This is a genomic window from Caenispirillum salinarum AK4, from assembly GCF_000315795.1.
GTDB classification, from domain to species: Bacteria; Pseudomonadota; Alphaproteobacteria; order Rhodospirillales; family Rhodospirillaceae; genus Caenispirillum; species Caenispirillum salinarum.
On record NZ_ANHY01000018.1, the window covers coordinates 1 to 55,343 of the forward strand.

At 68.4% G+C, this 55,343-nt stretch carries 59 protein-coding genes (1 of these 59 running past the window's edge); 36 read left to right on the plus strand and 23 right to left on the minus strand.

Annotation, left to right across the window (positions count from 1 at the left end):
- Positions 1-370: 370 nt before the first annotated feature.
- The 6 genes from C882_RS17040 to C882_RS17065 all read right to left on the minus strand — a co-directional run bounded on the left by C882_RS17040 (position 371) and on the right by C882_RS17065 (position 7,865).
- On the minus strand, positions 371-733 hold the full coding sequence (locus tag C882_RS17040; RefSeq protein WP_009541901.1) for a hypothetical protein: 363 nt from the start codon (positions 731-733) through the stop codon (positions 371-373).
- A 154-nt stretch (positions 734-887) separates the two neighbouring features.
- Positions 888-1,409: a translation initiation factor IF-3 gene (gene infC / locus C882_RS17045; RefSeq protein ID WP_009541902.1), complete on the minus strand. Its 522-nt coding sequence runs from the start codon at positions 1,407-1,409 to the stop codon at positions 888-890.
- A gap of 184 nt (positions 1,410-1,593) precedes the next feature.
- On the minus strand, positions 1,594-3,534 hold the full coding sequence (gene thrS / locus C882_RS17050; protein ID WP_009541903.1) for a threonine--tRNA ligase: 1,941 nt from the start codon (positions 3,532-3,534) through the stop codon (positions 1,594-1,596).
- 355 nt (positions 3,535-3,889) lie between these two features.
- Positions 3,890-5,728 (minus strand): ABC transporter ATP-binding protein, encoded by a 1,839-nt coding sequence (locus C882_RS17055; protein ID WP_009541905.1) that lies wholly within the window; start codon positions 5,726-5,728, stop codon positions 3,890-3,892.
- A gap of 32 nt (positions 5,729-5,760) precedes the next feature.
- On the minus strand, positions 5,761-6,372 hold the full coding sequence (locus C882_RS23470) for a DUF998 domain-containing protein (RefSeq protein ID WP_009541906.1): 612 nt from the start codon (positions 6,370-6,372) through the stop codon (positions 5,761-5,763).
- Positions 6,369-7,865: an FAD-dependent oxidoreductase gene (locus C882_RS17065; protein ID WP_009541907.1), complete on the minus strand. Its 1,497-nt coding sequence runs from the start codon at positions 7,863-7,865 to the stop codon at positions 6,369-6,371. Before C882_RS17065 ends, C882_RS23470 begins: the two co-directional genes overlap by 4 nt.
- A 222-nt stretch (positions 7,866-8,087) precedes the next feature.
- Here C882_RS17065 and C882_RS17070 point away from each other — a divergent pair, with 222 nt between their 5' ends.
- On the plus strand, positions 8,088-9,176 hold the full coding sequence (locus C882_RS17070) for an alpha/beta hydrolase (protein ID WP_009541908.1): 1,089 nt from the start codon (positions 8,088-8,090) through the stop codon (positions 9,174-9,176).
- Positions 9,177-9,217: 41 nt separating this feature from the next.
- Here the strand turns inward: C882_RS17070 and C882_RS17075 are convergent, their stop codons facing one another.
- Both C882_RS17075 and C882_RS17080 read right to left on the minus strand, forming a co-directional pair.
- Positions 9,218-9,466 carry a hypothetical protein gene (locus C882_RS17075; protein WP_009541909.1) on the minus strand — a complete coding sequence of 83 codons (249 nt, stop codon included), beginning with the start codon at positions 9,464-9,466 and terminating at the stop codon, positions 9,218-9,220.
- Positions 9,467-9,564: 98 nt separating this feature from the next.
- Entirely contained in the window at positions 9,565-10,422 is an 858-nt protein-coding gene (locus tag C882_RS17080; RefSeq protein WP_009541910.1) for a competence/damage-inducible protein A, read from the minus strand.
- Between the two features lie 102 nt (positions 10,423-10,524).
- Between C882_RS17080 and C882_RS17085 the strand changes: the two genes are divergently transcribed.
- The 4 genes from C882_RS17085 (at position 10,525) to C882_RS17100 (ending at position 16,280) form a co-directional block, all read left to right on the plus strand.
- Positions 10,525-12,231 carry a hypothetical protein gene (locus C882_RS17085; RefSeq protein WP_009541911.1) on the plus strand — a complete coding sequence of 569 codons (1,707 nt, stop codon included), beginning with the start codon at positions 10,525-10,527 and terminating at the stop codon, positions 12,229-12,231.
- A 61-nt stretch (positions 12,232-12,292) separates the two neighbouring features.
- A complete protein-coding gene (locus tag C882_RS17090) occupies positions 12,293-13,132 on the plus strand; it encodes a hypothetical protein (protein ID WP_152415382.1) in 840 nt (279 codons plus the stop codon).
- 192 nt (positions 13,133-13,324) lie between these two features.
- Positions 13,325-14,230, plus strand: a complete 906-nt coding sequence (locus C882_RS23475) for a bacteriohemerythrin (RefSeq protein ID WP_160166794.1) — start codon at positions 13,325-13,327, stop codon at positions 14,228-14,230.
- Positions 14,231-14,381: 151 nt separating this feature from the next.
- Positions 14,382-16,280: an AsmA family protein gene (locus C882_RS17100; RefSeq protein ID WP_009541914.1), complete on the plus strand. Its 1,899-nt coding sequence runs from the start codon at positions 14,382-14,384 to the stop codon at positions 16,278-16,280.
- 99 nt (positions 16,281-16,379) lie between these two features.
- Here the strand turns inward: C882_RS17100 and C882_RS17105 are convergent, their stop codons facing one another.
- Positions 16,380-17,081, minus strand: coding sequence for a response regulator transcription factor (locus C882_RS17105; protein WP_009541915.1), 702 nt, complete (start codon positions 17,079-17,081; stop codon positions 16,380-16,382).
- 232 nt (positions 17,082-17,313) lie between these two features.
- Between C882_RS17105 and C882_RS17110 the strand changes: the two genes are divergently transcribed.
- The gene (locus tag C882_RS17110; RefSeq protein ID WP_009541916.1) at positions 17,314-18,180 is read left to right on the plus strand and encodes a type 1 glutamine amidotransferase; all 867 of its coding nucleotides are present in this window, start codon (positions 17,314-17,316) and stop codon (positions 18,178-18,180) included.
- Positions 18,181-18,193: 13 nt separating this feature from the next.
- Here the strand turns inward: C882_RS17110 and C882_RS17115 are convergent, their stop codons facing one another.
- The gene (locus C882_RS17115; protein WP_009541917.1) at positions 18,194-19,321 is read right to left on the minus strand and encodes a sensor histidine kinase; all 1,128 of its coding nucleotides are present in this window, start codon (positions 19,319-19,321) and stop codon (positions 18,194-18,196) included.
- 201 nt (positions 19,322-19,522) lie between these two features.
- Between C882_RS17115 and lepA the strand changes: the two genes are divergently transcribed.
- Both lepA and C882_RS17125 read left to right on the plus strand, forming a co-directional pair.
- Positions 19,523-21,325: a translation elongation factor 4 gene (lepA, locus tag C882_RS17120; RefSeq protein ID WP_043646212.1), complete on the plus strand. Its 1,803-nt coding sequence runs from the start codon at positions 19,523-19,525 to the stop codon at positions 21,323-21,325.
- 77 nt (positions 21,326-21,402) lie between these two features.
- Positions 21,403-22,056: a MarC family protein gene (locus C882_RS17125; protein ID WP_009541919.1), complete on the plus strand. Its 654-nt coding sequence runs from the start codon at positions 21,403-21,405 to the stop codon at positions 22,054-22,056.
- Positions 22,057-22,068: 12 nt separating this feature from the next.
- Here C882_RS17125 and C882_RS17130 read toward each other — a convergent pair whose 3' ends face one another.
- From C882_RS17130 to C882_RS17140, 3 genes are all read right to left on the minus strand, one after another.
- On the minus strand, positions 22,069-22,407 hold the full coding sequence (locus tag C882_RS17130; protein WP_009541920.1) for a type II toxin-antitoxin system VapC family toxin: 339 nt from the start codon (positions 22,405-22,407) through the stop codon (positions 22,069-22,071).
- 131 nt (positions 22,408-22,538) lie between these two features.
- Positions 22,539-22,718: a hypothetical protein gene (locus C882_RS25280; RefSeq protein ID WP_009541921.1), complete on the minus strand. Its 180-nt coding sequence runs from the start codon at positions 22,716-22,718 to the stop codon at positions 22,539-22,541.
- A gap of 66 nt (positions 22,719-22,784) precedes the next feature.
- Positions 22,785-23,054 carry a type II toxin-antitoxin system VapB family antitoxin gene (locus C882_RS17140; RefSeq protein ID WP_152415384.1) on the minus strand — a complete coding sequence of 90 codons (270 nt, stop codon included), beginning with the start codon at positions 23,052-23,054 and terminating at the stop codon, positions 22,785-22,787.
- A 38-nt stretch (positions 23,055-23,092) separates the two neighbouring features.
- On the opposite strand from C882_RS17140, the gene C882_RS17145 reads away from it, so the two are divergent.
- Genes C882_RS17145 through C882_RS17160 form a run of 4 tightly spaced genes read left to right on the plus strand, consistent with a single transcriptional unit; the run spans position 23,093 to position 25,421 of the window.
- Positions 23,093-23,689 carry a malonic semialdehyde reductase gene (locus C882_RS17145; protein ID WP_009541923.1) on the plus strand — a complete coding sequence of 199 codons (597 nt, stop codon included), beginning with the start codon at positions 23,093-23,095 and terminating at the stop codon, positions 23,687-23,689.
- A 10-nt stretch (positions 23,690-23,699) separates the two neighbouring features.
- Positions 23,700-24,257 carry a D-alanyl-D-alanine dipeptidase gene (ddpX, locus tag C882_RS17150; protein WP_009541924.1) on the plus strand — a complete coding sequence of 186 codons (558 nt, stop codon included), beginning with the start codon at positions 23,700-23,702 and terminating at the stop codon, positions 24,255-24,257.
- A 13-nt stretch (positions 24,258-24,270) separates the two neighbouring features.
- Entirely contained in the window at positions 24,271-24,945 is a 675-nt protein-coding gene (gene tsaB, locus C882_RS17155; protein ID WP_009541925.1) for a tRNA (adenosine(37)-N6)-threonylcarbamoyltransferase complex dimerization subunit type 1 TsaB, read from the plus strand.
- Positions 24,942-25,421, plus strand: coding sequence for a GNAT family N-acetyltransferase (locus C882_RS17160; RefSeq protein ID WP_009541926.1), 480 nt, complete (start codon positions 24,942-24,944; stop codon positions 25,419-25,421). The genes tsaB and C882_RS17160 overlap by 4 nt, the downstream gene beginning before the upstream one ends.
- A 33-nt stretch (positions 25,422-25,454) precedes the next feature.
- Here the strand turns inward: C882_RS17160 and C882_RS24100 are convergent, their stop codons facing one another.
- Positions 25,455-25,709 (minus strand): sulfurtransferase TusA family protein, encoded by a 255-nt coding sequence (locus C882_RS24100; protein WP_083876010.1) that lies wholly within the window; start codon positions 25,707-25,709, stop codon positions 25,455-25,457.
- A 101-nt stretch (positions 25,710-25,810) separates the two neighbouring features.
- Between C882_RS24100 and C882_RS17165 the strand changes: the two genes are divergently transcribed.
- From C882_RS17165 to trmB, 12 genes are all read left to right on the plus strand, one after another.
- Positions 25,811-26,227, plus strand: a complete 417-nt coding sequence (locus C882_RS17165; protein ID WP_009541928.1) for a MucR family transcriptional regulator — start codon at positions 25,811-25,813, stop codon at positions 26,225-26,227.
- A gap of 316 nt (positions 26,228-26,543) precedes the next feature.
- Positions 26,544-26,975 (plus strand): Fur family transcriptional regulator, encoded by a 432-nt coding sequence (locus C882_RS17170; RefSeq protein ID WP_009541929.1) that lies wholly within the window; start codon positions 26,544-26,546, stop codon positions 26,973-26,975.
- A gap of 54 nt (positions 26,976-27,029) precedes the next feature.
- Entirely contained in the window at positions 27,030-27,824 is a 795-nt protein-coding gene (locus C882_RS17175; protein ID WP_009541930.1) for a GNAT family N-acetyltransferase, read from the plus strand.
- A gap of 46 nt (positions 27,825-27,870) precedes the next feature.
- Entirely contained in the window at positions 27,871-28,770 is a 900-nt protein-coding gene (locus C882_RS17180) for a lysophospholipid acyltransferase family protein (protein WP_009541931.1), read from the plus strand.
- Positions 28,771-28,885: 115 nt separating this feature from the next.
- Positions 28,886-30,301, plus strand: a complete 1,416-nt coding sequence (miaB, locus tag C882_RS17185; protein WP_009541932.1) for a tRNA (N6-isopentenyl adenosine(37)-C2)-methylthiotransferase MiaB — start codon at positions 28,886-28,888, stop codon at positions 30,299-30,301.
- Positions 30,298-31,305 (plus strand): PhoH family protein, encoded by a 1,008-nt coding sequence (locus C882_RS17190; RefSeq protein WP_009541933.1) that lies wholly within the window; start codon positions 30,298-30,300, stop codon positions 31,303-31,305. The genes miaB and C882_RS17190 overlap by 4 nt, the downstream gene beginning before the upstream one ends.
- Positions 31,306-31,355: 50 nt before the next feature.
- Entirely contained in the window at positions 31,356-31,961 is a 606-nt protein-coding gene (gene ybeY, locus C882_RS17195; protein ID WP_009541934.1) for an rRNA maturation RNase YbeY, read from the plus strand.
- Positions 31,958-32,881: a hemolysin family protein gene (locus C882_RS17200; protein ID WP_009541935.1), complete on the plus strand. Its 924-nt coding sequence runs from the start codon at positions 31,958-31,960 to the stop codon at positions 32,879-32,881. The genes ybeY and C882_RS17200 overlap by 4 nt, the downstream gene beginning before the upstream one ends.
- A 62-nt stretch (positions 32,882-32,943) precedes the next feature.
- Complete coding sequence (gene lnt, locus C882_RS17205; RefSeq protein ID WP_009541936.1) at positions 32,944-34,527, plus strand: apolipoprotein N-acyltransferase; 1,584 nt, start codon at positions 32,944-32,946, stop codon at positions 34,525-34,527.
- 175 nt (positions 34,528-34,702) lie between these two features.
- Positions 34,703-35,221: a helix-turn-helix domain-containing protein gene (locus tag C882_RS17210; protein ID WP_052000204.1), complete on the plus strand. Its 519-nt coding sequence runs from the start codon at positions 34,703-34,705 to the stop codon at positions 35,219-35,221.
- Positions 35,222-35,462: 241 nt separating this feature from the next.
- Entirely contained in the window at positions 35,463-36,644 is a 1,182-nt protein-coding gene (metK, locus tag C882_RS17215; RefSeq protein ID WP_009541938.1) for a methionine adenosyltransferase, read from the plus strand.
- A gap of 230 nt (positions 36,645-36,874) precedes the next feature.
- Positions 36,875-37,570, plus strand: coding sequence for a tRNA (guanine(46)-N(7))-methyltransferase TrmB (gene trmB, locus C882_RS17220; RefSeq protein WP_043646249.1), 696 nt, complete (start codon positions 36,875-36,877; stop codon positions 37,568-37,570).
- Positions 37,571-37,634: 64 nt separating this feature from the next.
- On the opposite strand, the gene C882_RS17225 is transcribed toward trmB, so the two are convergent.
- Positions 37,635-38,021, minus strand: coding sequence for a hypothetical protein (locus C882_RS17225; protein ID WP_152415386.1), 387 nt, complete (start codon positions 38,019-38,021; stop codon positions 37,635-37,637).
- Between the two features lie 206 nt (positions 38,022-38,227).
- Between C882_RS17225 and C882_RS17230 the strand changes: the two genes are divergently transcribed.
- On the plus strand, positions 38,228-38,572 hold the full coding sequence (locus C882_RS17230; RefSeq protein ID WP_009541941.1) for a zinc ribbon domain-containing protein YjdM: 345 nt from the start codon (positions 38,228-38,230) through the stop codon (positions 38,570-38,572).
- Positions 38,573-38,657: 85 nt separating this feature from the next.
- Positions 38,658-39,521 carry an SEL1-like repeat protein gene (locus C882_RS17235; protein WP_009541942.1) on the plus strand — a complete coding sequence of 288 codons (864 nt, stop codon included), beginning with the start codon at positions 38,658-38,660 and terminating at the stop codon, positions 39,519-39,521.
- Here the strand turns inward: C882_RS17235 and C882_RS24730 are convergent.
- Positions 39,497-40,318, minus strand: coding sequence for a hypothetical protein (locus C882_RS24730; RefSeq protein WP_152415387.1), 822 nt, complete (start codon positions 40,316-40,318; stop codon positions 39,497-39,499). The two genes, C882_RS17235 and C882_RS24730, sit on opposite strands and share 25 nt — an antisense overlap.
- A 328-nt stretch (positions 40,319-40,646) precedes the next feature.
- Between C882_RS24730 and mscL the strand changes: the two genes are divergently transcribed.
- The 7 genes from mscL to C882_RS17270 all read left to right on the plus strand — a co-directional run bounded on the left by mscL (position 40,647) and on the right by C882_RS17270 (position 47,308).
- A complete protein-coding gene (gene mscL, locus C882_RS17240) occupies positions 40,647-41,093 on the plus strand; it encodes a large conductance mechanosensitive channel protein MscL (protein WP_009541943.1) in 447 nt (148 codons plus the stop codon).
- Positions 41,094-41,161: 68 nt separating this feature from the next.
- Positions 41,162-42,574 (plus strand): class II fumarate hydratase, encoded by a 1,413-nt coding sequence (fumC, locus tag C882_RS17245; RefSeq protein ID WP_009541944.1) that lies wholly within the window; start codon positions 41,162-41,164, stop codon positions 42,572-42,574.
- A gap of 181 nt (positions 42,575-42,755) precedes the next feature.
- Positions 42,756-43,757 (plus strand): quinolinate synthase NadA, encoded by a 1,002-nt coding sequence (gene nadA / locus C882_RS17250; RefSeq protein WP_009541946.1) that lies wholly within the window; start codon positions 42,756-42,758, stop codon positions 43,755-43,757.
- Between the two features lie 4 nt (positions 43,758-43,761).
- Entirely contained in the window at positions 43,762-45,291 is a 1,530-nt protein-coding gene (locus C882_RS17255; RefSeq protein ID WP_009541947.1) for an L-aspartate oxidase, read from the plus strand.
- A gap of 171 nt (positions 45,292-45,462) precedes the next feature.
- Positions 45,463-46,317 (plus strand): carboxylating nicotinate-nucleotide diphosphorylase, encoded by an 855-nt coding sequence (nadC, locus tag C882_RS17260; RefSeq protein ID WP_009541948.1) that lies wholly within the window; start codon positions 45,463-45,465, stop codon positions 46,315-46,317.
- A gap of 230 nt (positions 46,318-46,547) precedes the next feature.
- Positions 46,548-47,015: a DoxX family protein gene (locus C882_RS17265; protein ID WP_009541949.1), complete on the plus strand. Its 468-nt coding sequence runs from the start codon at positions 46,548-46,550 to the stop codon at positions 47,013-47,015.
- Between the two features lie 62 nt (positions 47,016-47,077).
- Complete coding sequence (locus tag C882_RS17270; protein ID WP_009541950.1) at positions 47,078-47,308, plus strand: CopG family ribbon-helix-helix protein; 231 nt, start codon at positions 47,078-47,080, stop codon at positions 47,306-47,308.
- Between the two features lie 9 nt (positions 47,309-47,317).
- Here the strand turns inward: C882_RS17270 and C882_RS17275 are convergent, their stop codons facing one another.
- Both C882_RS17275 and C882_RS17280 read right to left on the minus strand, forming a co-directional pair.
- The gene (locus tag C882_RS17275; protein ID WP_009541951.1) at positions 47,318-47,761 is read right to left on the minus strand and encodes an NADAR family protein; all 444 of its coding nucleotides are present in this window, start codon (positions 47,759-47,761) and stop codon (positions 47,318-47,320) included.
- On the minus strand, positions 47,758-48,549 hold the full coding sequence (locus C882_RS17280) for an alpha/beta hydrolase (protein ID WP_009541952.1): 792 nt from the start codon (positions 48,547-48,549) through the stop codon (positions 47,758-47,760). The genes C882_RS17275 and C882_RS17280 overlap by 4 nt, the downstream gene beginning before the upstream one ends.
- 50 nt (positions 48,550-48,599) lie before the next feature.
- Here C882_RS17280 and C882_RS17285 point away from each other — a divergent pair, with 50 nt between their 5' ends.
- Positions 48,600-49,808, plus strand: coding sequence for a glycosyltransferase family 4 protein (locus C882_RS17285; RefSeq protein ID WP_009541953.1), 1,209 nt, complete (start codon positions 48,600-48,602; stop codon positions 49,806-49,808).
- A 66-nt stretch (positions 49,809-49,874) separates the two neighbouring features.
- Positions 49,875-50,465, plus strand: coding sequence for a dCTP deaminase (gene dcd / locus C882_RS17290; protein ID WP_009541954.1), 591 nt, complete (start codon positions 49,875-49,877; stop codon positions 50,463-50,465).
- Between the two features lie 15 nt (positions 50,466-50,480).
- Here dcd and dut read toward each other — a convergent pair whose 3' ends face one another.
- The 4 genes from dut to C882_RS17310 form a co-directional block, all read right to left on the minus strand.
- On the minus strand, positions 50,481-50,951 hold the full coding sequence (gene dut, locus C882_RS17295; protein ID WP_009541955.1) for a dUTP diphosphatase: 471 nt from the start codon (positions 50,949-50,951) through the stop codon (positions 50,481-50,483).
- Positions 50,948-51,433, minus strand: coding sequence for a dihydrofolate reductase (locus C882_RS17300; RefSeq protein WP_009541956.1), 486 nt, complete (start codon positions 51,431-51,433; stop codon positions 50,948-50,950). The genes dut and C882_RS17300 overlap by 4 nt, the downstream gene beginning before the upstream one ends.
- Positions 51,433-52,266, minus strand: coding sequence for a thymidylate synthase (locus C882_RS17305; RefSeq protein ID WP_009541957.1), 834 nt, complete (start codon positions 52,264-52,266; stop codon positions 51,433-51,435). Before C882_RS17305 ends, C882_RS17300 begins: the two co-directional genes overlap by 1 nt.
- A gap of 86 nt (positions 52,267-52,352) precedes the next feature.
- A complete protein-coding gene (locus tag C882_RS17310; protein WP_009541958.1) occupies positions 52,353-52,691 on the minus strand; it encodes a hypothetical protein in 339 nt (112 codons plus the stop codon).
- A 482-nt stretch (positions 52,692-53,173) separates the two neighbouring features.
- Here C882_RS17310 and C882_RS17315 point away from each other — a divergent pair, with 482 nt between their 5' ends.
- Positions 53,174-54,844, plus strand: coding sequence for a class I adenylate-forming enzyme family protein (locus tag C882_RS17315; RefSeq protein ID WP_152415388.1), 1,671 nt, complete (start codon positions 53,174-53,176; stop codon positions 54,842-54,844).
- Here C882_RS17315 and C882_RS17320 read toward each other — a convergent pair.
- Positions 54,828-55,343, minus strand: partial view of an enoyl-CoA hydratase-related protein gene (locus C882_RS17320; RefSeq protein WP_009541960.1) — the 3' portion only. Its footprint extends 258 nt past the window's final position; 516 of the gene's 774 nt are visible here — the last part of the coding sequence; its start codon lies beyond the right edge, outside the window — the gene reads right to left on this strand; its stop codon occupies positions 54,828-54,830. The two genes, C882_RS17315 and C882_RS17320, sit on opposite strands and share 17 nt — an antisense overlap.

The following is a 55,343-nucleotide window of genomic DNA, read 5'->3' on the forward strand; positions in this document are numbered from 1 at the left end:
CGCGATGACGCCGCGGCTTCTACACCATCTCCTGGGACACGATCCTGTAAAGAAATCGGTGGATGCTCAGCAGAGGGAGTCCGGCAGGATGTCCGGCGTTGCATGTGGGTTCCCAATTTCGCGGGAATGACGAGTATTTTTCGCGCTATAATAACAGGTTAAAAAAATCGGTCGCCCCTGCGGAAGCAGGGAGCCGCGCACTCCGTCAGCCGCCCTCGCGACGCCTCTGCTGGCACCCGGCCGATTTCTTGCCCCCCTCTTTCGCAGGCGCTCCGGGTTACATGCGGCAAGCCCCGTACCCACTCATCACACTCTGAAGGGATCGGGAGCACCAAGCCGCAAGAGGACCGCGATCCCGCATCGTCGGCGCCTACCTGTTCCCCAGCAGGCGGTCGACTTCTTCCTGCGAGAGGCCCTTGGGCTTGTCCATGTCCTGGGCGTCGTCGCGGGCCTGGCCGGAGGTCAGGGCGTCGGCCACAAGCCCCTTGTTGTCGGCAAGGTGGCGCAGGAAGCGGTTGACCTTGCGGATGCGCTGGCCCGTCAGGTCCTGAAAGGCGCAGGCCTCCATGATCCCCTCCAGCCGCAGCAGCGTGCTCTGGTCGGGGTTGCGCTCCATCAGAAGTTCCGCCAGGCCCAGGATGCGGTTGACCGCGCGCTCCTGCTCCGTCACCGCAGCTTCCAGATTGCGGATGGCGGCCACCAGGGCGGCGTCGACCTTGTCGGCGGGAGGCATAGGGCGGGGGCTCATCGCGTGGATTCCACAAGCGGAAACGGCCGCCCGGTGGTCGGGCGGCCGTCAAAACTGCACCAGGGTCGCGGCGGAGGACAAGGACGGACGTCACAGGACGCGCCGGTTTTCGCCCGCCACTGGCACGGCCGCGCGCACATCAGCGCGGGGCCATCACCATGACCATCTGGCGGCCTTCCATCTTGGGGTGCTGTTCGACCTTCGCGACGTCTTCGAACTCGTCGCGCACCCGCATGAGAACCTTCATGCCCAGGTCCTGGTGCGCCATTTCACGCCCCCGGAAGCGCAAGGTGCACTTGACCTTGTCGCCGGCCTCCAGGAAGCGCTTCACGTTGCGCATCTTCACCTGGTAGTCGTTCTCGTCGATGTTGGGCCGGAGCTTGACCTCCTTGACCTCGACGACCTTCTGCTTTTTCCGCGCTTCCGCCTTCTTCTTCTGGGACTCGTACTTGAATTTGCCGTAGTCCAGAATCTTGCAGACGGGCGGATCGGCGTTGGGCGATACCTCGACGAGGTCGAGCCCCGCTTCCTCGGCCATCTCCAGCGCCTCGCGGATATGCACGACGCCCACCTGTTCGCCTTCGGCGTCGATCAGGCGGACCTGCTGCACGTTGATCGCATCGTTGACGCGCGGTCCTTCCTTGGACGGCGGCGCCATCATCGGCGGTCTAGCTATGAAACAGTCTCCCGTGTCTCAGAACACAAAAATGCGTGGACGCGTGCCGTGCGCGGCTCTCCACCGCGACCCTGGAAACCGGGACGGACGCCGCACGGGCCGGAACTCTTCCGGCCCGGGGAGCCCGTGGCGGTCGGGTCGGGCACGTGCCCGGTTCGTGTGAAACGGCCTACTCGGCCGCCGGCTGCAAGGCCGGCCGGCCCGGCATGGCCGCTTCGGCAGTCAGTGTAGCAACGAAGTCCTTCAGCGCAAGGACTTCCTGCCCCTTTTGGCCAAGCCGCCGCACGGCCACGGTGCCTTCCTCGGCCTCGCGTTTGCCGATGGCGATGATGAAGGGCACCTTGCGCAGGCTGTGCTCACGGACCTTGTAGTTGATCTTTTCGTTCCGCAGGTCCAGTTCCGCCCGGAAACCGGCGCTTTTCAGCGTGTGCAGCACCTGGCGGGCATAGTCGTCGCCATCCTGGGTGATGGTGGTGATGACCGCCTGCGTCGGCGCCAGCCACAGCGGGAACTTGCCGGCATAGTTTTCGATGAGAATGCCGATGAACCGCTCGAAGCTGCCCAGGATGGCGCGGTGGAGCATCACCGGCCGGTGCCGGCCGCCGTCCTCGCCCACGTATTCGGCATCCAGGCGCTCGGGCAGCACGAAGTCCACCTGCAGCGTGCCGCACTGCCAGTCGCGGCCGATGGCGTCGCGCAGCACGAACTCCAGCTTGGGGCCGTAGAAGGCCCCCTCGCCGGGATTGAGCGTCCAATCCAGGCCGGCGGCCTCGGTCGCCTCCTTGAGCGCCGATTCGGCCTTGTCCCAGGTTTCGTCCGAGCCCGCCCGCACCTCGGGCCGGTCGGAGAACTTCACGCGGACATCGGTGAAGCCGAGATCGGCGTAAACCTCCTGCAGGAGCGTGCAGAACGCCTGCGTCTCCGCCGTGATCTGGTCTTCCGTGCAGAAGATGTGGGCGTCGTCCTGCGTGAAGGCGCGCACGCGCATCAGCCCGTGCAGCGCGCCCGAGGGCTCGTAGCGGCTGCACGATCCGAACTCGGCCATGCGCAGCGGCAGGTCGCGGTAGGACTTGATGCCCTGGTTGAAGATCTGCACGTGGCAGGGACAGTTCATCGGCTTGATGGCCAGCGTGCGCTCGTCCTCGGTCTGGGCCGTGAACATGTTCTCGCGGAACTTGTCCCAGTGGCCGGAGCGCTCCCACAGCACGCGGTCGACCAGTTGGGGCGTGTTGACCTCCACGTAATCGGCGTTTTCCAAACGGTCACGCATGTACTGCTGGAGCTTGCGGTACAACGTCCAGCCGGCCGGGTGCCAGAACACCGAGCCTTGCGCCTCTTCCTGCATGTGGAACAGGTCCAGCTCGCGGCCCAGGCGGCGGTGGTCGCGCTTTTCCGCCTCTTCGAGCATCGTCAGATACTCTTTCAGCTGCTTGTCGTTGGCCCAGGCGGTGCCGTAGATGCGCTGGAGCATCTCGTTCCGGGCATCGCCGCGCCAGTAGGCGCCGGCCAGCTTCATCACCTTGAAGGCCTTGGGCAGCTTGCCGGTGGACGGCAGGTGCGGGCCGCGGCAGAGGTCGAGCCAGTTGCCCTGGCGGTAGACCGTCACCTCTTCGCCCTCGGGCAGGTCGCGGATGATTTCTGCCTTGTAGTGCTCGCCCAGCTTTTCGAAGTAGGCGATGGCCTCGTCCCGCGCCCACACCTCGCGGACGATTTTCTCGTCCCGCTCGATGATCTCCTGCATGCGCTTTTCGATCTTTTCCAGATCGTCGGGCGTGAAGGGTTCGTCGCGGGCGAAGTCGTAGTAGTAGCCGTTCTCGATCGCCGGGCCGATGGTCACCTGGGTGTTGGGATACAGCTCCTGCACCGCTTCCGCCATGACGTGGGCGGCGTCGTGGCGAATCAGCTCCAGCCCTTCCGGGTCCTTGGCGGTGACGATGGCCAGCGCCGCGTCACGCTCGATGGGCCGGGTGAGGTCCCACAGGGCTCCGTCGACCTTGCAGGCCAGCGCGGCCTTGGCGAGGCCGGGGCCGATGTCCTCGGCGACCTGCAGGCCCGTGACCGGGCCGTCGTAATTGCGGACACTGCCGTCGGGCAGGGAAATGGCGACCATGGCGCTTACTCTTTTCCTCGTGTGGAGGCTGGAAATCTACAGGGAATCCCGCAGGGATCAACCCGCAAGACCGGCACGGCCAGAGGGCGGCGGAGACTCCGTCTTCGAAGGTCTGTCTGCGGGAGGGTCGGCCGGCGGCGTGCCGGCAGAAGCGCGGCTCAGGCCGCGGCGACCGCACCCGCGCCCATAGTTCGCGCGGCCGCCCCGCCACCGGAGAGACCGGCGCGGTGGTTCGGGCGGACGAAGCTGCGGATCGCGAAGGGCACGGGGCAACGCCTCTGCGGCAGAAAAAGCGGGTGACCGGCTGAACTCTAGTGCGCACCCCCGGCCCTGTCCAGCCCGGCGCGCCGGCGCGTCAGCCTGCCACCGCGTCACCCAGGAACCCGCCCGACTGCCGCTCCCACAGGCGCGCATACAGGCCGCCCCGGGCGATCAGGTCATGGTGGCGGCCGTCCTCGACGATCCGGCCCTGGTCCATGACCACCAGCCGGTCCAGCGACGCGATGGTGGACAGGCGGTGGGCGATCGCGATGACCGTCTTGCCCTCCATCAGCGACGACAACTGCTCCTGGATTGCCGCCTCCACCTCGGAATCCAGAGCGGATGTGGCTTCGTCCAGCACCAGGATCGGGGCGTTCTTGAGGATCACGCGGGCGATGGCGATGCGCTGGCGCTGCCCGCCCGACAGCTTCACGCCGCGTTCGCCCACCTGCACGTCATACCCTTTGCGGCCGTGCGGGTCGCGCAGGTCGCGGACGAAGTCGTCCGCCCGCGCCAGCCGCGCCGCCGCCACCACGTCCTCGAACCCCGCCTCGGGCCGGCCGTAGCGGATGTTGTCGGCAATGGAGCGGTGCAGCAGCGCGGTGTCCTGGCTCACCATGCCGATGCAGGCCCGCAAGGAGTCCTGCGTCACGCCGGCGATGTTCTGGCCGTCGATGAGGATGCGGCCGCCCTCCAGGTCGTGGAACCGCAGCAGCAGGCTCACCAGCGTGGATTTTCCGGCGCCCGAGACGCCGACCAGCCCGACCTTCTCGCCCGGCCGGATGTGCAGGGACAGGTCCTCGATCACGCCGCCCTCCTTGCCGTAGTGGAAGGTGACGTGGTCGAAGTCGATGGCCCCCTGCGTCACGCGCAGGTCGCGCGCGTCGGGCCGGTCGGTCACGCTGTGGGCTCGGGCGATGGTTTCCATGCCGTTCTGCACCGTGCCGATGTTTTCGAACAGGGCGGTAATGGTGCGCAGGATCCACCCCGACATCTGGGTCAGGCGGATGATGAGCCCCGTCGCCACCGCGATGGCCCCGGCCGAGACGCCGCCCGCCAGCCACAGGTGGATGGTCAGCCCCACCGTCGCCACCAGCAGAAGGCCGTTGAGCACGGTCAGCGTCACCGTCATGTCGAAGATGGCGCGCATCATCACGCGGAAGGCGTCCAGGTGGCGCGTCATGCCGGCGTGGGCGAAGGCCTCCTCGCGCTCGGCATGGGCGAACAGCTTGACCGACAGGATGTTGGAATAGCTGTCGACGACACGCCCGGACAGGGCCGACGTGGCTTCCGACAGGTCGGCCGACTTCTTGCGCACCGGCGGCACCATGCGCCAGACCACCCAGCCGTAGGCCAGTGTCCACAGCCCCACGGGCACCAGCAGCCACGGGTCCATGGCGGCGAACAGCCCCACCGTGCCCAGCAGGAAGGTCACCAGGAACCACACGCCGTCGATGACGTTCACCACCGACTCGCGCACCGCCGGGCCGGTCTGCATGACCTTCTGGGCAATGCGCCCGGCGAAGTCGTTCTGGAAGAAGGACAGGCTTTGGCGCACCACCCAGCGGTAGTTGTTCCAGCGGATGTCGTCGGTGAGCGCCGGCACGATGGTCAGGTTGATGAGCCCGCGCTGCACCAGAACCAGCAGCGGCCGCACCACCGCCGCCACCACGGCCATGCCCGCCAGCGCCCATCCGTATTCCGCCAGGAAGTCCTCGGGCGGGGTCTCGTTGGCCCAGTCCACCAGCACGCCCAGGAAGGCGAACAGCGCCAGCTCCGCCAGGGAAGCCAGACCGGCGATCACCAGCGTCAGGATCAGCAGCCCCTTCACCGGCTGCAGGAAGTGCCGGTAGAAGGCCGCCACCTGCGACGGCGGGCGCTTTACGTCGATGTAGTCCAGCCCGCGGAACAGGCGTTCGAAGAAGGCGTGCATGATGGGCGCGCGAGGCTCCTCTGTTACTGGCTCTACGCCTGCCGCGCCCGGCGGATCAACGCCAGGGACAAGGCGGCGATCCATCCCACGGTGATGAGCCCCAGGAACCGCTCGTAGGCGCCGTCCCAGGTGGTCGGCACCACGAAGAACAGCGGCGACAGCACCAGCCACGCCGCCGCGACGCCGAACCCGGCCGTCCGCCACGGACCGGACAGGAAGCGGGCATCGCGCAGGCCCGGCCCCAGCAGGGCGGCCTGCGCCAGGAACAGTACGGCGAAGGCGTAGACGGCGTTCATGTGGATGACGAACTTCCCGCTGTCACGGTCACCGTATTCATTGTGGCCGGCGATCACGCCCAGGTCGATGCCCAGCAGCGCCAGGGCCGCGAGTCCGAGCATCCAGCTCGCCCGCCCGCGCCACCACGGCCACAGGCCGTAGGCGCAGGCCATGGCGCCGATGCCGAAGAGGATCAGCCCGGTGTCCTGGATCCACCCCCAGCGTCCGGCCGCAAGATCGCTGATGGTGTCGCTGATGGGATCGTGCTGCTCGTAGATGGCCACGCCCGCCAGGTTGGCGACCACCACCAGGACCGCGCCGGTCAGGCCGATCCAGCCGCACAGACGGGCCCGGCGCGCCCTGTTCATTTTACCTCCCGCGGGCTGAGGCCCACCATGGCGGGGCCGTGGATCACCGATCCGTCGGCGGCGAATATGGAGCCGTGGCAGGAGCAGTCCCAGGTGCGCTCGCCGTTGTTCCAGGTGACGGGGCAGCCTTCGTGCGTGCAGGTGGCGGAAACGGCGTGCAGGACGCCGCCGGCGTCGCAATGGACGGCCACGTCCTCGTCATCGATTCGGAACACCGCCCCCTGCCCCGGCGTCAGGTCCTCGGGCCTGTCGGGCTGGGGGACGTCCTCGGCCTCGCGCATGGGCGGATGGGCGCCGCCTGGCCACTCGCGCGGCTCACGCAGGGAATCGTAGAGCACGGCGAAGGGGTTCTCGGCGCCGGTCAGCCGGTCGGCCAGGATCATGCCCGCCACCGTGCCATGCGTGATGCCCCAGGATGAAAAGCCGGTGGCCGTCCAGAGGTGCCGGCAGTCGCGACCGGCCGGCCCGACGAAGGGGATGCGGTCCTGGGCGTCGAAGTCCTCGTTCATCCAGCGGTATGCCATGGGACCGGTGCCGAAGGTATTGCGCACGAAGGTCTCCAGGCCCTGAAAGACGGCCTCGGTGTCGCGTACCTTGCCGACGGGCAGACTTTCGCCGACGCAGATGAGCAGCCGCTGGCCGCCCTCCCACGGGGCCGACCGCAGGCTGTGGGTGGGCGCATCGACGCACAGATACATGCCCTCCGGCGCCATCTCCGCCGGGACGGGCACGGCGACCACCGCGTGGCCGCGCGGGCTGGCCTTGTGGTGGAAGTGGCCGGGGTCGACGATGGGCAGGTTGGTGGCGATGATGACGTCGGCCGCGCGCACCGAATGTCCCCCGGCGGTGGTCACGACGCTGGGCTCGCCCTCGTCGATGCCGGTGACGCGAGTTTCCTGGTGGACGTGCCCGCCGTTGGCGTCCGCCTCCTCGGCCAGGCTGCGCAGATAGGGGACGGGGTTGAACTGCGCCTGGTCGTTGACGCGAACGCCAGCGGCGATGTCGTAGGGCTGGTCGCCGGCGGTGTCGATCCGGGCGGCGGAAAGGCCCAGCGACCGCGCGGCCTCGGCCTCGGCCTCGATCTCGGCGGCGCGGGCGGGATCGCGGGTAATGGTGACCGCAGGCACCGTCTCGTACCCGCACGCGATCTCGCGCTCGTGAACGAAGGCGGCGATGCGGTCCATGGCGGCGCGCTGGGCGTCGGCGTAGGCCTGGGCGTCGTCGCGGCCGTAGGCGCGGATCATCTGGTCGTAGATCAGCCCGTGCAGGGCGGTGATCTTGGCGTTGGACCGCCCGGTGACCTGCGCGCCGATCTGCCGCGCCTCCAGCACTGCCACGCTCTTTCCCCGGCGGCGCAGCAGCGCGGCGGCCGTGATGCCGGCCATGCCGCCGCCGACGATGCAGACGTCGACCTCCAGATCCCGGTCGAGCGGCGGAAAGGGCGCAGGCCGGCTGGCGGCGTTCCAACAGCTGTCGGCGATGGGGGAAGACATGGCGCGGACCTCCTCGGGTTGCCATTGGTGCAAAGGCAATGCCGGCCGCACCCCCGGGGTTCGGCGGCAACCGCCGCGGAAGCGGCCGAAAGGAGGAAGCCCCCCCATCCGGAGCAAGCACGAAGGGCGCCTTGGCCGAGCCGGTCTTTCGAATATCCTGACAGCCGGCCTTGCAACCGCCGCGCCCTCCGCCCCATGCCGTTCCCGCGAAGGAGCCGTCCGATGGCGACCGTCCACTTCGCCACCAACCGCAGCTACACCACCGGGCCGGACGGCACCGTCACCTTCGGCACGCGCTTCCACCACGACGGGCCGGAGTTCATCCGGTTCGGATCGGCCGAGGTGGTCCGCAAGTCCGACGGCAGTTACGCGTGCCAGGGCTATCGCGTGGAGCCGGAAAGCGCCCAGACCAACCTTCTGGGCAGCACCGCCGTGTTCGACCAGCTGCGCAAGGCCATGCGGGAGGGCTGCACCGACACCCTGTGCCTCATCCACGGCTATGCCTGCGACTTCAAGACGGCGCTGGAGCGGGCCGGCGAACTTCAGGACAAGTACGCCTTCGACGGCAAGCCGCTCAACATGTTCGTGTTTTCCTGGCCGTCCGACGGCACGACGGAATTCCGGGCCTACGGCCGCGACCGGATCGACGCCAGCATGTCCGGCGTCGCCATGGCGCGGGCGTTTCTCAAGCTCCGGCGCTATCTCGTGGCGCTGTCCGAGCAGACGGGCCAGCCGCCGGACGGCTTCTGCAACCAGCGCATTCACCTGGTGGCGCACAGCATGGGCAACTACGCCCTGCGTCATGCCCTGCGGTCGGTGCGCAAGGAACTGGAGGGGGCGCCGCTGCCGCGCCTGCTGGACACGGTCTTCCTCATGGCGGCCGACGAGGACGAGGACGCCTTCGAGCACGACGCCAAGCTGGGCCTGCTGACCGAAATCTGCCGGCAGGTTCTGGTGTACTACAGCGAGAACGACCGGGCGCTGACCATCAGCGACGTGACCAAGGGCAACCCCGACCGCCTGGGCACCAACGGTCCGCGGGTCCTGACCGGGCTGCCGCGCAAGGTGAAGCTGATCGACTGTTCGGAGGTGGACTGGACCCGGCTGACCCACGGCCGGCACCAGTACTATCGCCTGCGGGACGAAGTGGTGACCGACGTGCGCGCCGTGCTGGCCGGCGTGCGGGCCGAGGACATGGCGTGGCGCAAGCGCGCGCCCAACGAGCGGGCGTGGCGGATCATGCCCGGCGGCGCCGGCCCCGCCACCCGCGACGAACCCAGGCTGCGGCGCGACCAGCTTGAACTGGCGTGACACCCGCTTTCTTTCCCGGGCCGCGGTGCGGGCGCACGCAGTCAGTTCTTGTCTTCGCCCAGGCTCATGATGCCGATGCCCATGCCGACGGACCCGAAGGTGATGAACAGGCCGAAGAACAGCAGGATCATGTAGAGGACCGTGTTGTCACTGTTCCAGGCGAGCGTGCGAATTCCGCCCAGGTCCGTCGCCAGGACCAGGCCACCGAACAGGAACCCGCCGAAGGTGCCGTACAGCAGGTGCTTGAGCAGGAAGTCCAGCACATGGCGTTCATGAGGTTTCAGGGGCATGAATGCGTCCTCGTCCGTCCCGGCGGTGGCTGATGGCACCGGCAGCCTAGGCCGCCCGCGCGCCCTGCGTCATTGCGATTTGCCGATCGGCCCCGGCCTCAGCTTTCGTCACCGTCGTGGAACGCCGCCACCGCACCGCTCTGGGGATCGAAGCCCTCTGCGTCGTTCGGGTCGGCCCCGGCCGCGCGCATGGCGTTCGCCACGTCCGCCACCACGGCCTCGGCCAGGGTGGCGTCGGTGCAGCGGGCGACGACCGAGGTGCCCAGGCGCTCGCCGCGCACGAAGGGATAGCTGCCGATCTCCACGGCCGGAAAACGCTCCTGGATCGCGCCCAGCGGCTCGGCGATGTCGCCTTCCCGGATATAGGCGGTGACGGCGCGGCTGTGAACGGGGGCGCCGCCGCGCAATCCGTCCTTCACCGTGTCCAGCATGGCCTGGGCGATGCGCGGCACACCGGCCATGACGAACACGTTCCCCAGCCGGAAGCCCGGCGCGTGGCTGACGGGGTTGTCCACCAGCTCCGCTCCCGCCGGGATACGCGCCATGCGCAGTCGGGCGTCGTTGATGGTCTCCGACCCGTAGTGGTGGCGCAGGCGGCGCTCGGCCTCCGCGTTCAGTTCCACCGCCCGGCCGAAGGCCTCGGCGACGCAGTCGGTGGTGATATCGTCGTGCGTCGGCCCGATGCCGCCGGTGGTGAAGACATAGTCGTTGGCCGCACGCAGGGCGTTGACGGCATCGATGATGGCCGCCTTGTCGTCGGCCACCATGCGCACCTCCTTCAGCCGCACCCCGCGGGCGCCCAGCGTCTTGGCGAAGACCTGGACGTTGGCGTCGCGGGTGCGGCCCGACAGAACCTCGTTGCCGATCACCAGCAGCGCGGCGGTGACCACGGCGCCGTCTTCGCCGGCGGAAGGATCGGCGGGCGCGGTGGGACTGGCGGAGGTGGCGTCGGTCATGGAAGCTCCTGGCGTGCGAACGATGGGGGTAACGCGATCCTTCGGCGGCGGCAGCAGGGCTGCTATGGTCAGGCGATTCGCAAGAAGGACACACCGCCCGCCATGCGCCGCGCCGCCGTCGTCGTGCTCGCCACTCTACAGGTCTTCTGTGCCGCCGTCATGCCGCCGCGCGCGGCCGCCGCCGTGCCCGAGCCGACCGCCCCCAGCCGGTCCGCCGGCGAGCTGGTCGCGCCGGATGCAGGGCTGGCCGAGGCCCAGGCGCTGATGGCGGAACTCGGCCTATGGGACGGCGGCGGCGACGGCCGCGCCTCCGCCGCCTTCGGACAGGCGGTGCGGCGGGCGCGGGGGATGCTCGGCCTGCCGCCCGAGACACTGGCCCCCGTCGACGACGACCTTCTGTCGGCCCTGCGCAGCCGGGCGGAGGCCCGGCGCACGGCGCGCCAGCTCGAGGACGCCCGCGCCCGCGAGGAAGCGGCCGCCCATGCCGCCGTCGCCGCCTCGCCGCTCCTGACCGCGGCCCTGCGTCCCCGGACGGAGGACGACGTGACGGAGGCGGACCCGGAGGCCGACGCGGCCCTGGACGCCTGCCGCGCCGCCCCCGCCACCACCTGCCTTCTGGAGGCGGCCCGGCGCGCGGTCCTGGCGGTGACGGATGCGGAGCTTCGCAACTGGGGCCTCAGCCGCATCGCCCGGGCACGGGTGGCGCGCTCGGGCCGGCTGGACGATGCCTGGCCGGCCCTGCGGCTGGCCGATGATCCGCGCGCCGTCTTCACCACCCTGTCCGCCGTCGCCGAGGAGGCCGCCGAGGCCGGACGGGCGGACCTGGTGCACCAGGCGGTCGCGGCGCTGGAGACCTATCCGCCCGTGGCCGCCCGCGCCGCCGCCGAGGCCGCCCGCATTCTCGCCACGACGCAGCCGTCCGCCGCCCGCGCGCTGACTGCACACGCCGAGACCCTGCTGGGCGCCGTGCCGGGACAGGACGACCGCCGGGCGGTGCTGTCCGCCCTCGCCCTGGCCGCGCAGGCGCAGGGCGAGGCCGACCGGGCCCGCGCGCTTCTGGACGCGGCACCCGGGCCGCCGGAAGCCCTGGCGGCGGCCCGGGCCTCGGTGGGCGGCGCGGCGGCCGTGGCGCCGTTGCTGCGCGCGCTCCCTCCCGGAACCGATACGGCGGCGCGGCGGGCGGTGCTGGTGGAACTGGCGGCGGCACATGCGGCGGATGGCGACGCCGAGGCGGCGGTCGCGGCGACGCAGGCCATCGACGAGGCGCGTTACCGGGCCGTCGCCCTGGCCGGCGCCGCCGCGGTCCTGCACCGGCCGGACCTGCTGGAGCGGGCGGAAACCACGGCGCAGGACATTTCCCTGCCGTTCGCCCGCGCCTTCGCCCTGGCACATGTGGCCGAGGCATGGCTGGCGCTCGACCGGCCGGCGCAGGCGCTGGCGGCGGCCCGGCGGGTGGAGACAGACACCCTGGCCGTGGCGGCGCTCGACCGCATCGCGCGCCGTTCCGCCGCCGGTGTTGCCGTGCGGGCGGAGGCGGCACGCGCCGCGCAGACCCGCCTGACGGCCATGATCGACCGTGTGGCGCGGGTGCGCGTCTGGGCGGACCGCGCCCGGGCCCTGGCCGGACCCGATCCCGCCGCCGCCGGTGCCGCCGCACGCGCGGCGGTGGACGGCGCAATGGTCATCCGCAACCGCTGGAGCGCGGCTCGCGCCCTGCTGCACGCGGCCGAGGCGGTGGCGGCCCTGGACGCGGCGGGGGGGGACGTGGCGCCCGCCGATGCCGATGTGGAAGGAGACGGCGGGCGCTGACAAGCTGCCCCGGCGCCTGTATCGTCCCACCATCCTTTCATTTTTTCCAACCGAGGACCGCATGAAGCTGCCCGTCGTGGAAGTCGCCGCCGAGGCCTATCATTTCCTGTGGCGGCAGCGGCGGACGCTGGTCGACCGCGCATCGCTGCCGCTCGCCGTGGTGCTGATCGTGGGCATCATCGAGTACCTGACCGGCACGCCCTCGGGCGGCGGCGGCGACCTGCCCGTCCCGGCCCCGCCGCCGGGCGCCGATGGCGGCAGCGCCGGCCCGGGCGGAACCGGCAACGGCAACGGCAACGGCGGCGGTGACGCGGGTCCGGGCGGGCCGGCCCTTCTGCTGTCACTGGCCTACTTCGCCATGTCGCTGCCGTTCCTCGTGGGCTGGTACCGGCTCGTCGTGCTGGGGCCCGGCGCCGTCGCCGGCCGATTCCCCCTGGCGTTCACGCGGCTGGAGGGGCGCTTCCTGCTGTGGATGGTGGTCATCGGCCTGGTGCTGGTGGTGCCGCTGGTCATCTCGGGCGCCATCGCGGTGCCGTTCGCCACCGGGGATATCTCGGGCACGCAGGTTTCCCCCGTGCCCATGCTTCTGGCCGTGGCCATGTTCATCCTGCTGATCCTGGCGTCGCTGCGGCTGAGCTTCGTCTTCCCCGCCATCGCCGCCGAGGAGCCCGTCAGCTTCGCCCGCGCCTGGGAAATCACCAAGGGCAACAGCCTGCGCCTCTTGGGCCTGATGGCGCTGGTGCACGTGCCGGTGCTGGTATTCGGCGCCATCATCGAAGCCTTCGCCGTGGGCCTGGGCCTGCCGTTCAGCCTGGTCCTGTTCGTCGACCTCGCCATTTCCTTCACGATCATGGCGCTCGGCGCCACCGCGTTCGGGGAAGCCTACGTCCGGCTGAGGTAACGGAAGACCCACTTTTCTCCCACCTTATGATCCTATACGCGCGGATACCCACCCTTAGGGCATATAGGCCGTCGATAGTCATGAAATATTTAGTGGAATTGCTACGATGAAATGTCCAAGAACGACAGGGGGCGCTCACGGACAGAAGACGACGAACGTCTCGCCGGGCGCATGGGCTTTGTGGGGGATTTCATGGCATTTCTCGACTTTTCCGAGCAGCTGAAGGTCGGCTTCGCACTCATCGACGACGACCATAAGATCCTGATCGACCAGATCAACATGCTGGCCGATTCGCTGGCCGACGGCGATGACCAGGATGCGATCGGCAGCGTGCTCAACGTGCTGGTGGACTACACCGAATTCCACTTCGGCCGCGAACAGCAGCTCATGGAGCAGACCGGCTACGAACAGTCGCCCGGCCACCTGCGCGAGCATGCCGTCCTGGTCAAGCAGGTCAGCGAGATGAGCCGCCGCTACCAGGCCGGCGAGGCCACCGCCAAGGACCTGATGAACTTCCTGAAGGTGTGGATCACCCAGCACATCCTGAAGTCCGACAAGGCGCTGGCCCAGCACCTGCTGGCGCACAACGGCTCCACCGAACTGGTTCAGCAGGCGTCCGGCCAGGGCGAGATCCAGTGGTCCAAGCTGTCGGTGCTGATCGTCGACGACCAGTTCAACTTCCGCTCGCTGCTGCGCAGCCTGCTGAACACCCTGGGCGTCACCCACATCCACGAGGCCAAGTCGGGGCACGAGGCCCTGGACATGATGGCCAACTTCCCGGTGGACGTGGTGCTGGTGGACGACGGCATGAAGCCCATGGACGGCATCTCCTTCACCAAGGCGGTGCGCTCGGGCAAGCACGGCGTCAACCCGAAGACGCTGGTGATCCTCATGCCGTCCAACGAGATCACCAAGGACTACCTGCTGCGCGCCACCCAGTCGGGCGTCCATGACCTGGTGGTCAAGCCGCTGGCCGCCAAGACCGTGCGCGGCCGCATCGAGCGCCACCTGCGCCAGCCGCTGCCGTTCCGCCAGATGGGCGACATGCTCATCCCCGTGCGCCAGCCGCCGGCCAAGCCACATGCCGCCCGCGTCTGACGCGCAGGCCGCAAGGCAGGGCGCCGCGAAAGGGGGCGGCGCCCAATCCTCCGTCCGGTTGACCACCGGATGGACCGCCGCACAGGACCGAACCGCACGCCGACCCAGCCGTTGACCGGGCACGTCCCGTTGCAACCTTCGGACGGTGGTCATGAAACCTGCGCTCAAGGCCGTGGGGGCTGCGGCCCTGGTGCTCGTCGCCGGGATGGCGGTGGCACTGGCCTTCCCCGCCTTCTGGCTTGAACTGCTTCTTGAAAGCCGCCTGAGCGCGCGCCTGGACCGTCAGGTGCAGATCGACGGGCCGGTGGATCTGTCCGTATTCGACCCACCGGCGATCTCGGCCGAGGACGTGGCCGTCGCCAACCCGGGCTGGGCGCAGGAACCGTGGCTGTTGCAGGCCCAGACCCTGCGGGTGACCTTCAGCGCCGACGCGCTGTGGTCGTTCTCGCTCAAGCCCGTCGCCATCGGCCTGGACCAGCCGCGCCTGTTCCTGGCCCGCAACGAGGACGGCGGCACCACCTGGGAGGTGGCCGGTCTGGGCGGCGGCCGGGGCCAGGAGAGCGGGGACGGCCCGGACCTGAACCGCCTGACGGTCGACGACGGCCGTTTCCGCTATCGCGATCCCGGCCAGGACACGGACCTGACCGGCAGGCTGTCGACAACGGCCGACGGCACGATCTACGACGCCAGCGGCACCTACAAGGGTCGGGAGACCGAGGCCTCCGGCACCGGCGGCGATCTGCTTGTCCTGCTGCGCGGGCGCGCGCCCTGGCCCCTGGAGGCCGAGGTCACGGCCGGCGCCCACGACGTCAGCCTCCAGGGCACCGCGACAGGCCTGCCGGCGCCGACGGGGCTCGACCTCACCATCGCCGGCGCCGGCCCGAGCCTGGAGGGGCTGGGCGAACTGGTCGGCGGCGGCCTGCCCTCGTCGCCGGCCTATGATCTGGCCGGACGGCTGACGCTGAGCGATGGGCGCTGGCAGTTCTCGGATGCCTCAGGCACCATCGGCCAGAGCGCGGTCGCGGGCATGGTGGCCGTCGAGCCGGCAGCGGAGGGGGAAAGGACCCGGTTGACCGTCGACCTGTCCTCCGGGCACATGGAGGTCGCCGACATCGCCGCCGTGCTGGGCGAGCCGGGGCCGTCGGAGGGACCGGCGCAAATCCCCTCGGAGGCGCTGCGCGCCTATAGCGCGGACGTGAGGCTCGCGGCCGATGAACTGGTGGTGGCCGGCCGTGCCCTGCCCGACGCCCGCATCGAGGCGACGCTCGAAGGCGGGCGGCTGACCGTCGATCCGCTGACGGCCGGCGTGGGTGACGGGCGGATGCAGGGCCGCGCCGAACTGGCCGCCGGTTCACCGCCCACGGCCTCGGTGTCGCTGGAACTGAACCGCCTGGAGCTGAACCCGCTGGCAGGCGTGGAGGCCGTGCGCGGCATCTTCGGCGGCACCGTCGACCTGGAGTCGTCGGGCGCGACGGTGGAGGCCATGCGGGACAACCTGTCGGGCCGCGTGGCGCTGCTCCTGTCCGATGGCCGCCTGACCCGCCAGTGGCTGGAGATGGCGCAGATCGGCCTTTCCGACCTGGTGGGGATCTTCATTCCGCAGGAGGATGACGCCACCGCCATCCGCTGCGCAGCTGCCGGCTTCGACGTGTCCAACGGGGTCGCCGAGGCCACCGCGCTGTACGCCGACACAGAGGCCGCCGTGGTGCGCGGCGACGGGGCCGTCGACCTGCGGGACCTGACCCTGGATCTGGCATTCACCATGAACCCCAAGGGCGCCGTCACCTTCGCCTATGACGGTCCCGTGCACGTCACGGGACCGGTCGGCGACCCGACCATCGAGGCGGGCGGCGTGGCGAGCACCGTCTTGCAGGGACTGGGCGCGGTGGCCCTGGGCACGGTCCTGACTCCCGTGGCCGCTGTGGCGCCCTTCATCAACACCAGCGTCGGCGCGGAAGGCGGGTGCCGCCAAGCCCTGGACGAAACGGTGGCCGAACAGGAAGACGGAACCGCCGACGACCAGGGCGGTGGAGACGACGAAGATGGCTAGAGCGTCCTTCGCTCCCTCACGGTCGCTGCGCACGCTCTAGCCTGTTGATTTTTAAGCAAATACGTCGTCGCGGACGATTCCGTCCGCTCGGGATTTGCTCTAGCGGTCGCTGAAGGCCGTATCACGGCTGCGGCGCAGCGCCAGCACCGCCTGCGTCCGGCTGCCCACATTCAGGGCCTTGAGGATGCCCGTGACGTGACTCTTCACCGTCGACAGATTCAGCCCCATGCGCTCGCCGATTTCCTGATTGGAGAGGCCTTCAGCCAGCAGGCGCAGCACGTCCTGCTGACGCTTCGTCAGCCCCGCCGGCAGGGTGTCGAGCGCCCCTTCCATGAAGCGCCCGGCCGATGTGTGCAAGGCGGCGGGGCGGCCGTCGCCGTTGCCGCGCTCCAGCCCGCCCAGGACCGGCGGCAGATAGGTGCCGCCCGCCAGGACCAGGCTGATGATGTTGGCCAGCAGCTTCTGGTCGGTGGACTTGGGCACGAAGGCCTTCACGCCCTGCGCCAGCACCGCGCGCATCTCGTCGGGCTGGTCCAGCATGGAGAACACCAGCACCGGCGTCCGTCCGGCCATCTGCACGATCTCGCGCACGTCCTCCAGGCTGCGGATGCCCGGCATCTTCAGGTCCAGGATAAGAAGGTCGGGCGACACCGCGCCCTGCTCCGGCACGGCAGCGAGGATGGACCGGACGTTGTCGCCGCTGGCGGCCTCTACGACCTCGGCCTTCGGAGTCGCCTCGGCCAGAAGGTGCCGCAGACCGGTCCGAACGATGGAATGATCGTCCGCGATGACGATGCGCATGAGTGGAAACCCCACGTACTGCCCCCAGTACCGCCGCGATGGGGGAATGCGGCGGGACTGCTCATGTATGCCCGAACCCCTAATACCATTGCATAGGGCGCGGCGCGACTGTTTTTCGCACGAAAGTGGTAGGACGTCGGCCAAAAAATTGGCTCTTGGCGGCGGCGGTCATCCGCGCTTACCTCTCTGCGTCACGATCCGGCCCGTTTCGTGCCAAAGCGAGAGGACGACCATGTCGAGCACGCCCCGGTTCCTTGTGGTGGAAGGCAACGTCAAGGAGGCCAGCGAGGCCCTTGAGAAAGCCGGCGCCACGCCCTTCGGCCCGCTGTACGCCCGCACGCTGCAGACCCTGCATCCGGGCGCTGCGTGCGACATCGTGCGCCCGGCCGACCCCGACGGGGCCCTGCCCTCGGGTGCGCAGTTGCAGGACTACGACGGCATCGCCTGGACCGGCTCGGCGCTGAACGCCTACAACACCGATCCGCCGGTGATGCGCCAGGTGGAGTTGGCCCGCGAGGTCTACGACAGCGGCGTGCCCTTCTTCGGCTCGTGCTGGGCGCTGCAAGTGGCGGTGGTGGCCGCCGGCGGCGTGGTGCGCAAGCATCCCGCCGGCCGCGAACTGGGCATCGCCCGCAAGATCCGCCTGACCGAGGCCGGAACGGCGCACCCCATGTTCGCCGGCAAGGGCCCGGTGTTCGAGGCCGTGTGCATCCACCAGGACGAGGTGGAGACCCTGCCGGTGGATTCGACCCTGCTGGCATCCAACGATCACAGCCACGTCCAGGCCGCCGAAATCCGCCACGGCCGGGGCAGCTTCTGGGGCATCCAGTACCACCCGGAATACGACCTGCACGAGATCGGGCACATCTGCCTGCGCTACGCGGAACCCCTGACCGAGCAGGGCTGGTTCGCGAGCGTCGCCGCCTGCGAGGATTTCGTCGCCAAGCTGGATGCGCTGAACGCCGACCCGGCGGGCCGCCGGGACCTGCGCTGGCAGCTCGGCATCGATGCCGACGTGCTGGACGAGGCGGTGCGCCTGCGCGAAATCAAGAACTGGATCAACTACCGCGTCCTGCCTGAGATCGCGCGGCGGCGCTGACCGCTCCTCCCGCCTATCCCGCCGCCCGCAGGCTGCGGGTCTGGGGAAAGCGCAGGGTCACGGCGGTGCCGCGCCTGGGCCGCGCACGCAGCATGAGGCGGCCACCGTGCGCCTCGATCAGCCCGCGCGTCAGTGCCAGGCCCAACCCCGGATGCTCGGGGTCCACGGCCGGGCCGGCGGCCTTGTAGAAGGGCTCGGTCAGGCGCATGGGATCGTTGCGGGGCAGGCCGGCGCCAACGTCCGTGACGGTGATGGTCAGGCAGCCGGCAGCGTCCTCCGCTGCCTCCAATGTCACCCGGCTGTCCTCGGGCGCGGCGTCAAGCGCGTTGTCGAGCAGATGGCCGATCATCTGGCGGACCCGGCCGCCGTCGGCGCGCAGCGGCGGCAGGTCGCCCGGCGCCCACGGGAAAATGTCCACGCGGCGCTCCTCGGCCCGCTCCCGCCACTCCTCGGCGATGTCGTCGCACAGGGCGGCAAGATCGATCGTATCCTCGCGCAACGGCAATTCGCCGCCGTCCATCAGCGACAGTTCCACAACATCGTCCACCAGGGCCCGCAGCCGGCGGCCGGACCCGCCGATTTCCGCGGCATAGTCCTCGTAGCGCGCATTGCCCAGCGGCCCGAACACCGCCTGCGACAGCATGTCCGACAGACCGATGATGGTGTTCAGCGGCGCGCGAAGCTCGTCGGACAGCCGCTGCAGAAGCTCCGCCCGCTCGGCGCCCAGGCGGGCGATGTCGCGCTCGGCCTCCTTTGCCATGCTGCCCTTGAGAACCTCGCCGGTAATGCTGGTGTGCACCACAAGCGCCATGCGCTGTCCCTCCGCCTTTACGTGACGGCAGGAAACGCGGTACCATCGCACCTCCCACGGCGCGTGGCAGGAGTAGACATGGCGGAAATCCTCGCGATCGCCGGCCAGCACCGACTTCACGCCGCGCCCGATGGCGCGGATGGAGGCATCGGACGATGCGCCGCAGATGGCGACGTAGTTGGTGCCCAGGCCGAAATCGGCGTCCAGGCTGCCGTTTTCTTCGCCGAAGCGGCGCCATTCGTCGCTGACGGCGACGATCACACCCTCCTGGTCGACGAGGCATCCGCTCATGGGGAGAGCGTCGACCACGGCGGCGGTCAGATCGGGCATATCCAAGACGTGTCCCTCCGTGTCTCGTGGGACCATGCTGGCACAGTCGCGCCGCGCGGGAAACCGTATCACGACGTCGGCGGCGGATCGTTACCCGCTGCCGGGAAAAACGCGCAACGGTGGGAGTGCGTGCGTCGGCCGTTGCTGTCGGACGCGTAAGGGCCTATGTTGCGGCCATCCTTTCAGCAACATGAAGTCTCCATGAGCGACCTGTCCCACATCCGCAACTTCGCGATCATCGCCCACATCGACCACGGCAAGTCCACGCTCGCCGATCGCCTGATCCAGGTGTGCGGCGGCCTGACCGACCGCGAGATGAAGGAGCAGGTCCTGGACTCCATGGATCTCGAGCGCGAGCGCGGCATCACCATCAAGGCGCAGACGGTGCGCCTGGACTACACGGCCAAGGACGGCAAGACCTATCAGCTGAACCTGATGGACACGCCCGGCCACGTGGACTTCGCCTACGAGGTCAGCCGGTCGCTCGCCGCCTGCGAGGGCTCGCTGCTGATCGTCGATGCCTCCCAGGGCGTGGAGGCGCAGACGCTGGCCAACGTCTACCAGTCCATCGAGATGGACCACGAGATCATCCCGGTGCTGAACAAGATCGACCTGCCCGCCGCCGAGCCCGACCGGGTGAAGGAGCAGATCGAGGACGTGGTGGGCATCGATGCGACTGATGCGGTGGAAATCTCGGCCAAGACCGGCCTGAACATCGAGTCCGTGCTGGAAGCCATCGTCACCCGTCTGCCGGCGCCGGAAGGCGACACCACCGCGCCGCTCAAGGCCATGCTGGTGGACAGCTGGTACGATCCGTACCTGGGCGTCATCATCCTGGTGCGCGTCAAGGAAGGGACCCTGAAGAAGGGTGCGAAGATTCGCATGATGCAGACGGGCGCGACGCACCCCGTCGACCGCGTCGGCGTCTTCAGCCCCAAGATGAAGGACACCGGCGTCCTGTCGGCCGGCGAGATGGGCTACATCACCGCCGGCATCAAGTCGGTGGCGGACTGCAACGTCGGCGACACCATCACCGAGGACGGCCGCCCCGCCGACAAGGCGCTGCCGGGCTTCAAGCCCTCCATCCCCGTCGTGTTCTGCGGCCTGTTCCCGGTCGACGCCAGCGACTTCGAGCATCTGCGCGACAGCCTGTCCAAGCTGCGCCTGAACGACTCCAGTTTCGAGTACACGCCGGAATCGTCGGCGGCGCTGGGCTTCGGCTTCCGCTGCGGCTTCCTGGGCCTGCTGCACATGGAGATCATCCAGGAGCGCCTGGACCGCGAGTTCGACCTGGACCTGATCACCACCGCGCCCTCGGTGGTCTACAAGATGCACATGACCGATGGCTCCATGCTGGAGCTGCACAACCCGGCCGACATGCCCGACGTCATGAAGATCGACTACATCGAGGAACCGTGGGTCAAGGCCACCATCATGGTCCCCGACGAGTTCCTGGGCCCGATCCTGCAGCTGTGCACGGAACGGCGCGGCATTCAGCTTGACCTGACCTATGCCGGCAACCGGGCCATGGCGGTCTACAAGCTGCCGCTCAACGAGATCGTCTTCGACTTCTACGACCGGCTCAAGTCCATCTCCAAGGGCTACGCCAGCTTCGACTACGAAATCGACGAATACAGCGAGAGCGATCTGGTGAAGGTCGGCATCCTGGTGAACGCCGAACCGGTGGACGCCCTGGCCTTCATCGCCCACCGCAGCCAGGCCGAGTTCCGCGGACGGGCCATCTGCAGCCGCCTGAAGGACCTGATCCCGCGCCACCTGTTCAAGGTGCCCATCCAGGCGGCGATCGGCGGCAAGGTCATCGCGCGCGAGACCATTCCCGCGATGCGCAAGGACGTGACCGCCAAGTGCTACGGCGGCGACGTCAGCCGCAAGCGCAAGCTGCTGGACAAGCAGAAGGAAGGCAAGAAGCGGATGCGCCAGTTCGGCAAGGTGGAAATCCCGCAGACCGCCTTCATCAACGCCCTGAAAATGGAACAGAACTGACGGCGCTCGACGGCCGTTCAGCGTCATGACGCGGGGGAGTCCACGGGCTCCCCCGCCCGCGTTTCGGACCTCCTCCCATGATCGAAATCCTGCTCAACGCCCTGGTGGTGTTCTTCGTCGTCATCGATCCGATCGGCCTGGTGCCCATTTTCATCGGGCTGACCATGAAGTTCGATGCGCGCACGAAGCGCCGCATCGCCATCCGCGGGTGCCTGATCGCCTTTGCCATCATCGTCTTCTTCGCCTATTTCGGCGAACTGGTGCTGAACGCCCTGTCCATCGAGATGCCGGCCTTCCGCATCGCCGGCGGCGCGCTTTTGTTCTGGATCGCCTTCGAGATGCTGTTCGAGAAGCGCACCGAGCGGAAGGCCAAGCGCGCCGACGAAGCCAGCCACGAGCTTGAGGAAGACGGCGACAAGGAAGAGGAAATCCGCCACATCGCCGTATTTCCCCTGGCGATCCCGCTGATGGCGGGACCCGGCGCGATCACGACGATCATGCTGATGATGGACCGCTACGGCGACTCCGTGGAGGGGCAGTTGACGGTCATTTCCGCCTCCGCCCTGGTACTGACCGGTTCGGCGGTGCTCTTCATGGCGTCCGGCTGGGTGCAGAAGGCGCTGGGACAGACGCTGATCCTGACGGTCAGCCGCGTGCTCGGCATCGTGCTGGCGGCATTGGCGACGCAGACGGTGATCTCGGGCATTACCGCGATCTATCCGGCGGGCTAAGGCGACCAGTGTTCACACGGCGGCGGCGATTTCGGTCCGGCTGAAATCCTCGCCCTTGAAAAGCAGCGGCCGGCCGGTGATCTTCGCCAGCGTGTAGGAGAAACAGTCCCCCATGTTCGGCCGCGCGGGGTTCTGCCCCTTGCCGAAGCGCACGAACGCCTCGCGCGCGGCCAAAGCTTGGGCGTGATCGACAGGAATGATCTTGATTCCGACCTTCGCCACGAATGCGACAAGGTCCTCAAGCCCGCCTTCGCGCTTTCGCCCCCACAGAACCATCGACGCCTCGAGAAAGGTGACGGCCGACATGGCGCACTCCGCCGCATCAAGAACGGCGGCCTCGAAGTCTTCCATTCGGGTTCCCTGAAGAGACATGCGACAAGCGCCGAGCTACCCACGATCATCAGGACGGCAGCCCATGCTCGTCATAACCGATGATTTCGTCCGGGCTCCGGGTATCAAAATCCGGTCGCGCCGCGCATCGATCAGCGATTTTCTCGCATGGCCGCTAACCGTCGCGCCCTTTCCTTCGGGTCGCGCTGCCGGGGCTGCGTCTCCAGCGCCAGCCGCAGGGCGGTCTTCATGGCCTCTTCCACCGGCTGACCGATGGTGCTGGCGTATTCCTCCGCCATCTTCAGAAGCTCAGGGTCCTCGAACCGTCCCATTCACGATCTCCTATTTTGGCTGCGCGCGAGCTCCGACGGGCGCCACACCGTCTCACCAGACCGAACTCATTGGGGCAGCCCGTGCTCGTCATACCCGAGAACTTCGTCCGGGCTGCGGGTGTCGTGGTCGGGAAGAGCCGCGCACTCATGCGCAATTTTCATGATGTCCGCCACCAGCGCTTCGTCGATGGTCTCCAATGGCCCAATCTCCGGGTCCTTGATCTCGCCCATTGTCATCACCTCCATCGAATCGCGCGCCGTCATCACCAGTGTACACCAGCCGCGCGCGGTTGCATCATGCGGCCGCCGCCTCACATTGGGGCGGACGGTCTTCATTCGCCACCCCATTCGCTCCCCAGCCTGAGGAGGTTTGCGTGCCCGAGCAAGCGCCCCTGTCCGACACCGCACTCGACCAGGTCTTTGGCAACGGCCGCACCTTCAAGGCCTGGCGCGACGTGCCGGTATCCGACGACCTTCTGCACCGCCTCTACGATCTGTGGAAGCTGGGTCCGACCAGCGCCAACTGTTCGCCGGCGCGGGTGATCTTCGTGAAAAGCGCTGAGGCCAAAGAGCGCCTCAAGCCCTGCCTGTCGCCCGGCAACCTGGAGGCGGTGATGGCCGCGCCGGTGACCGCCATCGTCGGCTACGACACCCAGTTCTACGAGTGGCTGCCCGAATTGTTCCCCCACACCGACGCGCGCGCCTGGTTCGCCGGCAACCCGCCGCTGATCGATGAGACGGCGTTCCGCAATTCCAGCATGCAGGCGGGATACATGATCCTGGCCGCCCGCGCGCTCGGCCTGGACTGCGGCCCCATGAGCGGGTTCGACCGCGCCCGCACCGACGCCGAGTTCTTCCCCGACGGCCGGGTGAAGTCCAACCTTCTGGTCAACATCGGTTACGGCGATCGCGACGCCTTGCGCCCGCGCGGTCCGCGCCTGGCCTTTGACGAAGCCTGCGTCATCGAGTAATCACGCGCTCATGCTGCTGACAGAGATCACCGAGGACCGCTTCGGCGTCGAGCTGGACCTGGTCTACGCCACCGACCGCAACTTCACGGGACGCCCGGTCTACCGCCGCGCCGCCTGTTATCTGGTGCCCGAGGCCGCCGACAAGCTGGCCGAGGCGAGCCGCCTGGCCGCCGCCGTCGGCCTGCGCCTGCGCGTGCTGGACGCCTTCCGCCCCGCCGAGGCGCAGTGGGTGCTCTGGAACCATACGCCCGACGCCGATTTCCTGGCCGACCCGCGCCGGGGCTCGCCGCACAGCATGGGCGCGGCCGTCGACCTCACCCTCGTCGATGCGGCCACGGGCAAGGTCCTTGAGATGGGCACCGGCTTCGACGAGATGGTGAAGGCCTCCTACCACGGCTCCACGGAGGTGTCGGAGGAGGCGCAGCGCAACCGCTTCACCCTGCTGGGGATCATGTCCGCCGCCGGGTTCGACTTCTACAAGGTCGAATGGTGGCATTATCAGTTGTTCAACGCCCGCGCCCGCTACCCCGTCCTGACGGACGCGGCGGCAGGCAGCGCCATGATGTAAGGCGGCGGCGCCCGTGCTGATCCTTGCTCTCGACACGGCCATGGCCGCCTGCTCCGCCGCCGTCTGGCGCGACGGCGCACCCCTGGCCGCCCGCCGCCAGCCCATGGCTCGCGGCCAGGCGGAAGCACTGGTGCCGCTGATGCAGGCGGTGATGGCGGAGGCCGGCATCGACGATTATGCCGCCCTCGACCGCATTGCCGTCACCCAGGGACCGGGCAGCTTCACCGGCCTGCGGGTCGGCTTGGCGACGGCCCGCGCCGTGGCCATGGCGGCGGACAGGCCGGTCATCGGGATCACCACGACCGAGGCCCTGGCCGCCGCCGTGCCGGCGGACCTGAGGGGCGACCGGCCCGTCCTGGCGGTGATCGACAGCAAGCGGGCCGACCTGTTCCTGCAGTGGTTCGGCCCCGACGTGTCGCCGCTGGCTCCACCCGACTCTGCCGAGCCCGAGGCCGTGCGGGCACGGCTGGCGGAACAGCCGGCCGTCGTGGTGGGTGATGCCGTCGCCATGCTGGGCGACCTGCCGGCGGGCTGCATCGACGCCGGTCCCGAGCTCGCCCTGCCCGACCCTGCGGTGGTCGCCGCGCTGGCGGCCGGGAAGCCGCTGCCCGATGCGCCGCCGGGGGCGCTGTACATTCGCCCGCCCGATGCCACGCTGCCGGTCAACGGCGGGCGGCTGCGGCCATGATAACCGAAGCCTTCGAGCTGGTCACCGTGGGCCCGGCGCACGCGCGCGTCCTGTCCATGCTGCACCAGGGCGCGTTCGGCCGGGATGCCGGCTGGAACGAGGGTGCCTTCGAACGTCTGCTGGGCACGCCCGGCACCTTCGGCTGGGTGGCGCAGGTCGCCGGAGCCGAGGGACCGCAGCCGGTGGCCCTGGTGGTCGCGCGCGCTGTCGCCGACGAGGCGGAAATCCTGACCATCGGCACCCTGCCCAGCGTCCGGCGCAAGGGCCTGGCGCGCGGCCTGGTGCGTGCTGCCGCCGCCGAGGCCGCCACCCGCGGTGCCGGCCGGCTGTTCCTCGAGGTGGCCGTGGACAACCCGGCCGGCGTGGCGCTCTACCACGCGCTGGGCTTCGAGGAGGTGGGCCGGCGCAAGCGCTATTACGCGCGCTCCGACGGCACCCGCGTCGACGCCATCGTCATGGCCCGCGCCGTCGCCTGAGCCAGAGCCCGCAGGCGGGGCCGTGCAGCCCGCTCAGGCGTCCGCCTTCCGCACCCTCAGAACGTGCACGCCGCCCGCCGGATCGGCCGGGTCCGGTTCCAGCGACAGGATTTCATGTCCCAGATCGGTCAAGGATCGAGGGACGTTCTCCAAGGGCTCGTCTCCCCGCAGACGAATTTCCAAGACCTCACCCGGCGCGATTCGTTCCACGGCAAGCTTCGCCTTCACGAATGTGAGCGGGCAGACTTCTTGGGTTATATCGAGGGTCCGATCCGATTTACTGGTCACGCCAATACCCAATCTCTTATCCTTCTTTCAAGAACCATTGCCAAGCTCGCGAGGTTCAATTATATGTGGTCCACCGTTCGAATATGAGGTACTGACCGCAAATGAGCGAAGCAATAACCGACAAGGAACTGCTGGAGCTGACCACCGATATCGTGGCCGCGCACCTGGGCAACAATACCGTCGCGGTAAACGATATCCCGCAGTTGATCGTCGACGTCCACCGCGCGCTAAACAACGTGGGCAGCGCGCCTGTTCCGCAGGAACGTCCGCAGCCTGCCGTGCCGGTTAAGAAGTCGGTGACGCCCGACTACATTATCTGCCTCGAGGACGGCAAGAAGCTCAAGATGCTCAAGCGCCACCTCAAGACCGCCTACAACATGACGCCGGAAGAATACCGCGAGCGCTGGGGACTGCCCGCCGACTACCCGATGGTCGCGCCGAACTACGCCAAGCACCGCTCGTCTCTGGCGAAGAAGATCGGCCTGGGCACAAAGGCGCGCCGCAAGGGCGCCGAGTAACGCGCCGCCGAGCCGGCCCCGCCGGGCGCCGTTTTCGCCCGCGGGTCGCCGGCGCCCCGCGCCGTCGCGGCGGTGCACGCCCTCACGGCGTGCCCTCCCCTCGCCCGGCGGGCTGGTGTCGACCATCGACGGTGCGCCCGGACGGGGCCGCTTCGGAGGCCTGAGGCGCCCGGCATCCTCTTCGAACAGCAGCCTTGAAGGCGTCGTCGCCGGTGCGGGCGGACGACGCCTTTCCTTTTGCCCGGCGGGCGACTAGTATCGCGTGGCGTTCGCGATACGCCACCCACCAGCCAGATCAGGGAAAGACCAGCCGCCCATGACGTCTCGGATCGAGCAGCGGTGCCTCGAAAAGGGCATGAAGATGACCGAACAGCGCCGGGTGATCGCCCGCGTGCTGTCGGAAGCGGACGACCACCCCGACGTGGAGGAGGTCTACCGCCGCGCCACCGCCGTCGACCCCAAAATCTCCATCGCCACGGTCTACCGGACCGTGCGCCTTCTCGAGGAGGCGGAGATCCTGGAGCGCCACGACTTCGGCGACGGCCGGGCCCGTTACGAGGAAGCGTCGGAAGACCACCACGACCACCTCATCGACATCAACACGGGCGCGGTCATCGAATTCCATTCCGAGGAAATCGAGGAGTTGCAGCGCGAGATCGCGCGGCGCTACGGCTACCGGCTGGTGGGTCATCGGCTGGAACTCTATGGCGTTCCGCTCGCCGAGGATGATAAGACAGGGAAGCACTGACGCGCCCAGCGGGTGCGCGCGCCGTCATCCGACAGAGTTCGACCGGGATATTACATGACCTCCTTTGCCCCCCTGACCGCCGGCGACCACGAAATCCGCGTCGCCACCGACGACGCCGAGGTCAAGGCGTCGCAGGCGCTTCGCTACCGGGTGTTCTACGAGGAATTGGGTGCCAAGCCGACGCCGGAAATGGCGGAGGTGAAGCGCGATTTCGACGAGTTCGACGCCTACTGCGATCACCTGCTGGTCATCGACCGCACGCGCGGAACCGGGCCGGAAGGGATCATCGGCACCTATCGCCTGACCCGGCAGGAACAGGCGGACAAGGCCGGACGGTTCTACACCTCGGACGAATACGACATCGCGCCGCTGCTCAAGAATGGCGGCAACCTCATGGAACTGGGGCGCTCCTGCGTCGATGCGGCGTACCGCTCCAAGTCGACCATGCAGCTTCTGTGGCGCGGCATCGCGGCCTATGTGTTCCACCACAACATCGACCTGATGTTCGGCTGCGCCTCGCTGCACGGCACCGACCCCAAGGACCTGGCGGTGCCGCTGTCCTACCTGCACCACAACCACATGGCGCCCGAGGAGCTGCGGCCCAAGGCCCTGCCCGAGCGCTATGCGCCCATGAACCTGATGCCGGCCGACCAGATCGACGCCCGCCGGGCGCTGGCCAGCCTGCCGCCGCTGTTCAAGGGCTACCTGCGCCTGGGCGGCTTCGTCGGCGACGGTGCCGTGGTGGACCACCAGTTCAACACCACCGACGTCTGCATCATGGTAAAGACGGATCTGGTGAGCGAGAAATACTACCGCCACTACGACCGTACCGCCCGCGAACAGGACTGACGGGCGCCCCGGGGTCAGCGGAGCAGAAAGGCGGAGGCCGGTCATCATGTCGCATGTCATCGCCGCGATCCGGCTTCTGCTCTTCGTCCTGTGGACGCTGCTCATCATTCCGCCCTATGCGCTGGTCATGGCCGTGGGCGGCCCCTATCGCTCCATGGCGCGATTCTACTGGGGCACGGTCTGCCGCATCACCAACACCCAGGTGGTGGTGCGCGGCGCGCTGACGGACAAGCGGCCGCTGGTGATGGTGGCGAACCACACCAGTTACATGGATATCGTGGTGCTGGGGAGCGTCGTGAACGGCGCCTTCGTGGCCAAGTCGGAGGTCGCCAACTGGCCGGGCTTCGGCGTCATCGCCAAGCTGGGCCGCACGGTCTTCGTCGACCGCAAACGTTCCGCCGCGCTGAAGCAGCGCAACGAGATCGTCCGCCGCCTGGTGACGGTGCGCGAGCCGCTGATCCTGTTCCCGGAAGGCACCTCCAACGACGGCAACCGCGTGCTGCCCTTCAAGACCACCCTGTTCAACGTGGCGGAAAAGCCGGTGGAGGGCGAAGAGGTCTGGGTCCAGCCGGTGTCCATCGCCTACACCCGTGTCGACGGCCTGCCCATGGGCTACGGCTGGCGGCCGTTCTATGCCTGGTACGGCGACATGGACCTGGCAAGCCACCTGTGGGAGCTTCTGGGCTTCGGCCGGGTGACGGTGGAGGTGGAATTCCACGAACCCGTCACCGCCGCCCCCTTCGCCCACCGCCGCGACCTGTCGCGCTGGTGCGAGGAGGCGGTGCGCAACGGCGTCTCCCGCGCCCTGCACGGCCGCGACGACCCGCCGCCCCCGCCGCTGCCGGGCAAGGAGCCGGTCACCGACACGACGCCTTCCACCGCCGCCGACGCCGAACCGGCTGCCGCAGCGGTCGGCGCGGCCCGCTCCCCCGACGCCGTAACTTGACTTATGCGGCCCCGGTGCTAACTCTCAGAGGATCAGTTCATCACCTCGGGCGCGCACCCGCGCCCGCGCGGGCGGGATCATCTTGCAGGGAAGCCGGAACGGTTCAGACATACCCTTGAAAAAACAGCTCTATATCAAGACCTACGGGTGCCAGATGAACGTCTACGACTCCGGTCGCATGGCGGACGTCCTGGCTCCCATCGGCTATGCCCCGGCGCAGGCGCCCGACAGCGCCGACATGGTGATCCTCAATACCTGCCACATCCGCGAGAAGGCGTCGGAGAAGGTGTTCTCCGAACTGGGCCGGCTGCGCCTGCTGCGCGAAGAGCGCAAGGCGGAAGGCAAGGGAGACCTGCTGATCGCCGTCGCCGGATGTGTCGCCCAGGCGGAAGGCGAGGAAATCCTGGCCCGGGCGCCCTACGTGGACATCGTGCTGGGCCCGCAGGCCTACCACAAGCTGCCGGAAATGGTCGCCCAGGCCGAGCGCGCCGCCGCCGCCCGCGCCAACGGTGACGACACGGCCGCCGGTCCCGGCCGCGGCGTGCTGAACACCGACTTCCCGGAAGAGGCCAAGTTCGACTTCCTGCCCGCGCCGCGCGCCGAGGGGCCGAGCGCCTTCCTGTCCATCCAGGAAGGCTGCGACAAGTTCTGCACCTTCTGCGTCGTGCCCTACACCCGAGGCGCCGAATACTCCCGCCCGGTGGATGCCGTGGTGGCGGAGGCACGCGGACTGGTCGAGGCCGGCGTGCGCGAGATCACGCTGCTTGGCCAGAACGTCAACGCCTACCACGGCCTGGACGCCACCGGCACCGAAATGGGGCTGGGCGACCTGTGCCGCGCGCTGGCGGAAATTCCGGGCCTCAGCCGCATCCGCTACACCACGTCCCACCCGCGCGACGTGGACGACGCCCTGATCGCCGCCCACCGCGACCTGCCGCAGATGATGCCGTTCATCCACCTGCCGGTGCAGTCGGGGTCCGATCGCATCCTGCGCGCCATGAACCGCGGCCACACGCGCGACCGCTACCGCGAGATCGTGGCGGGGCTGAAAGGATCGCGCGACGACCTGGCGCTGTCGTCGGACTTCATCGTCGGGTTCCCCGGCGAGACCGACAAGGACTTCCGCGACACCATGGCGCTGGTGGAAGAAACCGGCTTCATCCAAGCCTACAGCTTCAAGTACAGCCCGCGTCCGGGCACCCCGGCCTCGGCCATGCCCAACCAGGTGCCCGAGGACGAAAAGGACGCCCGGCTGAAGGAGCTTCAGGCCCTGCTGCAACGCCAGCAGATCGCCTTCAACCAGGACTGCGTCGGGCGCGAGATGGACGTGCTGCTCGACCGCGTGGGCAAGCATCCGGGCCAGTTGCTCGGCCGCAGCCCGTACATGCAGCCGGTGCACGTGACCGCGCCGGCCGAAATGCGGAACACCATCGCGCGCCTGCGCATCGTCTCGGCCGGGCCCAACAGCCTGGGCGGCGAGCTTGTGGCCGCGGCGGACCCGCCTCACTCCAGCGAAAGGGCGTGCGCGTGACCCAGACGGCGACCCACGGCGAGAGCACGGAAATCACCTGCCAGTTCGACGACAACGGTCTGCTCCAGGTGCTCTTCGGGCCGGCCAACGCCAATCTGGACCGCATCGAGGAACGCCTGGGCGTGTCGTTGAACGCCATCGGCAACACGGTGGTCATCACCGGGCCGGAAACCGAGGCCAAGGAGGCCGAGGCGGCGCTCGACACGCTCTATCGCCGGGCCAAGAAGAACCACGACATCACCTTCGGCGAGATCGACGCCGTGGTGCGCATGAAGGGCGCCCAGGTCACCGGCGAGTCCGGCGGCGAGGACCTGACCATCCGCACCCGCAAGCGGCACGTCATTCCCCGCAGCGGCACCCAGGCCACCTATGTGCGCGCCATGCGCGACCATGAACTTGTCTTCGGCATGGGGCCCGCCGGCACCGGCAAGACCTACATGGCCGTGGCCCAGGCGGTGTCCATGAAGGTGGCCGGCAAGGTGGACAGGCTGATCCTGTCGCGCCCGGCCGTGGAAGCCGGCGAGCGCCTGGGCTTCCTGCCCGGCGACATGCGCGAGAAGATCGACCCCTACCTGCGCCCCCTCTATGACGCGCTGTACGACATGATGCCGGGCGACCAGGTGGTGAAGGAGCTTGAGGCCGGCACCATCGAGGTGGCGCCGCTGGCCTTCATGCGCGGGCGCACGCTGTCCAACGCCTTCATCATCCTGGACGAGGCGCAGAACACCACGCCGACGCAGATGAAGATGTTCCTGACGCGCCTTGGCGAGAATTCGCGCATGGTCATCACCGGCGACCTGAGTCAGGTGGACCTGCCGCTGGGGGCCAAGTCCGGCCTGAAGGACGCGCTGGAGGTGCTGGAGGAGCAGCCCGGCATCGGCACGGTGCACTTCAGCCACCGCGACGTGGTCCGCCATGATCTGGTCACGCGGATCGTGCATGCCTACGACCAGCGCGACCGGGTCGGCCCGGCGCAACCGCAGAACCACGACCGAAAACGCTGAGCGCCGCCTCTCCGGCTCCGCACACGCACCGCAAGGACCCGCACCCAGACATGTCCGGCGACCCGGCCCAAAGTTCCGAGCCCACCGCCTCCCGCCTCGACGTCGAGGTGATGGTCGAGGAATCGCGGTGGGCCGATACCATCCCCGACGCGAGCGCCATCGCAGAGCGCGCGGCGCGTGCCGCCTACGCCCGCGCCGCCGCCGACAGCTTCGATCCCGCACCGCCGGCAGCCGCCGAGCTGACCATCGTGCTGGCCGACGATGCGGCGGTGCAGGCGCTCAACCGCGACTACCGCGGCAAGGACACGCCGACCAACGTGCTGTCCTTCGCCACGCTGGACGACGAGACGGCGCCGCCGCCGCCGCCCGGTGAACCTCTGTTCCTCGGCGATGTTATCCTGGCGTTGGAAACCTGCACGATGGAGGCGGCCGAGGCCGGCAAGCCCGCCGCCGACCATCTGTTCCACCTGGTGGTGCACGGCGTCCTGCATTGCCTGGGCTTCGACCACGAGGCGGACGCCGAGGCCGAGGAAATGGAGGCGCTGGAAACGGCGATCCTGCGCGACCACGGCCTTCCCGACCCTTACGCGCCCGACCCTCACCCGGACGATCAACAGGAGGAGGCGGCGGCCCCGTCTCCGGAACGAGAGAGATGAACGACCAAAGCTCCAGTAGCCAGCCCCGGACCATCGGGGCGGAGACAGACAATGGCCTGATGCAGGGCTTGCGGCAGTGGATCAGGGGCCTGCGCAAACGCAACGGCGATCATTCCGTGCGCGAGGCGCTGGAGGAACTGATCGAGGAGCGCGAGTCCGACGACCTGCCCATCGACGAGCACGAGCACGTGCTGCTGGGCAACATCTTCAAGCTGCGCGACATGACGGCTTACGACGTCATGATCCCGCGGGCCGACATCATCGCGGTGGAGATGAACACGCCCCTGCCCGAGGTGACGGAACTGATGGCGCGCGTCGGCCATTCGCGCCTGCCCATCTACCGCGAAACGCTGGACGACGTGCTGGGGATGGTCCACATCAAGGATCTTGTGGCCGTCGTCAACAAGGGCCGCGCGGTCAAGCTGGAGCACCTGCTGCGCCGCGTGCTGTTCGTCTCGCCGTCCATCCGCGTGCTGGACCTGCTGCTGGAGATGCGGCTCAAGCGCACGCACATGGCGCTGGTGGTCGACGAGTACGGCGGCATCGACGGCCTGCTGACCATCGAGGACGTGGTGGAACAGATCGTCGGCGAGATCGAGGACGAGCACGACACCGAGGTCGAGCCCGAGATGATCGACCACGGCGACGGCACGGTCATCGCCGACGCCCGCGTGCCGCTGGAAGATTTCGAGGCGCGCTACGCCCCCATCACGACCGAGGAAGAGCGCGAGGAGATCGATACGCTCGGCGGCCTGGTGTTCCGCATCCTCGGCCGCATTCCGGCGCGCGGCGAACTGGTGCGCCACCCGGAAAGCGGGCTGGAGTTCGAAATCATCGACGCCGATCCCCGTCGCATCCGCCGCCTGCGCCTGCGCAACGTGCCCGAGCCCGGCAGCCACCCTGAAGCGGGCGAGGACTGACCGGCACAGGCCGTCCCGTCCCGCTCCACCGTCCTTCGTCCTGCCGACCGGAGAGTCCCTGCGTGCGCCTGTTCGACCGCCTCGCCCGCCTCAAGGACCGTACCGCCGCGCTGACCGGCTGGACGCGCGCGGGCCTGGCCGTGCTTCTGGGCATGTTGACGACGCTGGCCCTGCCGCCGGTGCACGCCGTTCCGGTGCTGCTGGTCACCCTGCCCATGCTGGTGTGGCTGATCGACGGCAGCAAGAGCTGGCGCGGTGCCCTTGGCATCGGCTGGCTGTTCGGGCTGGGGCACTTCGCCACCGGCTTCTACTGGATCGCCAACGCCCTGCTCATCGACGCCGAGCGCTTCGGCTGGATGATTCCCTTCGCCGTCGGCGGCCTGGGCGGGCTGATGGCAATTTTTCCGGCCGGCGCCGCCGCGCTCAGCCGCCTGGCCGGCACGAGCGGTCCGGCCAGGGTGCTGGCGCTCGCCGCCGCCTGGGGGGCGCTGGAGTGGGTGCGCGGCTGGTTCCTCACGGGCTTTCCCTGGAACCCGCTGGCGAGCGCCTGGATGCCGGTCGACGCCGTGCTGCAGACGACCGCTTTCGTCGGCACCTATGGCCTGAGCCTGCTCACCATGCTGGCCTTCGCCGCCCTCGCGCTGGCCGGAGACCGGCCGAACGAGGATCGCCGCCCGGGTCTGGCGACCGCCTCCGCCGCCTGGGCCGTGCTGGCGGTGGCCGCCGTGCTGGGGGCGATGCGGCTGGCCTCGGCCGACGTCGCGCCGGCGGACGGCCCGCGCCTGCGCATCGTGCAGCCCCATATCCCCCAGATTGACAAGTGGAAGCAGGACAAGCGCGACGACAACCTGCTGCGCCACATCGAACTGTCGCAGCAGGACGGGTTCGCCGAGCTGGACGCCGTCATCTGGCCCGAGACCGCCGCCCCCTTCGCCATCAACCTGGACCACGAACGCCGGCGCCTGGCCGCCCATGCGGCGCCGCCAGGCGGTGTTCTGCTGACCGGCGCGCCGCGCATGACACCGCGCGGCGACCGGCCCTTCCAGGTGTGGAACAGCCTGGTGGCGCTGAAGCCCGACGGCACCATCCTGGACACCTACGACAAGATGCACCTGGTGCCCTTCGGCGAATACGTGCCCCTGCGCGACGTGCTGCCGCTGGAAAAAGTGACCCCCGGCTCCACCGACTTCAGCTTCGGCACCGGGCCGCGGCTCATGACGCTGCCGGGCCTGCCGCCCGCCGGCCCGCTGATCTGTTACGAGGTGATCTTCCCCGGACAGATCGTCCTGGACGCCGCCAACCGACCCGCCTGGCTGCTGAACGTCACCAACGACGGGTGGTACGGCATTTCCGCCGGTCCCTTCCAGCACTGGGCCACGTCGCGCCTGCGCGCGGTCGAGGAAGGCCTGCCGCTGGTGCGCGCCGCCAACACGGGCATCTCCGGGGTGGTCGACGCCTACGGCCGCGTGGTCGCCGTGCAGCCGCTGGGCACCGCCGGCGTGGTCGATGCCGTGCTGCCGCCCGCGCTTGCCCCCACCGTCTTCGCGAGCGGCGGCAACTTCATACCTTTGGCCGGTGCGGCGGCCCTTGCGGCCTGCGCCTTCTGGTTGCGGATACGTCGGCGGCAATTCTGCGACGCTGCGTGAACCGCGCCGGTTTCAGCGACGTTTCCCCCACACGTCTGACGACGGAGACACGCGACGGTCGGGCCTGCCCCCGGCGGACGACATAGTCCCAAAGGCATAGAAGGGTTGGAACCCGCCCCCCTCGCCGAAGCGTCGCGCCCGTCGTGCCACTGTCGGATTCCTTGGGGTTGAGGCCATGAATTCACTCCCGCACGCTTCCTCCGTCGACGAGTCGGCGCGCCGGTCCTCCCGCGGCCGCATGCCGTCGGGCAAGCCGAACCCGGTGGACGTGCACGTCGGCAGCCGGGTCCGGCTGCGGCGCACGCTGCTGGGGCTCAGCCAGGAAAAGCTGGGCGAGGCCATTGGCCTGACCTTCCAGCAGGTGCAAAAATACGAGCGCGGCGCCAACCGCATCGGCGCCAGCCGGCTGTGGGACCTGTCCCGCGTGCTGGACGTGCCGGTATCCTTCTTTTTCGAGGAAATGGACGACAGCGTCGCCAGCCGCAGCCCCCGCAACGTCATGCGCGGGGCCGAGGAGGAGGCCGAAGCCGAGGCCGATCCCATGACCAAGCGCGAGACGCTGGAACTGGTGCGTTCGTACTACCGCATCATCGATCCGTCCATCCGCAAGCGTATCTACGACCTGACCAAGACGCTGGCACAGAGTGCCGCCGGCAACGAAGGCCGCGACGGCGAGCCCGAGCCTGAGCAATAAAGTTCCTGAACGATCCGAAGGATTTAAGCCCTTTACTTGCGTTCTTCTCCCGGACCGGCACCCAGCCGCCTGTCGCACACCGTGCAGCACTTCGGCATAAGGCGCGATTGCGCTTGCGCTCGCGCCCTTTTTTCGTTACGTCCTGCCTCCTAACCTCCGGAGGCTGACGGCTTGTCTCCGGAACAATCGCCCCACCCCGTTCCCCGGGGGCGCAGGGGCTTGTTAATGGAGGGATGCCGCAGTGTCTCAGTCTGATTACCTGTTTACCAGCGAGTCCGTTTCCGAGGGCCACCCGGACAAGGTGTGCGACCGCATTTCCGACGCCATCGTCGACACCTATCTGGCCGCCGACCCCGAAGCGCGCGTCGCTGTGGAGACACTGGCGACCACCAACCGCGTGGTCCTGGCCGGCGAGGTGCGCGGCCCCGGCTCCATCACCCACGACATGCTGATCGAGCGGGCCCGCGAGGCCATCCGCGAGATCGGCTACGCGCAGGAAGGCTTCCACTGGCAGACCGCTGAGGTCGCCTGCCACGTGCACAGCCAGTCCGCCGACATCGCGGTGGGCGTGGATGCCGCCGGCGAGAAGGACGAGGGCGCCGGCGACCAGGGCATCATGTTCGGCTACGCCTGCGACGAGACCGACGAACTGATGCCGGCCCCCATCGCCCTGTCGCACCGCATCCTGAAGGCCATGGCCGCCGCGCGCCATGCCAAGAAGGTTCCGTTCGGCCCCGACGCCAAGAGCCAGGTGACGCTGCGCTACGTCAACGGCAAGCCCGTCGGCGCGACCTCCGTCGTCGTCTCCACCCAGCACGACGAGCATGTGACGACCGAGGAAGTGCGCGAGACCGTGCGCCCCTTCGTCGTCGACGCCCTGCCCGAGGGCTGGATGTGCCCCGAGGAAGAGCTGTACGTCAACCCGACCGGCCGCTTCGTCATCGGCGGTCCGGACGGTGACTGCGGCCTGACGGGCCGCAAGATCATCGTCGACACCTACGGCGGTGCCGCCCCGCACGGCGGCGGCGCGTTTTCCGGCAAGGACCCGACGAAGGTGGACCGCTCCGCCGCCTACGCCGCGCGCTACCTGGCAAAGAACGTGGTCGGCGCCGGCCTGGCCAAGAAGTGCCTGATCCAGCTGTCCTATGCCATTGGCGTGGCCAAGCCGCTGTCGGTCTACGTCGACTGCTTCGGCACCGCCGAGGTGGACCAGGTGAAGCTGGCCGCCGTGCTGCAGGAGCTGATGAACCTCAGCCCGCGCGGCATCCGCACCCACCTGGCGCTGAACCGCCCCATCTACGCCCGCACCGCCGCCTACGGCCACTTCGGCCGCCAGTCCGAGGCCGACGGCGGTTTCTCGTGGGAGAAGCTGGACCTGGTGGACGAGCTGAAGGCCGCCTTCGGCGCCACCGCCAGCGCTTAATGTTGGTTCCGGTGATCGCGCGCGATCACCGGAACGCCCTCATGCGCCGGGCGCGCGCTGACCGCGCGCTAGGCTCACGCCGCAGTGGCGGCGGCCGCCAGTCGGCGGCTTGAAGGGACACGTCGGGCGCCGCCCGCCGTGTCCCCGAAGTGACTGACGGAGTGCACATGGTTGATCCGCGCCACGCGACGCGGACGAAGAAAGAGGCGCCGGCGGATGAAGCCGGCGCCTTGTTTCGTCCCGACGACCCCAAGTTCTACGGCCGCCGCAAGGGCAAGCGCCTGAAGTCCACCCGCGCGCGCCTCATCGACGAGCTTTTGCCGAAACTCCACATCCCCGCACCGGCCGAGGGCGAGACCCTGGACCTGGCCGCCCTGTTCGGCGAGGAAAAGCGCGCCTACCAGCTGGAGGTCGGCTTCGGCAACGGCGAGCATCTGGTGGCGCAGGCGGAGGCCCACCCCGATGTCGGCTTCATCGGCGCCGAGCCCTTCATCAACGGCGTCGGCGCGTTGTTGATGCAGATCGAGGAAAAGGGGCTGACCAACATCCGCGTCTTCACCGACGACGTGCGCCTTCTGCTGCCGGCGATCCCGCCGCGCAGCCTGGAGCGCGTGTGGGTGCTGTTCCCCGACCCCTGGCCCAAGGCCCGCCACGCCCGCCGCCGCTTCGTCAACGTCGCGGTGCTGGACGTGCTGGCGGAGCTGATGCGCGACGGCGCGGAGCTGCGCGTGGCGTCGGACGACAAGGTGTACGTGCGCTGGAGCCTCATCCAGGCCACCAACCACCCGCTGTTCCGTTGGACGGCCGAAAAGCCCGAGGACTGGCGCCAGCGCTGGCCGGACGGCTTCCCGACCCGCTACGAGGCAAAGCAGATCCGGGGCGCGCCCCACTACATGACGTTCCGGCTGGTTGGGCGGGGCGATTGATCGCGACATAGAGGCCGGGCGGGGCAGACAGGCCGATGACAGGGCACCGCCCGCCCCGCGGCCTTTACCAGCGCCGCACGCGCACGAACCCGCGCTGCATCATGCAGTTCTCGCGCATCGCCTTGCCCTGCTTTGCCTGACTGTTCATGGTCGACAACGTCGAGCCCTGCATCAGGTGCCCCATTCCCATCTGGCCGTGGTAGGTGCCGGCTTCCCGCATGGCCGCGAGCCCCAGTTCGTTGCACTCCTCGAAGGCCGCTTCGCGGGTGACACCGCCATGGCCGATGGTCGGGTCAGCGCCGACACGGGACTCGTACCAGTCCGCCTGCACACCGATTCCCAACGCATCGGTGGTCTTGAGAGCAAGCTGCTGTCCCAGGTGCTGCGGGCTCAGGCAGCCGGCGAGGCCAATCGCAAGGCCTGCCGCCAAGACGGTACGCATGATTTTCATGATTTCATCCCCCCAGTGCGACATAATTCTTCGCAACCTGAAATTTTTACTTCTACAGTAAGTGCGAAGACCTTCGCGAGCGGGCATAGCGAATCGCCGCTCGAGTCGTCACTTAAAAATCGCCTTCCACGGTTGATTATCTGCCTAAAATTCGCAGAACGTGCAAAACCAGCCAAGCCGCACATCACCGAAAGCGGAACGGAATCATGGACCTCATGATCTGCCCGGCCTGCCAGTCGGACCTCGCCTATCACGACGGGTCCCTGTGGAACTGCCCGGCGTGCGGCCACGAATGGGCAGACGGCGACACCGCCGCCGCGCCGGAGGAGGACACGGCGGTGCGCGACTCGAACGGCAACGCGCTGAGCGACGGCGACGCGGTGACGGTCATCAAGGACCTGAAGGTGAAGGGCTCGTCCTCGGTGGTGAAGAGCGGCACCAAGGTCAAGAACATCCGGCTGGTGGACGCCACCGACGGCCACAACATCGCCTGCAAGATCGACGGCATCGGCGCCATGAACCTGAAGTCGGAGTTCGTGAAGAAGGCGTGAGGCGGGGGGCACCCGCTGGCTAGGGTGGACACGCCCGACCGACTCCCTACACTGGGCGGCGCACCAGTTTTACGGGAAGCGGCGCGTGGCGATCCGAAACTTTCTCCCCTCCCGGCCGACGGAATACGTCCTGCTGATCCTCGCCGCCGCGGCCGTGGCGGTGTGGCTTCTGCATGATCCCATGCGCGGACTCGACCCGCCGCCCGAGGCATTCGAGCCCGACCAATCCTTCGATACCGCACACGTTTTTTGGGTGCGCGGCTGGACTGACGGAGACACGTATGAGGACAAGCTGAAAAGGCTTGACCTGGAACTTGCCAGGGCCCTCGTCCTGACCAAGCCGAAAGACATTCCCCTTACATGGCGATACGGACTCGCGCAGAAGTGGGACCCGACGTACATGGAAATCCTGAGCCGGCGGATAGAATGGATCGCGGCCCTTCACGCCTCGCCCGACCGCCTCTGGCAGGAAGTTCTGGCCTTCAAGGAGACGGCGGGGCTTACGTTTCCCTATCGGCCGCAAGCATGGATGGACGAGGAAACGATCACGTCGTCGATTGCCTTTCACCTCTTCCACCTCGCCCTGGACCTGAACAACCCGCAGGCGCTCTTTGTCAACGCCATGAGCTACCGAGCCCAGATCCCCGGCGGGATCCCCAGCCGCAGCCAAACCGGCTTCAACTATCGGGAAGGCCTGCTGGACGCGGCCCATGCGGGACACGAAGAAGCGATCCGGATGCTGATCCAGGGCCACGCCGAGGATGGCGGAGATTTCCAGAAGGACCCGGCACGCGCCTGGTACTGGATCGCCCAGGCCCGCGAACGCGGGATGCCGGTGGAGCAGTGGGCGGCGGCCGTGGCGCCCCACCTCACCCCGGAGGAACGCCGGGCCGCCGAGGCGCTGGAGAAACCGCCGAGCCCGCATCAAGCGGGGTATTTTACGCGGTAGGCGTTGTCGCGGCTCCGGCAACCCCCGTTCTCTCGGCAACAGCGCTCATAGGTCGCCGCGGCCTCGGCCTCTATTTCTTCTAGCCTTTCGAGGCGCTCCCGAAGGCGCGCCCTCTCTGCCTCTGCCTCTCTAATCAACGCACGAAGTTCCGCCAGTCGCGCTCGATTCCCTGAATGCCACGAGTCATAGGCGCTCCATGTCCCGTATAGGTCACCAATCACCCACGGCATTTTGCGCCGCAGGGTCTTGCCGGGTGGCGGTCCTGGTGGAGAGGGAAGCTGTGGGTAACTGCCAACATCATTTTCAAGCTGAGCCATCTCCTCTTTGAGCGCCTGAATATATTCCTCGATCCGCTGGATCGCCCGCAGACACTCATAAACAGCCTGCGTCGCCTCGCGCAATTTTACCCATTCTTCGAGGCAGGAATCTTTAGGAGGCGGGTCATCGTTCCGTTTTCCCCTGAACTGGTTCAGACCGTTGTAGAGGTAGCCGTTTGAGCCCGACCTCCCGATTTCCCGCCAAAGGGCCGCAGGGCTGCGGGAGTATTCGACCGTTTCTATGAGAGCAGCCTCATTTGCTCCGGCCTCCTGCGCCAAAGCCCCAACTAAACGTGTGGCGATTAGAGGACTGCGCTGCCGAACTGCCGATACTAGCTCAGCCGCTTCAAATCGAGCCCTATTACCGCTGTCACGGATCGCAAAAGCAATCGTGCGCGCCAGCGGTTGCTGATCCGCGGTTTTCAGTGCTGCGGTCGCCATCCGGCTGATGCTTGAGTAATCATCCGAGGACAGCGGCATTAACTGACCGTCAAGAATCACCTCCCAGGCGCGGGAACGGATTCTCTCAGCACCGGCTGTTGCCACTCCTTGAGTGAACGGGGAAAGCCTATTCCACCTCATATTCCATGACTCCGAAAGGTTAGTCCATCAATGTCATGGCACAGAACAGGAACGTTTTCTAGGCTTTTATTCCTTCAGTTCTCAAATGTGGCGGTCATGCCCTGGGTACACGCAGCCCTTACCCACACCCACACGGGGCAGCCACGCTGACGAGGCCCCCTCATCCCCCTCCCCCCGCCGCCGCGTTCATACCCATGAACACCAGCGACCGCGAACGGAGGACCGCGTGCGGATTATTCAGGAATTCAAGACCTTCGCCATCAAGGGCAACGTCGTCGACCTGGCCGTGGCGGTGGTCATCGGCACGGCCTTTGGCGCCATCACCAATTCCCTGGTGCGGGACATCATCATGCCGCCGCTCGGCTACCTCACCGGCGGGATGGATTTCTCGGAGCTATACATCAACCTCTCCAACCAGGAGTACGCCTCGCTGGCCGAGGCGACGGCGGCCGGGGCGCCAACCATCAACTACGGCGTCTTCATCAACACCATCATCACCTTCCTCATCGTGTCCTGGGCGCTGTTCCTGCTGGTGCGCGGCATGAACCGGCTCAAGCGCCGGGCCGAGGAAGTGCCGGCCAAGGCGCCCGAGCCACCGCCGCGCCCGCATTCCGAGGTGCTGCTGGAGGAAATTCGCGATCTGCTCAAGGAACAACGCGACCGTCAGCCTTAACCCACTCCTCCCGCGTTCCCCTGTGTGAAGCCTGACCGCCCACCACCCCCACCGCAGGAGGCCCCGCCATGTCCGCCGACGCCGCCGCCAACCCGCCCGTCCGCATCGAATCCGACAGCATGGGCGAGCTGGAGGTGCCCGCCGATCGCTATTGGGGCGCGCAGACGCAGCGGTCGTTGCAGAACTTCCGCATCTCCACCGAGACCATGCCGGAAGCCCTCATCCGCGCCTTCGGGCTTCAGAAGCAGGCGGCGGCGCGGGCCAATCATGCGCTGGAGAACCTGCCGGACGCCATCTTCCCCGCCATCGACCAGGCCGCCGGAGAGGTGGCGGCGGGCAAGCTCTCCGACCACTTTCCGCTGAAGGTCTGGCAGACGGGCTCGGGCACCCAGACCAACATGAACGCCAACGAGGTCATCGCCAATCGCGCCATCGAAATCCTCGGCGGCGAGATGGGGACCAAGGCGCCCGTCCACCCCAACGACCACGTCAACCGGGGCCAGTCCACCAACGACAGCTTCCCCACCGTCATGCACATCGCGGCGGCGCGGGAGGTCTCGCACGCCCTCATCCCCGCGCTGGAGTCCCTGCGCGATGCCCTGGCGGCGCGGGTGAAGGCCTTCGACTCCATCGTGAAAATCGGCCGCACCCACCTTCAGGACGCCACGCCGCTGACGCTCGGGCAGGAGTTCAGCGCCTATCAGCGGCAGGTGGAGCTGGCGATCGAGCGCCTGGGCGCCACCATGCCCCGCCTTCTGGACGTCGCCCAGGGCGGCACCGCCGTCGGCACCGGGCTCAACACCGTGCCGGGCTTCCGGGAGCGGTTCTGCCAGGAGCTTTCCGGCCTCACCGGCCTGCCCTTCACGCCGGCCCCCAACACCTTCGAGGCCATGGCCGCCCATGACGCGCTGGTGGAGCTGTCGGGGATGCTCAACACCATCGCCGCGTCGCTCAGCAAGATCGCCAACGACATCCGCCTGCTGGGCTCCGGCCCGCGCTGCGGGCTGGGGGAGTTGATGCTGCCGGAGAACGAGCCCGGGTCGTCGATCATGCCCGGCAAGGTGAACCCGACCCAGGCGGAGGCGCTGACCATGCTGTGCTGCCAGGTCATGGGCAACCATGTGGCCGTCACCATGGCGGGGTCGCAAGGCCACATGGAGCTGAACGCCTACAAGCCCGTCATCGCCCACGCGACGCTCCAGAGCATCCGCCTGCTGGCCGACGGGGCGCGCAGCTTCACCGACAACTGCGTGGTGGGCATCCAGGCGGACGAGGAGCGCATCGCCGACCTGCTGCACAAGTCGCTCATGCTGGTCACCGCGCTCAACCCGCACATCGGGTATGACAAGGCGGCGGCCGTCGCCAAGCATGCCCACAAGACCCGCAAGACGCTGAAGGAGGCGGCGGCGGAGTTGGGGCATGTGGCGCCGGAAGACTTCGACCGCCTGGTCAAGCCGTCGGAGATGGTCGGGCGGGGGTAACTGGCAGTAATGCGGCTGGATTACGTTCAATTGAAGGGAAATTCATTGTAGCGCAAACGTTCATGCGACCTATATTCGGCTTCCCAAGAATTGGTGCTTGACGGGCTCCGGTGCGACCGGGGCATAGTGCGCGCCTCTTCTTCTCTGTCAGCGAACTGTAATCCTGGGAGGCCTGACGGGCATGAACGCCATCCCCAGCCACACCGCGCCGCTCGACCCCCGCCACCAGGCGGCCTTCGAAAAGGTGCGGCACGTGATCTCGCCGGCCGAGTGGGCGCTCATGACGCCCCTCATCGACGAGATCACGGCGCTCAAGCGCGCGAAGAACGCCGTGGTGCTGGCCCACAACTACATGAGCCCGGCCATCTTCCACGGCGTGTCCGACATCGTGGGCGACAGCCTGGCCCTGGCGGCGCGAGCGGTGGATACGGACGCCGACGTCATCGTCATGGCCGGCGTGCACTTCATGGCGGAAACGGCGAAGCTGCTGAACCCGTCCAAGACCGTGCTCATGCCCGACATGACCGCCGGATGCTCCCTGGCCGAATCCATCACGGGCGCCGACGTGCGGGCGATGAAGGCCAAGTACCCCAGCGTGCCGGTGGTGGCCTATGTCAACACCTCCGCCGACGTGAAGGCGGAAGTGGACATCTGCTGCACCTCGGGCAACGCCGTGAAGGTGGTGGAAAGCCTGGGCGTGCCGGAGGTCATCTTCCTGCCCGACGAATACCTGGCCGACTACGTGGCGGGTCAGACCAGCGTGCGCATCATCCCCTGGCGCGGCCACTGCGAGGTGCACGAGCAGTTCACCGCCCAGGACATCACCGACTTCCGCGATGCCACGCCCGGCCTGACCGTCATCGCCCACCCCGAATGCCCGCCGGATGTGCTGGGCGCGGCGGATTTCGTGGGCTCGACGGCGCAGATGCAGGACTTCGTGCGCGAGAAGAAGCCCGAAAGCGTGTTCATGGTCACGGAATGCTCCATGGCCGACAACGTGAAGGCCGAGGCGCCGGAGACCGTTTTCGTGCAGCCCTGCAACCTGTGCCCGCACATGAAGAAGATCACGCTGGAAAACATCCGCGACGCCCTGGTCTCGCTGGAGCCGCGCGTGGAAATCCCCGCCGACATGGCGGACCGCGCGCGGGCGTCGGTGGAGCGCATGCTGGCGGTGGGGCGCTGACCTGATGCGCGATCCGGCGCCGGTCATCGTCGTCGGTTCGGGCGCGGCGGGGCTGGCCTGCGCGCTGGCGCTCAGCCCCCGGCCCGTGGCGCTGGTGACGAAGGCTGACGGCTTGGGCGGCGGCTCCAGCCCCTGGGCGCAGGGCGGCATCGCCGTGGCGCTGGGGCGGGATGACAGCCCCGACGCCCACGCCGCCGACACGCTCGCGGCCGGGGCGGGCACCGTCGACCCCGCCGTCGCCGCCCTGCTGGCCGAGGCCGGCGTGGCGGAAGTCCGCCGGCTGCTGGTGCTTGGCCTGCCGCTGGACCGCGATGCCTCCGGCGCGCCGGCGCTGGGGCGGGAAGCCGCGCACTCCGCCCACCGCATCGTCCATGCCGGCGGCGACGCCACCGGGCGCCTGCTGGTGGAGACGCTGAGCCGGCTGGTGGCGGCGTCGCCCTCCATCACCCTCCACGACCGCACCACCGCCCTCGACCTGGCCGTGCGCGACGGCCGCGTGATCGGCCTGCACGCTCTCGGCCCGGACGGCGCGCCGCTGACGCTCGCCGGGCCGGTGGTGCTGGCGACGGGCGGTGTCGGCGGCCTTTTCGCGCATTCCACCACCCCGCCCGACGCCACCGCCGACGGTCTCGCCATGGCTGCCCGCGCAGGCGCCCGGCTGGCGGACCTGGAGATGGTGCAGTTTCACCCGACGGCCCTGGCGGTCGACGGCCTCGACCGCCTGCCCCTGCTGACGGAAGCCCTGCGCGGCGCCGGGGCGGTGCTGATCGACGCCGACGGCCTCGCCTTCATGTCCGCCGAGCATCCGCTCGCCGACCTCGCCCCGCGCGACGTGGTGGCCCGCGCCATCGGCCGGCGCGTGGCGGCGGGGCAGCCGGTGTATCTCGACCTGCGTCCGGCGCTGGCCGCGCGGGGGCCGGAGGGCTTCCCCCAGGTCATGGCGCTGCTGGCGGAGCACGGGTTTGATCCTTATGAGGCGCCGGTCCCCGTCACGCCGGCCGCGCACTACCACATGGGCGGCGTGCTGACGGATGCCCACGGCCGCACCAGCCTGCCCGGCCTCTGGGCCTGCGGCGAGGCGGCGTGCACGGGTGTGCACGGCGCCAACCGGCTGGCCTCGAACTCGCTGCTGGAGGCCCTGGTCTTCGGCCGGCGCGTCGGCGAGGACATTCCCGCCACCGCCCCCGAGCCGGTCCCCACCCTGCCCCCGACACCCGCGCCCGATGCAGACGCAAGCCGGACAGTACTCGCCGAGGTGCGCCGGATCATGAGCGCCCGCATGGGCCTCGCCCGCGACGCCGCCGGCCTCTGCGCCGCGCTGGCGGAGTTGGAGGACCTGGACGCACCCCGCCTGACGCCAAGCGCCGCGAATGCCCTTCTGGCCGCGCGCCTGCTGACGGCCGCCGCCCTGGAGCGCACGGAAAGCCGGGGCGCCCACATGCGGCTCGACCATCCGCACCCCGTGGAGGCCTGGGCGCGGCGGCACGTGGTGACAGCGCGGGAGCTTTTGGAGGTCGCTCGGGCGGCGGCGTGAAGGGGGGCTTTGCGCTGGCGCGCAATGGGTTTATGCGAGGGGCGCGGCCCCTCGCGCTCCCGATGAGTCGAGCGTGCCCGAAACAGAAAAAAGTGAAGGTCCGGAGGCTTCTGCCTCCGGGCGGGTGCGGGCAGCAGCCCGCCGGCGAAGCCGTTGTCAGGAGAAGATCACGTGACCCGCGCGCTTTATGATTTCCAGCTCGACCCGCTGCTGCTCACCGCCCTGCGGGAGGATCTGGGCCAGGCCGGCGACCTGACCACCGACGCGACCGTGCGGCCAGAGGACCGCGCGCGCGGCCGGTTCAACGTCCGTGCGGCGGGCCGCGTGGCGGGCATGGACATCGTCCGCCGCACCTTCGCGCTGCTGGACGAGCGCGTGAGCGTCACCGCGCACCACGAGGACGGCGCGGACGTCGCGGCCGGCACCTGCGTCGCCACGGTGGAAGGGCCGGCGCGCGCGGTGCTGACGGGTGAACGGGTGGCGCTGAACCTGCTGGCGCGGCTGTCGGCCATCGCCACCGTCACCGCTCAGGCTGTCGCTCTGGCGGCACCGCACGGCTGTCACATCGCGTGTACACGCAAGACCACGCCCGGCCTGCGCGGGCTGGAGAAGTACGCGGTGGCTGTCGGCGGGGGCACCAACCACCGCTTCGGGCTGAACGACGGCGTGCTCATCAAGGACAATCACATCGTCGTCGCCGGCGGGGTGGAGGCCGCGCTCACCCGCGCGCGGCAGACGCTGGGCCATATGGTGAAGATCGAGGTGGAGGTGGACACGCTGGATCAGCTCGACGCCGTGCTGGCGCTGGGCCTCGCCGATGCGGTGCTGCTCGACAACATGGGGCCGGACGTGCTGCGCGATGCCGTGGCGCGGGTGGACGGCCGGCTGACGACGGAGGCCTCGGGCGGCATCACGCTGGCGAACCTGGCAGACGTGGCGGCGACGGGGGTGAACCTGGTGTCGCTGGGCTTCCTGACGCACTCGGTCCCCGCGCTCGACATCGGCCTGGACTTCGAGGTTCTGTGACCCCCGCGTGAGACCCAGGGGCGGCTTTTCGCGTTGTGGCACTTATACCGGACGACACTTGAAAACATACACCTGTCGTCCGGCAAGGCCGACTGGCCGCCGCGCCTAATGGCGCGTGAGGCTGCGTGCCGACTGGAGCCGAAGGCGTGCGCGGAAGCGCGCACACCGCAGCCTCGATGATTTCAATCATCGAGGCGTATTAAGACCCAACACAGCGGGGAGCCGCCGCCATGGCCGACAGCACCACCACTGATGCCCGCACGCGCCCGCTCCTGCCCTTCCTGGCGCCGCTGGAGCGCGCGTTTGATCCCTTCGCTTGGCCGCTGGTGCGGTTCGCGGCGGGCGTGATGCTGATCCCGCACGGCTGGGGCAAGCTGATCGGCGGCGGCCTGTCGGGCACCATCGAGGCCTTCCGCAACATGGGCTTCACGCCCGCCGGGCCGCTTGCCACCTACATCGGCGTGCTGGAGCTGGTGGGCGGGCTGTGCATCGCCATCGGGTTCCTGACGCGCTTCTGGGCGGCGCAGGTGGTGGGCTTCATGGCGGTGGCGGCCTTCGTGGTCCACTGGCCCAACGGCTTCAACTGGACCAACGGCGGCTACGAGTATCCGCTGTTCTGGGGCCTGGTGGCGCTGGCCATCACCTTCCGCGGCGCCGGCCGCCTGAGCGTCGACAGTGCCATTGGCCGCGAGTTGTAGGCGCCTTGCGATCCCCGCGCCCGCGCCTCATACTTGAGCGCGCGAGGGGGATGGAGAGAGACATGCCGCAGACGGAAGTTAAAGGCTACATCGACGAAGCGACGCACGCCGCGATCACCGATATCAGCCGCAGTTCCAAGCGGCCGGTCGAGGAGATCGTCGGGGAGGCCGTGGCGGACTATGCGGCGCGGCACGCCCGGTATCGCCGGGGCTTGAAGGACATCGAAGAAGGGCGCTTCTGCACCGAAGAGGAAATGGACGCCTTCTTCGACGACTGGATCAAGAACGGCTAGCCCCGCCCCCTACACCCCCGCCCGCACCCGCATCAGGGCCTTCCCCAGCTCATTCCGGCCCTGGCCCTTGGTGATGCCCCAGAAGGTGTCGCCGAAGACGTTGCGGTTGACGATCTCCGCCGTCCCCGTCGCCTTCAGCCGCCGCGCGAGCGCCGGGATGGCGAACTTCTCGCGCAGCAGTGCCTCCATCACCGGCACCTTCACATCCTCCCAGTCCGGGCGGAGGGTGACGGCCATGCCGCGCATCTTGGCCTCGTCCGGACCGCAGGTCTCGAAGGCCGTGCGCGCAGCTGGGTCCAGGGTCTTGGCGGCCTGGAAGGCGTTCTCCATGGTGATGTAGAGCGCGCCGTCCATCTCCACCGGGCTCGGGAAGAAGTTCGAGAGCCAGAAGTAATCCCCGGCGAAATCGTCGATCACCGCCGGCGCGGCGCCCGCCTCCGCCCCGGCGCTCATCCCAGCGCCTCCAGTAGCGCGTCCAGCGTGCGGGTCAGGCGGTCCAGGTCGGCGGGCTCGGACAAGCGATGATCGCCGGTCTTGATGAAGGTGATTTCCACGTCGTCGCTCGCGACCTTGTCCTGGATCTTCAACGACCACTCCCACGGCACGCTGTCGTCCTTCATGCCGTGCAGCAGGCGCACCGGGCAGCGGATGTCCATGGGGCCGCGCAAAAGCAGGTGGCTGCGGCCGTCGTCCAGCAGCTTCTTCGAGATGACGTAGGGCTCGTCGGAATACTCCGACGGCTCCTCAATCCGCCCGCGCTCCTCCAATTGCCGCATCTGTTCGGGCGTGAAGGAGGGCAGCATGAGGTCTTCGGTGAAGTCCGGCGCCGGCGCGATGCCCACCAGCCCCGCCACCTTGTCGGGCCGCGCAATGGCGCCCAGCAGCATCAGCCAGCCGCCCATGGAGGAGCCCACCAGCACCTGCGGTCCGTCGGCCACCTCGTCGAGGATCGCCAGCAGGTCTTCCCGCCAGCGGCCGATAGTACCGTCGGGGAAGCGCCCGGAGCTTTTGCCATGGCCGTAGGTGTCGAAGCGGATGAAACCGCGTCCGGTCTTGCGGCAATGCTCTTCCAGGTGTAGAGCCTTGCCCCCCTCCATGTCGGACATCAGCCCGTGGATGAAGATCACCCCCGGCGCACCGGCGTTCTGCGGCGAAGCCTCCAGCTTATGGTAGGCGATGGACGTGCCATCCGGGCGTGGTAGACTGCGCGGCGATTGGGCGGCGGACGTGTCGGCGGACATGGGGGATGCGCGCTCCTTTCAGATGACGACGATAGACGGACCGGTTTCCATTGAGCCCCGACAGTAGCACTCTCCGCGCCCCGCACCAACGCGCCGGGGCGACGGACGCGCCGACCATCCTGCAAGTTCTGCCGCGCCTGGAGACAGGCGGCGTCGAGCGCGGCACCATCGAGATCGCGGAAGGCATCATCGCCGCCGGCGGCCGCGCCGTCGTCGCCAGCGAAGGCGGCCGCATGGTGCGCGAGTTGGACCGCATGGGCGCCGAACACGTCACCCTGCCGCTGGCGTCCAAGAACCCGCTGGTCATGCGCAAGAACGTGAACCGGCTGAAAGCTCTCATTCGCGACAAGGACGTGAAGATCGTCCACGCCCGCTCGCGCGCCCCGGCCTGGAGCGCCCGCGCCGCCGCCAGGGCGCTGGGAGTGCCCTTCGTCACCACTTTCCACGGCACCTACAATCTGGGCAAGGGGTTGGAGCGGCCGTTCAAGCGCATCTACAACGCCGTCATGGCCGATGGGGACGCGGTGATCGCCATTTCCGACTTCATCCGCGACCACATCGCCATCACCTACGGTGTCTCCGGCGCGCGGGTCACCGTCATCCCCCGCGCGGTGGACGTGGCCCGCTTCGACCCCGACCGGGTGAGCCAGGAGCGCCTGATCCAGCTCGCCACCCGCTGGCGCCTGCCCGACGGCGTGCCCGTGATCCTGCTGCCCGGCCGCCTGACCCGCTGGAAGGGGCAGGAGCTTCTGATCCGCGCGCTGGCCCGCATGAAGACGCGCCCCGTGCGCTGTCTGCTAGTGGGGTCGGACCAGGGCCGCACCGCCTATCGCGAGGGGCTGGAGGACCTGATCGCTCGCCTGGAATTGCGCGACACCGTCCACCTGGTCGGCGAGTGCGACGACATGCCGGCCGCCTACAAGCTGTCGGACGTGGTGGTGTCAGCCTCCACCGACCCCGAGGCCTTCGGCCGCGTCGTGGCGGAAGCCGGGGCCATGGGCCGCCCGGTGGTCGCGCCCAATCACGGGGCCGCGCCGGAAATCGTCAAGCCGGGCGGTGAAACCGGCTGGCTGTTCTGGCCCGAAAGTGCCGACGACCTGGCGCGCGCCCTTGATGAGGCACTGGTCCTGGACGAGAGCGGGCGCGCCGCCCTGAAGGACCGGGCCATGACGCGGGTGCGGGAAAATTTCTCGAAGGATCGGATGGTCGACGCGACCATGGACGTCTACCGGCGGATGCTCGGGCTGGATGCGTCTTGACAATGCGTGTACGGTGCTTTCGGCGCAATAGGGCCGCAACTGCACATCTTGCGGAGTTTTCCGGGCATGAAGCTCTCTGACACCGACATCTGGCGTTACCTGGACGACGGAAAGATCCAGATCGACCCGCTGCCGACGCAGTCCCAGGTCGGCACCATGTCGGTGGACCTGCAGTTGGGCAACTGGTTCCGCAGCTTCCGCCCCGGCAAGGCGTCCTTCGTGGACCTCGCCCCGCCCGAGGGCGAGCCGACCGCCAACCTGGAAGAATTGATGACCACCACCGAGGTCCAGGGGAACGAACCGTTCTACCTGCACCCCGGCGACTTCGCGCTGGGCATCACCATCCAGAAGGTCACCCTGCCGCACGACCTGGCCGGCCGCCTGGACGGCCGCAGCAGCCTCGCCCGTCTGGGCCTGATGGTGCACGCGACCGCGCACACCATTGATCCGGGCTGGAGTGGCCGCATCACGCTGGAATTCTTCAACTGCGGCAAACTGCCGCTGGCCATGCGGCCGGGCATGCGCATCTGCGCCATATCGTTCGAGACGCTGATGTCGCCGGTCTCCAAGGCCTATGCCGAGCGCGAGCAGAGCAAGTACAAGGAACAGCTCATGCCCCTGCCCAGCCGCATCGGGCAGGAACGGGACAAGGACTGAGGACCGGCAGGGCGGTTAAGCCACGCCGGTCGATCCGAACCCGCCGACCCCGCGGACAGACGTCTCGAAGGCGTTTACTTCCTCCAGCACGATCCGCTGCACGCGGCCGATGACCATCTGGGCGATGCGGTCGCCGGGGTTGATGGTGACCGGCTGGGCATCGGGGCGGTTGCGGTTCCACGCCGCGACCATGACCTCGCCCTGGTAGTCGGCGTCGATCACGCCGACCAGGTTGCCGGGCACCAGCCCCGTCTTGGCGCCAAGGCCGGAGCGGGCGTAGATGAACCCCGCATAGTCCGGGTCGTCGATGTGCAGGGCGATGCCCGTCGGCACCATCACCGTCTGGCCCGGGGCCACGGACACCGGCTCCTCCAGGCACGCGCGCAGGTCGAGCCCCGCAGCCTTGTCCGAACCGTAGGAGGGCAGACCAAGCTCCCGAATCCGCTCGTTCAGCACCTTCATCTGCACGGTCATGGGCACGGTCATCGGGAAACGTCCTTGGGGATGAGGGTCAGGAATTCGAAGCCGTCGCGCGGGTCGCGATCGACGACGGTCCAGGCGCTTTCATCGAAAGCGGGAAAGAAGGTATCACCCTCGGGCCGGGCGAAGATGTTGGTCAGGTACAGGCGGTCGGCGCGCGGCAGAGCCTCCCGGAAGATCGCCTCGCCGCCGATGGCGAATACGTCCCCGTAGCCGCGGTCCCGGCAGGCCTCAAGTGCCGCCCCGAAGGCGTCGACCACCACCAGCCCGTCCCGCTCGCCGGGCGCCATGCTGCGGGAGACCACCACGTTCAGGCGCTTGGGCAGGGGGCGGCCGATGCTCTCGTAGGTGCGGCGCCCCATGATGACGGCCCCGCCCGAGGTGACGCGCTTGAAATGGCGCAAATCTTCCGGAATGTCCCAGGGCATTCCGCCCTCATGCCCGATCACGCCGTTTTCGGCGCGGGCGACGATGATTCCGATGCGCATCACACGGCCACCGGGGCCTTGATGGCCGGCAGGGGAGCGTAGTCCACGAGTTCGAAGTCCTCGAAGGTGAAGTCGTCGATGGAGGCGATGCCGTCGCGCACGATCCGCAGGCGCGGCGACGGCGGCAGGTCGCCCTCGCGGCCGAGCTGCTGGCGCGCCTGCTCCATGTGGTTTTCGTAAAGGTGCACGTCGCCGCCGGTCCACACGAAGTCTCCGGGCTCGTGATCCGTCACCGCCGCCATCATGTGGGTCAGCAGGGCATAGCTCGCGATGTTGAAGGGCACGCCCAGGAACATGTCGCAGGAGCGCTGGTAGAGCTGGCAGTCCAGCAGCCGCCGGCCGTCAGCCCCCTCCCGGCTGTTGAACTGGAAGAAGGCATGGCAGGGCGCCAGCGCCATGTCGGGAAGGTCCGCCGGGTTCCAGGCGCTGACGATGATGCGGCGCGACGCCGGGTCCTCGCGCAGGAGGCGCACGGCCTCGGCGATCTGGTCGATGGTGCCGCCGTCCCGTGCCGGCCAGGCCCGCCACTGGGCGCCGTAGACGGGACCCAGGCCGCCCTTCTCGTCGGCCCACTCATCCCAGATGTGGACGCCGTTTTCCAGCAGGTAGCCGATGTTGGTGTCGCCCTTGAGGAACCACAGCAGTTCGTGGGCGACACCGCGCCAGAACACGCGCTTGGACGTCAGCAGCGGGAAGGCCTGCGTGAGATCGAACCGCATCTGCGCGCCGAAGAGGGAATAGGTGGCGATGCCGGTGCGGTTCTCGCGGCGCTGCCCGCGCTCCAGGACCTCGCGGAGGAGCCGCAGGTAGGTCCGGTCATGAACATTGTCCATGCTCTGGCGTCTCGCTTTCTGGCGGTAGGGATTGACGGCGCAGCGTGCCCGAACCGGCCCGAAAAATCCACCTTTGAAGCGCCGCCTCAGCCCTCGCGCGTCCCCTGGCTTCCACCAAGCCCCGGCTTGGGGTTTTCCTGGGCGTTCTTGTCGGTGGAGCTGCGAAAGCCGTCCTCGCCGGCGCCGGTATCCCGACCGGGCCAGCCGTCATCCGAGGGCGACGGCCCGGGACGTGTGGCCTTGCCGGCCGTCGATTCCTCCACCGAGCCCGGCTGGTCCTCCGGCGCCTGAGGCCCAGCGCCTGGCCCCTGACCGGCGGGATCGCGCCGGTCGGGAGCGGGCGCTTTACGGTTGGGGTCTTCGTGCGGGGCGCTTTCGGTGCTCTGGACCGGATTGTTCTCGCGGTTGTTCGGCTCGTCGGCCATGGCGAGGCCTCCTTCGTTGCGGTGCCCCGGTAACGCGAGCGACGGCCGCGCCGTTCGGTGGGTGCTTAAGCCCCGTGTCGGCTGCAAGCGCCTCAAAAGCACAAGGCCCCGACATCACTGCCGGGGCCTTGGGAAACTTGGTGGGCGCACAAGGACTCGAACCTTGGACCCGCTGATTAAGAGTCAGCGGGAAACGGCGGTTTTCTGCGGCAATTCCGAACTTTTACCACCAATGAGCGGCTATAAGAATCAATGACTTACGAGGAGAGTTCGGAACGGCCCGACCCCGCGAACCACGCATGTTCAGAGGTCTTAGCAAGGGTTCAGAAGGATCCCAAGCGGCTCCAAAGGGGATAGTGCAGCCCAGTTCGTAAACAATGACCAGGAAGAGATACCGGGCGACACTTCGTCGACGCCCACGTCTCGATCATAGCGCCGTCGACAGAGAAGTGATCGTCCGACAGCGGGGCACGCCTGCGCGCGTGAGCGACTACGGCGGACACGAACAAGAACCTTGCGGCCTCACCAACCAATGCCGCACCATGCCGCTCGACTACTCGAGAAGCCAAGGCAACTCCTTCCGGCCCACGGAACTCATTGACAAGAAGGGTCACTCCTTGCCAACCACGACGAGCGCCGGATCGGTCCACGATCTTATCGCAGGTCCCCTGCGGCACTTTCCAGACCGCGTCGCCCTTAGCGGTCAAGGCGGCGTGTCTCTGACGTACCGAGATCTGGCCGCTGCTGTGGACCATGCCGAAACTCTTCTTCGGGATCATGGGGCGCGTTTCGGCGACCGGATCATGCTGGTGGCGGAGAACTGCCCGGCATTCGCGGTTTTCCTTCTGGCGTGCAGCAGGCTTGGAGCCTGGGCGGTCCCCGTCAACGCGCGCATGACCGATCGCGAACTGGGGTACATCCGCCACCATTGCCGGCCCCGCTGCATCGTGACGACGCCACCGCCGCAGGCGGCTGGCCCCGCCGATCCGGGCGGGCCGCAGGCCGATCGCCTCGACCTGCCCTTTGGTCCCGCAGACATCGTCGGCAATTTGGATACCGAACCGGAGGACGGGCAGGCACCCTCCGGCATCGCTGTCATCATGTATACGTCAGGCACCACCGGCGCGCCGAAAGGCGTGATGCTCACCCACGCCAATCTGCGTCACATCGCCCTGGTGTCGCGCATCACGCGCGGCCTGAGGCCGACGGACCGGATTTACGCGGCGCTGCCGGTCAGCCACGTGTTTGGCCTGTCGTCCACGCTCTTGGCCGGCTTGGCCGCCGGGGCCAGGATCGACTTGGTGCCGCGATTCTCGGCGGCGGCCCTGGCCAAGGCCCTTGAAAATGGCGTGACTGTCTTTCAGGGGGTGCCTGCAATGTATGGGAAGCTGCTTGCCCATCTTGAAGCCGAGGACAAGCCGTTCGCGGCGCCACCGCACCTGCGGTACCTCTCCGCAGGCGGAGCGCCGCTCGACCCTGGCTGGAAGCGCAAGGTCGAGGCCCGTCTCGGCAGACCGCTCCACAATGGCTACGGGCTGACCGAAGCGTCGCCGACCTTGACGCAGACCCCAATCGATGCCCCACGAGGCGACGACAGCATCGGCGCGCCAATCCCGGGTATTGAGGTCCGACTCATAGGTCCCGATGGTCGGGACGTTGCCGACGGGGCTCCAGGCGAACTGTGGGCGCGGGGCGCCACGATCATGGCCGGCTACTACCGGAATCCGGATGCGACGGCTGCCGCACTGACACCGGACGGCTGGCTGCGGACGGGGGACCTGTGCCGGCGCGGGCCGGACGGTGCCCTCTACCTGGCCGGGCGCCTGAAGGAGTTGATCATCACGTCGGGCTTCAATGTCTATCCGCCGGAAGTGGAGAGCGCGCTCAACGCCCACCCGGCCGTCGCCGCTGCCGCCGTCGTGGGGCGCCCGGTGCCCGGTGACGAACAGGTTGTCGCCTTTATCGAGATGCGGCCCGGCGCGACGGCGGACGACGAGGCCATCTTGTCCCACCTGCGTCAGCACCTCGCCCCCTACAAGCTGCCCCGCCAGATCATTCGCCTGGAGGCGCTGCCGACGACGGGGGTCGGGAAGGTTCGCAAACAGCAACTTGCGGAAATGCTAGCAACGCTGGAGGTTAGCGGTCCCTCTTGAAGAAGGCGCTCAGACCGGCGCGGTAGCTGTCGCTGGCGCCGGCTTCCCGCTGGAGCTGTACTTCCAGCGCCAGTTGCTCGGTCAAGCCGTTGCCGGCCGAGGCCTCAAGCGCCCGCTTCGTCAGGGCCAGTCCAAGCTCCGACCGGCCGGCAAGACGAACGGCCACGTCATGGGCGCGCGCAGGCAAGTCCTCGTCTTCGACACACTGCCAGATCAAGCCCCAGTCGGCAGCCAGTGGGGCGGGAACGGGCTCGGCCAACAGAGCCATCCCGCGTGCGCGGGCGCGTCCGGCGAGCCGGGGCAGGATCCATGTGCCGCCGCTGTCGGGTATCAAGCCGAGTTTGGTGAAGGACTGAACGAAGGATGCCGACCGTCCGGCGATCACGATATCGCACGCCAGTGCGAGGTTGGCTCCGGCGCCGGCCGCCGTTCCCTGTACCGCGCAGACCACCGGCTTTGGCATGGTGCTGATGGTCTCGACGATGCGGTTGAGCCCGGC

What these genes read in the sequence shown, in the direction of transcription:
- C882_RS17075 (WP_009541909.1), bottom strand. Translation starts at nt 9,466, where the DNA reads ATGCCCCTGAAACCTCATGAACGCCATGTGCTGGACTTCCTGCTCAAG.
- C882_RS17310 (WP_009541958.1), bottom strand. Translation starts at nt 52,691, where the DNA reads ATGGCCGACGAGCCGAACAACCGCGAGAACAATCCGGTCCAGAGCACC.
- C882_RS17160 (WP_009541926.1), top strand. Translation starts at nt 24,942, where the DNA reads ATGATAACCGAAGCCTTCGAGCTGGTCACCGTGGGCCCGGCGCACGCG.
- C882_RS17200 (WP_009541935.1), top strand. Translation starts at nt 31,958, where the DNA reads ATGAACGACCAAAGCTCCAGTAGCCAGCCCCGGACCATCGGGGCGGAG.
- C882_RS17180 (WP_009541931.1), top strand. Translation starts at nt 27,871, where the DNA reads ATGTCGCATGTCATCGCCGCGATCCGGCTTCTGCTCTTCGTCCTGTGG.
- C882_RS17130 (WP_009541920.1), bottom strand. Translation starts at nt 22,407, where the DNA reads ATGGAAGACTTCGAGGCCGCCGTTCTTGATGCGGCGGAGTGCGCCATG.
- C882_RS17100 (WP_009541914.1), top strand. Translation starts at nt 14,382, where the DNA reads ATGAAACCTGCGCTCAAGGCCGTGGGGGCTGCGGCCCTGGTGCTCGTC.
- C882_RS17115 (WP_009541917.1), bottom strand. Translation starts at nt 19,321, where the DNA reads ATGCCCGATCTGACCGCCGCCGTGGTCGACGCTCTCCCCATGAGCGGA.
- C882_RS17225 (WP_152415386.1), bottom strand. Translation starts at nt 38,021, where the DNA reads ATGAAAATCATGCGTACCGTCTTGGCGGCAGGCCTTGCGATTGGCCTC.
- C882_RS17105 (WP_009541915.1), bottom strand. Translation starts at nt 17,081, where the DNA reads ATGCGCATCGTCATCGCGGACGATCATTCCATCGTTCGGACCGGTCTG.
- C882_RS17270 (WP_009541950.1), top strand. Translation starts at nt 47,078, where the DNA reads ATGCCGCAGACGGAAGTTAAAGGCTACATCGACGAAGCGACGCACGCC.
- C882_RS25280 (WP_009541921.1), bottom strand. Translation starts at nt 22,718, where the DNA reads ATGGGACGGTTCGAGGACCCTGAGCTTCTGAAGATGGCGGAGGAATAC.
- C882_RS17175 (WP_009541930.1), top strand. Translation starts at nt 27,030, where the DNA reads ATGACCTCCTTTGCCCCCCTGACCGCCGGCGACCACGAAATCCGCGTC.
- C882_RS17090 (WP_152415382.1), top strand. Translation starts at nt 12,293, where the DNA reads ATGAAGCTGCCCGTCGTGGAAGTCGCCGCCGAGGCCTATCATTTCCTG.
- C882_RS17080 (WP_009541910.1), bottom strand. Translation starts at nt 10,422, where the DNA reads ATGACCGACGCCACCTCCGCCAGTCCCACCGCGCCCGCCGATCCTTCC.
- C882_RS17255 (WP_009541947.1), top strand. Translation starts at nt 43,762, where the DNA reads ATGCGCGATCCGGCGCCGGTCATCGTCGTCGGTTCGGGCGCGGCGGGG.
- C882_RS17305 (WP_009541957.1), bottom strand. Translation starts at nt 52,266, where the DNA reads ATGGACAATGTTCATGACCGGACCTACCTGCGGCTCCTCCGCGAGGTC.
- ybeY (WP_009541934.1), top strand. Translation starts at nt 31,356, where the DNA reads ATGTCCGGCGACCCGGCCCAAAGTTCCGAGCCCACCGCCTCCCGCCTC.
- thrS (WP_009541903.1), bottom strand. Translation starts at nt 3,534, where the DNA reads ATGGTCGCCATTTCCCTGCCCGACGGCAGTGTCCGCAATTACGACGGC.
- infC (WP_009541902.1), bottom strand. Translation starts at nt 1,409, where the DNA reads ATGATGGCGCCGCCGTCCAAGGAAGGACCGCGCGTCAACGATGCGATC.
- nadA (WP_009541946.1), top strand. Translation starts at nt 42,756, where the DNA reads ATGAACGCCATCCCCAGCCACACCGCGCCGCTCGACCCCCGCCACCAG.
- C882_RS17230 (WP_009541941.1), top strand. Translation starts at nt 38,228, where the DNA reads ATGGACCTCATGATCTGCCCGGCCTGCCAGTCGGACCTCGCCTATCAC.
- C882_RS17300 (WP_009541956.1), bottom strand. Translation starts at nt 51,433, where the DNA reads ATGCGCATCGGAATCATCGTCGCCCGCGCCGAAAACGGCGTGATCGGG.
- C882_RS17140 (WP_152415384.1), bottom strand. Translation starts at nt 23,054, where the DNA reads ATGAAGACCGTCCGCCCCAATGTGAGGCGGCGGCCGCATGATGCAACC.
- C882_RS17110 (WP_009541916.1), top strand. Translation starts at nt 17,314, where the DNA reads ATGTCGAGCACGCCCCGGTTCCTTGTGGTGGAAGGCAACGTCAAGGAG.
- C882_RS17125 (WP_009541919.1), top strand. Translation starts at nt 21,403, where the DNA reads ATGATCGAAATCCTGCTCAACGCCCTGGTGGTGTTCTTCGTCGTCATC.
- C882_RS17040 (WP_009541901.1), bottom strand. Translation starts at nt 733, where the DNA reads ATGCCTCCCGCCGACAAGGTCGACGCCGCCCTGGTGGCCGCCATCCGC.
- C882_RS23470 (WP_009541906.1), bottom strand. Translation starts at nt 6,372, where the DNA reads ATGAACAGGGCGCGCCGGGCCCGTCTGTGCGGCTGGATCGGCCTGACC.
- dut (WP_009541955.1), bottom strand. Translation starts at nt 50,951, where the DNA reads ATGACCGTGCCCATGACCGTGCAGATGAAGGTGCTGAACGAGCGGATT.
- C882_RS17065 (WP_009541907.1), bottom strand. Translation starts at nt 7,865, where the DNA reads ATGTCTTCCCCCATCGCCGACAGCTGTTGGAACGCCGCCAGCCGGCCT.
- C882_RS17070 (WP_009541908.1), top strand. Translation starts at nt 8,088, where the DNA reads ATGGCGACCGTCCACTTCGCCACCAACCGCAGCTACACCACCGGGCCG.
- C882_RS17170 (WP_009541929.1), top strand. Translation starts at nt 26,544, where the DNA reads ATGACGTCTCGGATCGAGCAGCGGTGCCTCGAAAAGGGCATGAAGATG.
- C882_RS17280 (WP_009541952.1), bottom strand. Translation starts at nt 48,549, where the DNA reads ATGTCCGCCGACACGTCCGCCGCCCAATCGCCGCGCAGTCTACCACGC.
- lepA (WP_043646212.1), top strand. Translation starts at nt 19,523, where the DNA reads ATGAGCGACCTGTCCCACATCCGCAACTTCGCGATCATCGCCCACATC.
- C882_RS17210 (WP_052000204.1), top strand. Translation starts at nt 34,703, where the DNA reads ATGAATTCACTCCCGCACGCTTCCTCCGTCGACGAGTCGGCGCGCCGG.
- C882_RS17085 (WP_009541911.1), top strand. Translation starts at nt 10,525, where the DNA reads ATGCGCCGCGCCGCCGTCGTCGTGCTCGCCACTCTACAGGTCTTCTGT.
- C882_RS17275 (WP_009541951.1), bottom strand. Translation starts at nt 47,761, where the DNA reads ATGAGCGCCGGGGCGGAGGCGGGCGCCGCGCCGGCGGTGATCGACGAT.
- fumC (WP_009541944.1), top strand. Translation starts at nt 41,162, where the DNA reads ATGTCCGCCGACGCCGCCGCCAACCCGCCCGTCCGCATCGAATCCGAC.
- C882_RS17055 (WP_009541905.1), bottom strand. Translation starts at nt 5,728, where the DNA reads ATGCACGCCTTCTTCGAACGCCTGTTCCGCGGGCTGGACTACATCGAC.
- ddpX (WP_009541924.1), top strand. Translation starts at nt 23,700, where the DNA reads ATGCTGCTGACAGAGATCACCGAGGACCGCTTCGGCGTCGAGCTGGAC.
- C882_RS17165 (WP_009541928.1), top strand. Translation starts at nt 25,811, where the DNA reads ATGAGCGAAGCAATAACCGACAAGGAACTGCTGGAGCTGACCACCGAT.
- C882_RS23475 (WP_160166794.1), top strand. Translation starts at nt 13,325, where the DNA reads ATGGCATTTCTCGACTTTTCCGAGCAGCTGAAGGTCGGCTTCGCACTC.
- C882_RS17265 (WP_009541949.1), top strand. Translation starts at nt 46,548, where the DNA reads ATGGCCGACAGCACCACCACTGATGCCCGCACGCGCCCGCTCCTGCCC.
- C882_RS24730 (WP_152415387.1), bottom strand. Translation starts at nt 40,318, where the DNA reads ATGCCGCTGTCCTCGGATGATTACTCAAGCATCAGCCGGATGGCGACC.
- dcd (WP_009541954.1), top strand. Translation starts at nt 49,875, where the DNA reads ATGAAGCTCTCTGACACCGACATCTGGCGTTACCTGGACGACGGAAAG.